We start from the raw sequence: 57,671 nt of genomic DNA on the forward strand, positions 1-57,671 counted from the left end.
CGCGGAAGGCGGCCGTCTCCGCGTGCAGGGAGGGGTCACCGTCCTGGACACGGCGGTTGTGGCCCCGGCCGAGGAGGGTGCCGTCGGGGCCGTAGAGCGCGGCGCCGATCGGGATGCCGCCCTCGGCGAGCCCGGCGCGCGCTTCGGCGAGGGCGACGGGCAGGAGGGTACGTGCCTGGGCCTCGTCCATCACTTCCCCCTCAGTCCTCGTCCTTCTTCAACGACCGCAGGAACTCCGGATTGTCGTCCGGCGCCACCCAGCCCGCCGTGCGGCGCCGGGGCGCGAAGGGCGACGTGCCGCTCGCCGGGCTCCGCCTCTTCCCCGCGATCAGCCACGCCACCGGCCCGACCAGCACCTCCCCGAACAGCAGGATCACGATCACCCACACCACCTTCGGCAGATGGCGCACCTCGTGCGCCGGGGTGTTCAGGCAGTCCACGAAGGCGTAGATCCACAGGGCCAGGACCAGGAGGAGGGGGAGATACCTGAGCATGACCGAGTGGACTCCCGGAGAGCTGGGCGGCTGGGGCGGCCAGGCTATCGGGTGGCGCCCCGCGCCGGGCCCGATCGTGTGCCCCGGCGGTGCCCCGCCCCGCGCCCCGGTGACCCGGTGGCCCGAGCTCCGGGCCGGGTGGCCGATACTGGAGGCATGGCTTACGACGATCTTCGCTCTCTGCTCAGGGCGCTGGAGCGCGAGGGCGACCTCAAGCGCATCAAGGCCGAGGTGGACCCGTACCTGGAGGTCGGGGAGATCGTGGACCGGGTGCAGAAGGCGGGCGGACCGGCGCTGCTGTTCGAGAACGTGAAGGGCTCGGCGATGCCGCTGGCCATGAACGTGTTCGGCACCGACCGGCGGCTGCTGAAGGCACTGGGGCTGACCTCGTACGCGGAGATCTCGGAGAAGATCGGCGGGCTGCTGCGCCCGGAGCTGCCGCACGGCTTCGTGGGCGTGCGCGAGGCGTTCGGGAAGCTCGGCGCGATGGCGCACGTACCGCCGAAGAAGGTGAAGGCGGAGAGCGCGCCCGTGCAGGAGGTCGTGCTGCGCGGCGACGACGTGGACCTCGACCGGCTGCCCGCGCTGTTCACCTGGCCGCAGGACGGCGGCTCCTTCTTCAACCTCGGGCTGACCCACACCAAGGACCCCGAGTCCGGTGTCCGCAACCTCGGGCTGTACCGCCTCCAGCGGCACGACAGGCGGACCATCGGGATGCACTGGCAGATCCACAAGGACAGCCGCAACCACTACCAGGTGGCCGCCCGCCGGGGCGAGCGGCTGCCGGTCGCCATCGCCTTCGGCTGCCCGCCCGCCGTCACCTACGCCTCCACCGCCCCGCTCCCCGGCGACATCGACGAGTATCTGTTCGCCGGGTTCGTCGCGGGCAGGCGGATCGAGATGGTGGACTGCAAGACCGTCCCGCTCCAGGTGCCCGCGAACGCCGAGGTGGTGCTGGAGGGGTGGCTGGAGCCCGGGGAGACGCTGCCGGAGGGCCCGTTCGGGGACCACACCGGTTTCTACACCCCGCAGGAACCGTTCCCCGCGCTCACCATCGACTGCGTGACCATGCGGCGGCGTCCGCTGCTCCAGTCCATCGTGGTCGGGCGCCCGCCCACCGAGGACGGGCCGCTGGGCCGGGCCACGGAACGGTTCTTCCTGCCGCTGCTGAAGATCATCGTCCCGGACATCGTGGACTACCACCTCCCCGAGGCGGGCGGCTTCCACAACTGCGCGATCGTCTCGATCGACAAGAAGTACCCCAAGCACGCGCAGAAGGTCATGCACGCGATCTGGGGCGCGCACATGATGTCCCTGACGAAGCTCATCGTCGTCGTGGACGCCGACTGCGATGTGCACGACCTGCACGAGGTCGCCTGGCGGGCGCTGGGCAACACCGACTACGGCCGTGACCTCACCGTCGTCGAAGGACCCGTCGATCATCTCGACCACGCCTCCTACCAGCAGTTCTGGGGCGGCAAGGCGGGCATCGACGCCACCCGCAAACTCCCCGAGGAGGGGTACACCCGTGACGGCGGCTGGCCGGAGATGGTCCTCTCCGACCCGGCCACGGCCGAACGGGTCAGCAAGCGCTGGAAGGAGTACGGGCTGTGAGGGGTGCGACCATGCGGATGCGGGTGAAGGACAGCGCGGAGCCGGGGTTTCCCCGCACGCGCGGGGTTGATCCGGAGTACGGACTGTGAGCACCGCCGCCGCCCTCCCGCAGCCGGGCCGCACCAAGGCGTTCCTGCGCCTGGTGATGATCGAGCACTCGGTCTTCGCGCTGCCCTTCGCCTACATCGCCGCGCTGACCGCGATGTACGAGTGGGACCGGAGCGTCCACTGGGTCCGGCTGCTGCTGGTCACCGTCTGCATGGTCGGTCTGCGCACCTTCGCGATGGCCGTGAACCGGATCATCGACCGCGAGATCGACGCCCGTAACCCGCGCACCGCGCGGCGCGAGCTGGTCACCGGCGCGATGTCGGTACGGCACGCGTGGACCGGCGCGCTGATCGCGCTGGCCGTCTTCCTGGGCGCCGCCGCGCTGCTGAACCCGCTCTGCCTGGCGCTGGCGCCGGTCGCGGTGATCCCGATGGTGGTCTATCCGTACGGCAAGCGGTTCACCAACTTCCCGCAGGCCATCCTGGGGCTGGCCCAGGCGATGGGCCCCATCGGGGGCTGGCTCGCCATCTCCGGGACCTGGTCGTGGGACGCGGTGATTCTCGGGCTCGCGGTCGGCATCTGGATCGGCGGCTTCGACCTGATCTACGCGTGCCAGGACGTGGAGACCGACCGGGAGATCGGCGTCCGCTCGGTCCCGGCCCGCTTCGGCATCCCGGCCGCCATCCGGGGCGCCCGCGCCTGCCACGCGGTCACCACCGGGCTCTTCGTCTGGTACGGCCTGGCCACCCACGCGGGCGCCTTCTTCTGGCTGGGTCTGGTGATCGTCGCCGGTGCGTTCGTCTACGAGCACCGCATCGTCCGCCCGCACGACCTGTCCCGTCTGAACAGGGCGTTCTTCAGCGTCAACGGGTTCCTCGGGATCAGCCTGTTCGTCTGCGCGCTGATCGACCTGATCGTCCGGGGGCTCCGCTTCTGAGCCCCGGCGCCCCCCGGCGGGCGTACGGCGCGGCCTGAGCATGTGCCGTACGCCGGTACGCTCAAGGTGTGAACGCAGGAGAATCGCAGCGCGCGCCTTGGATCGTGGGGGTGTCCGGAGCTTCCGGGACGCCGTACGCGGCGGCTGTGCTGCGGGCGCTGCTCGCGGCCGGTGAGGACGTGGACCTGGTGGTCAGCCGGGCCTCCCGGCTGACGCTGCTGGACGAGACGGGCATCTCCTTCCGGGACGCGCACTGGCGTGCCGACCTGGGGGAGTGGCTGGCACGCGGCGCCGACGGCAAGCCGGACACCTTCCGCGTGGACCTCGCCCGCGTGCGGTACTGGAACGCGGGCGACCTCGCGGCCGGGCCGTCCTCCGGGTCGTACCCGGCGCGCGGGATGCTGATCGTGCCCGCCTCCACGGCGTGCGTCGCCGGGGTCGCGCTCGGGCTCTCCAAGGACCTGCTCCAGCGGGCGGCGAGCGTCACCCTCAAGGAGCGCAGGCCGCTGGTGGTCGCCGTCCGCGAGACCCCGCTGAACGGGCAGACGCTGCGCCACCTCGTCGCGCTCGACGACGCCGGGGCGAGCGTGGTGCCCGCCTCGCCCGCCTTCTACGCGGGCGCCACCCACATCCAGGACCTTGTGGACTTCGTCGCCGGGCGGGTGCTGGACGCGGCGGGCGTACGGCACGGGCTGTACCGGCGCTGGACCGGCGAACTCGGCGGCGCCGCCGGTGACGGTCCCGCCGCCGGGTAGTACGGCTCGGCGCCCGGCGGGAACCGCGCCGTCGGCGCCGTACCTCTCAACACTTCGGGAACTTCTGACAACTCCAGGGGAAGGCTTCGATCGCATGGACGCGGTGGACAGGCAGCTCATCCAGGCCCTCAGGGAGAACGGCCGGGCCTCCTACGCGGAGCTGGGGCGCCTCGTCGGCCTGTCGGGACCCAGCGTCACCGACCGCATCAACCGGCTGGAGGCCGCCGGGGTCATCACCGGGTACCGGGCGACCGTGGACTCGGCCTCGCTCGGCCTCGGGGTGACGGCCCTGATCGGCATCTCGCTCTCCGACGCCGCCGACCACGAGGACGTGGCGCAGCGGCTGAAGGACCTCCCGGAGATCGAGGACTGCTGGTTCATCGCGGGCGACGACTCGTACATGCTGAAGGTGCGGGTCGGGGACGTGGACGGGCTGGAGCGGACGATCCGGCGGCTGTCCGGCACCAAGGGCGTCTCCCGGACCCGGACCACCATCGTGCTCTCCACCAAGTGGGAGAACCGGGTCGGGGAGCTGCCCGAGGAGGTCTGACGGGCGGGGCTGTGAGCAGGGAGTACCGTGGGTGACCGGGTTGTCGTCGAAAGGTGTGGGCATGGACGTCGGGCTCAAGCGCGAGCTGGAGGAGAAGGTCCGCTCCGGCGAGCGGCTGACCCGCGAGGACGGCATCGCGCTGTACGCGTCGGACGACCTGGCCTGGCTGGGCGGCCTCGCGCACGAGGTGCGGACCCGCAAGAACGGTGACGTGGTCCACTTCAACGTCAACCGGCACCTCAACATGACCAACGTGTGCACGGCGTCCTGCGCCTACTGCTCCTTCCAGCGCAAGCCGGGCGAGAAGGACGCGTACACGATGCGCATCGAGGAGGCGGTGAAGCTCGCCAAGGCGATGGAGTCGGACAGCCTGACCGAGCTGCACATCGTCAACGGCCTGCACCCGAACCTGCCGTGGCGCTACTACCCGCGTTCCCTGCGGGAGTTGAAGGCCGCGCTGCCGGAGGTCTCGCTGAAGGCGTTCACCGCCACCGAGATCCACCACTTCGAGACCATCTCGGGCCTGTCCGCCTCGGAGATCCTGGACGAACTCATCGACGCGGGCCTGGAGTCGCTGACCGGCGGCGGCGCGGAGATCTTCGACTGGGAGGTCCGGCAGCACATCGTGGACCACCGCACCCACTGGGAGGACTGGTCCCGCATCCACCGCCTGGCGCACGAGAAGGGCCTCAAGACCCCGTGCACCATGCTGTACGGGCACATCGAGGAGCCCCGCCACCGGGTGGACCACGTGCTCAGGCTGCGTGAACTCCAGGACGAGACCGGCGGCTTCCAGGTCTTCATCCCGCTGCGCTACCAGCACGACTTCGTGGACATGAAGGACGGCAAGGTCCGCAACCGCCTCCAGGCCCGCACCCGGATGGCGACCGGCGCCGAGGCGCTGAAGACGTTCGCCGTCTCCCGGCTGCTCTTCGACAACGTGCCGCACGTGAAGGTCTTCTGGGTCATGCACGGCGTGCAGACCGCCCAGCTCGCCCTCCAGCACGGCGCCGACGACATGGACGGCTCGGTCGTCGAGTACAAGATCACGCACGACGCGGACAACTACGGCACGCCGAACAAGCTGACCCGCGAGGATCTGCTTGACCTGATCCGGGACGCCGGGTTCCGCCCGGTCGAGCGGAACACCCGCTACGAGATCATCCGTGAGTACGACGGCCCGGACCCGCTGCGCCGCGAGTCGCCGCAGCCGATGCGGGTCTGACGCCCGGCACCCGGCCGCACCCCGGTCGCGCGGCCCGGCGCCCCCGGTCCGTCCGCGCACGTCACGCCCCCCTCGGCAGCCCCGAGGGGGGCGTTCGCGCATCCGTCACCGGAGCGCGGGAAGCCCGTTACCTGTAAGGGTTACGATGGCGATATGGCTCTTACGTTCACCCTGGACCCCGATGTCACCCCGGCCCTGCGCGACGGCATCCTCGACCTGTGGGCCGATGTCACCGACGCCGGGGGCTCGGTGGGGTTCGTGCCGCCCGCCGACCGGGAGGCGATACGCCCCGAACTCGTCCGCCACCTCGCCCTGATGGCCGACGGCCGCACCCGGCTGCTCGTCGGCCACGACAGTGCGGGCCGGGTCGCGGCGACCGCGTTCGTCACCTTCAACAGCCACCGGCTGATGACCCACTGGGTGTGGCTGTACACGGTGATGGTCCACCCCCGGCACCAGGGGCGGGGGCACGGCCGGGACCTGATGTCCGCCGCCGCCGACGCGGTGCGCGGCATCGACGGCGTCGAGGCGATCCGCCTCACCTGCCGGGGCGGCCTCGGCCTGGAGCGGTTCTACGCCTCCTGCGGCTACAAGGAGGTCGGCCGGGTGCCCGGCGCGATCCGGGTGGCCGCCGGTGACGACCGGGACGACGTGATCATGCTGCTGCCGCTGACCTGAGCGCCGGGCACCGCCCGACCCCCGTGCAAGATCGGGGACGAACCGTGCTTCACTGGACGGTGCCTGACTGGAATCGGAAGAGTGGATTGAGATGCTCCGCTACACGCTGATGCGCCTCGGCGTCTTCGCCGGCTGCCTCGTCGTCGTCTGGGGAGCCGTCTACTCCGGCATCTTCCCGCGCGGCTTCGGCGCCTCCAACTTCTTCTGGGTGGTGCTCCTCGCGCTGGTCCTGTCCGCGCCGATCAGCTGGGTCGTCCTGCGCCGCGAGCGCGAGCGGGCCTCGGTGCGGATCGTGGACCGGGTGGACCGGATGAAGGCCAACCTGGAGGCCAACCGCAGCCAGGAGGACGACGAGACGGACAACGCCCCGACCCCGAGCCGGGCTTCCTCCTGACCCCGGGCGCGGCCCGCCCTGCCCCGGATTCCGGTGCTGCACACTCCCGGCCCGATACCCTCCCGGAACCCGCACCGGCCCCCCACAGCCGGGCCGTACGATCACGAGCCTGACCGGCGGTAACCCCCCACCTGAGCCGCCCCGCCGCAGGTGATCGCCCAGGAGCCGCCCGTGTCCACGCCGTACCCCGCCGCCGACGTCCCGGCACCCGCCGACCGCCCCGTCGCGGCCACCGACCACGATGGCCGCCCGGTGCTCGTCGAACCGGAACTGCGGCGGCTGGACGGCACGGTCCGCGAGGCGTACGTACCGCCGTTCGCGCCGTCGGTCCGGCACGGCTCGCTCGCCGATCTGCCCTTCGACAACGCGGCGGCCGACCCCGGCGCGGTCGTCCTCAGCCGACGGCTGGGCGGCGGCCGGTGGACCGACGTGAGCGCCGCCGAGTTCGCCGCGCAGGTGCACGCCGTCGCCAGGGGCCTGATCGCGGAGGGGCTGCGACCGGGCGACCGGATCGCCGTGATGGCCCGCACGGTCTACGAGTGGACGCTGCTGGATTTCGCCGCCTGGGCGGCCGGTCTGGTCACCGTGCCCATCTACCCCACCTCCTCGCCGTTCCAGACCCGCTGGATACTCCACGACTCCGGCGCGGTGGCCCTGTTCACCGAGACCGCCGCACAGGCCGCCGCCCTCGGCCCCGAACTGGACCGGCTGCCCGACCTCACCCGGATCCTGGTGATGGAACACGGCCAGGTGGACTCGCTCGCCGACGCGGGCGCCGACGTGCCGGACGCCGAGGTCGCCGTGCGCCGGGGCATGCTCGGCCCGGACACCCTCGCCACCCTGATCTACACCTCCGGCACCACCGGCCGCCCCAAGGGCTGCGCCCTCTCGCACGGCAACTTCTTCGCCGAGGTGGACAACGCCATCGAACTGCTGCACCCGGTCTTCCGGGCCGGGGCGGACGAGGCGATGTCGGTCCTCCTCTTCCTGCCGATGTCCCACGTCTTCGGGCGGATGGTCGCCATCGCCTGTGTCCGCGCCCGGGTCCGGCTCGGGCACGCGCCCAGCCTCAAGCCCGAGGAACTGCTGCCCGACCTCGCCGCGTTCCGGCCGACCTGCCTGCTGACCATCCCGTACATGCTGGAGAAGGTGTACAACTCGGCCCGCGCCAAGGCCGAGTCGGGCGGCAGGGCCACCACCTTCGACCGGGCCGCCGGGGTCGCCGTGCGCTACGGCGAGGCGCTGGAGGCCCGGCAGACCGGCACCGGCGACGGACCCGCCCGCACCCTGAAGGCCGCCCGCTCGCTGTACGACCCGCTGGTCTACCGGCGCATCCGCAACGCGATGGGCGGCAGGGTCAAGTACGCCATCTCCGGCGGCTCCCCGCTCGGCCGCCGCCTCGCCGCGTTCTACGCGGGCGCGGGCATCCAGATCTTCGAGGGCTACGGCCTGACCGAGACCACGGCCGCCTCCACGGTCACCCCGCCGCTCAGTCCCCGGCTCGGCACGGTCGGCTGGCCGCTGCCCGGCGTCCGGGTCCGCATCGCCGCCGACGGCGAGATCCTCGTCTCCGGCGAGCATGTGCTGCGCGGCTACTGGGACCCGGCCGCGGGCGGAGTCGTACCCGCCACCCAGGACGGCTGGCTGGCCACCGGTGACCTCGGCGCCCTCGACGACGAGGGCCATCTGACCATCACCGGCCGCAAGAAGGAGCTGCTGATCACCGCGGGCGGCAAGTCCGTGGCGCCCGCACCGCTGGAGAACTGGCTGCGCCAGCACCCGCTGATCTCCCAGTGCATGCTGGTCGGCGACGGCCGCCCCTACGTCGCCGCCCTCATCACCCTCGACACCGACGGCGTCACCCACTGGCGCCGGATGAACGGCAAGCACCCGGTGCCCCCGGAACTCCTGGTGGACGACCCCGATCTGGCCGCCGTGCTCCAGCGGGCGCTCGACGAGGCCAACCGGCTGGTCTCCCGCCCCGAGTCGGTGCGCAGGTTCGCCGTGCTGCCCAGGGACTTCACCGAGGAGGCCGGGCACCTCACCCCGTCGATGAAGCTGCGCCGCGAGCGCGTGATGCGGGACTTCGCCGCGGAGGTCGAGGGCCTGTACCGGAGATGAGGCGCGGGCCGGGACCGCGCGGACGCCCGTCCGGGCACCCCGTGCGCCCGTGCGCCGCCCGGTACCGCCGCGACCCGGCGTCCGCTGCCCGCCGTTGCCCGCGATCCGGCCGCCCGGCGGGCCGGTGAACAGGTAACGTGCCCCGCGGACAGCGCTGTTCACGGAAGAGACGGCCGCACGGCGGAAGGAAGGGTTCCGGACGGCCGCGCGCCGTCTCGGGAACCGACCGGGAACGGATCGGTAACGCCCCTTCCTAGCCTGCCCTTTCCACCTCGCCGACTTTCGTCCCCACGAGCAGAGGCATGAAAGAACACAACGACGTTCGCCGGATCTTCCTGCTGAACCCGGACCAGCGCCTCGTCCGCGAGGCCGCGCACGCGGGCGTACAAGTGCGCTCCGCACGGGTGGACGCGACGGACGAGTCGGCACTGCGCGCCCCCCTCGCCGAAGCCGCCGAGGCGGGTCTCCACGTCAACCCGGCCCGCGCCCTGCGGGTGCTGGCCGACCAGGACGCCGTGACCCGGCTGGTCCGGATGAGCCGGTTGTCGCCCGGCGCGGCCGAGGCCGGGCCCGACGACCCCCGGCTGACCGTGGAGACGCTCAGCGTGCACGGCATGCACCAGGCGGTCGGCATCACCGCCACCGCCCCCTGGGGCCTGCTGCACCCCGCCCCGCTCAGCGACGACACCGCCGCCGAGGTACGGGCCGTGGTCACCGCGCTGCTCGACCTCACCGGCTACCAGTACGGCCCCGCGCACACCCGCGTCGCGCTCACCGACCGGGGCCCGGTGGTGCTCGGCTGCCGGGCCGGGATCGGGGACGACCCCGTACCCCAACTCATCGGCGTGGCAGGCGGGTTCGACCTCGCCGCCGGAGCCGTCGAGGTGCTCACCGGCCGCCTGGTCGATCCGGTGCGCCCGCACCGCTTCGCCGCCGCCGTACGGCTCGGCGGCGTCTGGCGGCTGTCCGCCGCCGAACTGGCCGCCCTGCCGGACGTACGGTGCGTCGCCGCGCCCGGCGACGGGAGGCCCGGCCACATCGTCGTCGGCGCGGAGACCGCGGAGGCGGCGGCCGGGCGGATCGCCGAACTCACCGCCCTGGTCACCGGCGACGGCACCGGCGACGACGGACCACGCCCGGCCGGTAGCGGATCGGGAACGATCCGGTAGCCGCCCGGCGCACGGTGGACACCGTCGCCGGAACGGGCTCGACGACGCCACGGATGTCAAGCGGGAGGCGGAGTCAGCATGCTGAAGTTCTCGATCCTCGGAGCCCTGCAGGTCCGCACGCCGACCGGCCCGGCGGAGATCTGCGGGGACCTCCAGCGCACCCTGGTGCAGACCCTGCTGGTCAGCGAGGGCCGACCGGTGTCCGGGGAGGCGCTGGCGGAGGAGATGTGGGGCGAGTACGTCCCCGACAACCAGGCCAACGCCCTCCAGGCGCACGTCAGTCGGCTGCGCCGCAGGCTCCGCGCGCTGGAGCCCGGCCGGATCGGCCCCCGCGTCACCATCCACCCCGCCGGATACCGGCTGCTGCTGGCCGAGGGCGAGCTGGACGCCGTCGAGTTCGTGCGCACCGTGCGGATCGCGGAGGCGGCGGCGCCCCACGACGCGGACCGCACCGCACGGCTGCTGGAGGAGGCTCTCGCGCTCTGGCAGGGCCCGGTGTTCGGCGGGTTCAGCGCGGGCGCCCTGTGCCAGCTGGCGGGCGCCCGCTACGAGGAGCACCGGATGCGGGCGATGGAGCTGCGCTTCGACGCCGCGCTGCGCACCGGACGGCACGCGGCGCTGCTCGCGGAACTGGCCGAGGCGCACACCAACCACCCGCTGCGCGAACGGTTCTGCGAACAGTTCATGATCGCCCTGTACGGTTCCGGACGGCAGGCCGACGCCCTCGGGGTGTTCCGGCGGATGCGCGGACGGCTCGACGAGGAACTCGGCATCGAACCGTCCCCGGCGCTGCGCCAGGTGGAGAGCGCGATCCTCTGCCACGACCCGGCGCTGGCCGGGGATGCGCGTTCCTCTCTCCTGCAGTTCGCCTGAAGATGGTTAGCTTCTGGCTGGACCGAGACGCGCCACAAGAAACGTGAAGTCGCCTTTCAGCGCTGCCCGTTCGGAGAGACCCTAGGATTGTCCTCCCGAACATCTCGGGCTGGGCAACGCGGTGGGGCGGGGGGGACGGGTTCGTGGAGTCGGCGGCATCCGGTCGGCCTGTCGTGCGCTTCAACATCCTGGGTTCTCTGGAGGGCTGGCACGGCGAGTACCGGCTGAGGCTCGGCAGCCCCACCCAGGAACGTGTCCTGGTCACCCTGCTGCTCGAACCCGGCCGGATGGTCCCGGTGCCCCGGCTGGTCGAGGCCGCCTGGGACGGCGAGCCCCCGCAGACCGCCGGACACCAGATCCGCAAGGCCGTCGCCGCGCTGCGCACCCGCATACCCGGCGGCTCCGCGCTGATCCTCACCGACGGCGCCGGATACCGGGCGGTCCTCACCGAGGACCAGCTCGACCTGCACACGTTCACCCGCCGCGCGGCCGAGGCCCGGCTCGCCGTCGCCGCCGGACGCCTGGCGGAGGCCGCCGGGCACCTGGGCGCCTGCCTGGAGCTGTGGCGCGGCCCGGTGATGGCCGGTGCCGGGGGCTCGGTGATCACCGCCGCCTCCGCCGCGCTGGAGGAACGGCACATGGCCGTCGCCGAGCAGTTCTTCGAGTTACAGCTCGAACTCGGCCAGTCCACCGAGCTGATCGGCCCGCTGCGCGCCCTGGTCACCGCCCACCCGCTGCGCGAGACGCTGCGCGGACGGCTGATGCTCGCCCTGTACCGGGGCGGTCGGCAGGCCGAGGCGCTGGAGGAGTTCGGCCGGGTCCGGGAACTCCTCGTCGAGGAACTCGGCATCGACCCCGGTGCCGAACTCACCCGGCTCTACGAGGCGATCCTGCGGGACAGCCCCGAAGTCGCCCCGCGCGTCCCGCAGTCCGTCGCCGACCGGGCGGCGCTGCTGGTCCCCGCCCCGCCGGGCCGCCCCTCCGCCGCCGAACCCGCGCCCTGCACCCTGCCCTACGACCTGCCGGACTTCACCGGCCGCGACGAGGAACTGCGGCGCCTGCTGGAGGTGGGCCGTTCCCCGGCCGGGGGCACCACCCGGATCGTCGGCGTGGACGGCATGGGCGGCAGCGGCAAGACCGCGCTCGCCGTGCACGCCGCCCACCAGCTCGCCGCCGACTACGCCGACGGCCAGCTCTTCGTGGACCTGCGCGGGTTCAGCCCCGGCGAGAAGGCCCAGGAACCCGGTGCCGTCCTGCACTCGCTGCTGCGCACCGTGGGCGTCGCCGACGATCGCATACCGGACGACCTGGATCGTCGTACGACGCTGTGGCGGACGGTCACCGCGCAGCGGCGCCTCTTACTCCTGCTCGACAACGCGGCCGACGCCGCCCAGATCCGGCCGTTGCTGCCCGCTTCCGAGGACTGCCTCGCCGTCGTCACCAGCCGGGTGCGGATGCTCGAACTCGACGGCGCCGAATGGCATTCGCTCGGGCTGCTCTCCGCGGACGACAGCACCACCCTGCTGACCCGGATGCTCGGCGCCGACCGCACCGCCGCCGAACCCCGTGCCGTGGACGAACTCGCCCGGCTCTGCTGCGGGCTGCCGCTCGCCCTGCGCATCACCACCGCACGGCTGCGCAACAGACCCCGCTGGACCGTGCGGTACCTGGTGGACCGGCTCGCCGACGAGACCCGGCGGCTGCGCGAGATGAGCGCCGGGGAACGCAGCGTCGAGGCCACGCTCCGGCTGTCGTACCAGGGCATGGAGGCCGACCGGCGCACCGCGTTCCGGCTGCTCGGCCTGCACCCCGGCGCCTCCATCGACGTGCACTCCGCCGCCGCCCTGCTCGACACCGACACGCACGACGCCGAGGACGTCCTGGAGCACCTGCTCGACGCCCACCTGCTGGAACAGCACGAGGCCGGGCTGTACGGCTTCCACGATCTGGTGCGGACGTACGCGATGAGCGTGCGCGAGGCGGAGGACGACCGGGGGACGGCCGTCGAACACCTCGCCACGTACTACCGGCTCGCCACCGACCTGGCCTGCGACACCCTGTTCCCCGGCCGCAACCGCTACGACGAGCCGCCCAAGCCGGAGGCCACCGAACTGCCCCGGCTCACCGGCGACGAACAGACACTGAACTGGTTCGACCGCGAGCACGAGGCGCTGCTCGCCGTACTCGCCCAGGCGGGCGCGCTCGGCCTGCACCGCACCGCCGCCCTGCTCGCCCGCAACGTCCTCTTCTACCTCCATCTGCGCGGCCACTACGAGGAGTTCCGCGTCGTCAACCGGATCGCCGTGGACGCCTGCCGTCGGCTCGACGACCCCGCGCTGCTCAGCCTCAGCCTCTCCAACCTGGCCGTCGCCCACTGGTGGCTCGGCGACTTCCAGGACGGCATCACCACCGCCCAGGAGGGCCTGGAGGTCGCCGCCGGGCGGGACCGCCGCACCGAGGCCAACTGCCTCGACGTGCTCGGGCTGCTGCACGGCGCGCTCGGCAACTTCGACCAGGCCCGGATGTACCTCGGGCAGGGCATCCTGCTCCACCGGGACCTGGGCTCGCTGCGCATGGAGGCCCAGGCGCTGGCCAACCTCAGCACCGTGCAGGCATGGTCCGGGCACTATCCCGAGGCGGCCCGGCACGCGGCCCTCGCCACCGAGCTGAACCGGCGCATCGGGGAACGCGGCAACGAGATCCACTCCCTGACCTATCTGGCCCTCGCCCACCTCGGCACCGGCGAGGACGAACGGGCCCGCGCCTGTCTCGCCCAGGCCCTGGAACTGTGCGACGAGTCCCGGCAGCCGGGGAACGTGGCCTTCGTGCTCGCCCACTGGGCCCGGATCTGCCAGCGGTTGGGGGAGAACCGTTCGGCCGCCGAGCACGCCGAGCGCGCGCTGGACCTCGTCGCCGCCGAGGGCACCGTGCTGCGGCAGTCGGCGGTGGTCAACGTGGTGGGCCTGGTCCATCTGCGCGGCGGTTCCCCGGCCCGCGCCCTGGAACTGCACCGGCAGGCCCATGAGCTGGCCTCCCGGCTCGACTACCGCTTCGAGCGGGCCCGCGCCCTGCACGGCATGGCCGAGGCGTCCCTCGCCCTCGGCGACCCCGCCACCGCCGCCCACCACCAGCACGCGGCGGACCTCCTGTACGACGCGATGGGCGTGACGGAGGAGGGACGGCGCATCTGACGCGCCGGTGCGGATCTCCGTCCCGAGCTGCGCCCGCCGCCTCGCGCCGTCCTCGCGCCGTCCTCCCGTCGTACGGATGACGGCACCGGCCGGGGCGGGTGCCCGGACGGTGCCGTCGGAGGTGCGGGGGCGGGAGCGGGGGTCGCTCAGGGGTGGATGACGCTGGGCGTCCGGTCGTCCGCCAGGACCGAGGTGTGGCCGCCGCTCAGCACGGAGGTGAGGTGCGCCAGGGCGTCCTGCGCTCCGGCCGCCGGGACGGTCGCGGTACCGAGTGCGAGAACACCGGCGCCGGCGAGGACGGCCAGGGCGGTCTTGGTGCGGAGAGCGATGGCGCGCATAGGAGAACCCCCAGGTGAGACGGAAGACGTTCCGGCTGCCGGGCCTCTTCCCCGGCGCCGTGAACGATGTTTCCGGGAAGCGATCCCCATGCCGTCCCGGCCGGTTACCGGCCGCCGGTGACGAACCGGTACTCCGCCCTGCCACGCCGTACCGCACCCGCATCCGCATTCTGAGTACCGCGTACCGCGTACCGCCCCGCTTTCCCCGGGCGCACCGGAAAGCGGCGGGAAAAGGCAGGAGCCCCGTCGCCGTGAGGCGCGGGGCTCCTTGGGTACTGCACTCAGGTTCTGATCTCAGGGTGTGATCAGACGGGGGTGACGTTCTCCGCCTGCGGACCCTTCGGGCCCTGCGTCACGTCGAAGGAGACCTGCTGGTTCTCCTCAAGCGAGCGGAAGCCCTGCGCGTTGATCGCAGAGTAGTGAACGAAGACGTCGGGGCCGCCGCCCTCCTGGGCGATGAAGCCAAAGCCCTTTTCGGCGTTGAACCACTTAACGGTTCCGGTAGCCATAAGCCCTCCTTGGGCCCAAAAGGGTTGCCCTGCTCCAGAACCTGCACGTGCGAAACGCATGCTGCACAACTGCATTCGTCTGAAAACGACGAGAGCCCGCGGTTACATGCTCCGCAGGCTCTGTACTGCAAGGGAAACCAAACTGCAACTTGCGGCGAGCCTAGCATGTGGGGGGTGTAAAGCAATAGAGGTCAAGATCACTTCACCCGAATGTTTGAACGCCCTCCGGAGCCATTGACGGCATGCCCGGTCGGCGGAACCTCCCGAGGGGGGTCTAGTCTCGCGATGTGGACAATTCTCGCACCCGGCCGCGCGTCGGCCACATCCAGTTCCTGAACTGCCTGCCCCTGTACTGGGGGCTCGCGAGAACCGGCACGCTGCTGGACTTCGAGCTGACCAAGGACACCCCGGAGAAGCTCAGCGAGCAGCTCGTGCGCGGCGACCTGGACATCGGCCCCGTCACCCTCGTGGAGTTCCTGCGCAACGCGGACGACCTCGTGGCCTTCCCGGACATCGCCGTGGGCTGCGACGGCCCGGTGATGTCCTGCGTGATCGTCTCCCAGGTCCCGCTGGACGAACTGGACGGCGCGCGGGTCGCCCTCGGCTCGACCTCCCGCACCTCCGTCCGCCTGGCCCAGCTGCTGCTGGCCGAGCGCTACGGGGTCCGGCCCGCGTACTACACCTGCCCGCCCGACCTCAGCACGATGATGCAGGAGGCGGACGCGGCCGTCCTCATCGGGGACGCGGCGCTGCGCGCCAACCTCGTGGACGGCCCCCGCTTCGGCCTCCAGGTGCACGACCTCGGCACGCTGTGGAAGGAGTGGACCGGTCTGCCGTTCGTCTTCGCGGTGTGGGCCGCCCGCCGCGACTACGCCGAGCGCGAGCCGGTGATCACCCGCCAGGTCCACGAGGCGTTCCTCGCCTCCCGCAACCTCTCCCTGGACGAGGTCGGCAAGGTCGCCGAGCAGGCCGCCCGCTGGGAGTCCTTCGACCAGGCCGTGCTGGAGCGCTACTTCACCACCCTCGACTTCCGCTTCGGCGCCCCGCAGATGGCGGCCGTCACCGAGTTCGCCCGCCGTGTCGGCCCCACCACGGGCTTCCCGGCGGACGTACGGGTGGATCTCCTCGGCGCCTGACCGCCCGCCCACCGGCCGATTCCCCGGAACGGGCCGCCCCCGCGCGGTCCCGCTCCCTACGATGACCCGGTGACCCTCGCCGCACTGGCCCTCGCCGCCGCCCTCTGGGGCGCGCTCGCGGGGGCCGTCCTGCCGCGCGCCGCGCACCGGTTCGCCGTACCGGCGGGGGAGGGCTGGCGGGCGGCGTGCGCGGCCGGGCACCCGATGCGGGGCTGGCTCGGCCGGACCCCGTGCCCCGAGTGCGCCGCCGGTGCCGGGGCGCTGCTGCTCCCCGTACTGACCGCGCTGCTCTGCGCGGTGCTCGCGCTCGCCACCGGCACCCGGCCCGAGCTGGCCGTCTGGCTGCTGTGCGCCCCGGTGTGGGTGCTGCTCGCGGCGGTGGACGTGCGGGTGCGGCGGCTGCCCGACCCGCTGACGCTGCCGTTCGCCGTGGCCGCGCCGGTGCTGCTGGGGCTCGTCGCGCTGCTCCCCGAGCACGCCGGGCACTGGCCGACCGCGCTGTACGGGGCGCTTGCGCTGGGCGGCGGCTATCTGGTGCTGTTCCTGGTCAACCCCAGCGGCATGGGGTTCGGGGACGTGAAGCTGGCCGTCGGGACCGGGGCGGTGCTCGGCTGGTACGGCTGGTCCACCGTGCTGCTCGGCACCTTCGCCGGGTTCCTGCTCGGCGCGCTGTGGGCCGGGGCGCTGGTGCTGGCCCGCCGGGCCGGACGGGGCACGGCGGTGCCGTTCGGTCCGTTCCTGCTGGGCGGGGCGGTGCTCGGGCTGCTGACCGGCGCCTTCACGGCCTGACCGTGGGCGGCGCACCCCGCTGGCGTAGGCTGGTTCGGTCCGTCCAGCCCGTCCCCAGGGACCGGTTCCCCGAAGATCCGCCCCCTGACGACCCTCGAAGAAGGGGACCCCGGTGACCGAGAAGGCCGACCTCACAGCCGTTGATGTCACAGCCGCTGATGTCACAGCCGTACTCGACCGCGCGGCGGCGGGCGGACGCATCACGCCCGAGGAGGCGCTGGTCCTCTACCGGGACGCGCCCCTGCACGCGCTCGGCGCCGCCGCCGACGCCGTGCGCCGCCGGCTGTACGCGGGCACCGAGCACATCGCCACGTACATCATCGAGCGGAACATCAACTACACGAACGTGTGCGTCACCGCGTGCAAGTTCTGCGCGTTCTACGCGGCGCCCAAGGACACGAAGAAGGGCTGGAGCCGCGACCTCGACGACATCCTGCGCCGCTGCGCGGAGACCGTCGAACTCGGCGGCACCCAGATCATGTTCCAGGGCGGCCACCACCCGGACTACGGCGTCGAGTACTACGAGGAGCACTTCAAGGCGATCAAGGACGCCTTCCCGCAGCTGGTGATCCACTCGCTCGGCGCGTCCGAGGTCGAGCACATGGCGCGGATCTCCGGGGTGTCGGTCGAGGAGGCCATCACCCGTATCCACACCGCCGGGCTGGACTCGTTCGCGGGTGCCGGGGCGGAACTTCTCCCGGAGCGCCCGCGCAAGGCCATCGCCCCGCTGAAGGAGAGCGGCGAGCGCTGGCTGGAGATCATGGAGACCGCGCACCGCCTGGGCGTGGAGTCCACCTCCACCATGCTGATGGGCACCGGCGAGACCAACGCCGAGCGGATCGAGCACCTGCGGATGATCCGGGACACGCAGGACCGCACCGGCGGCTTCCGCGCGTTCATCCCGTACACCTACCAGCCGGAGAACAACCATCTGAAGGGCCGTACCCAGGCGACCCTGTTCGAGTACCTGCGGATGATCGCCATCGCCCGGCTGTTCCTGGACAACGTCCGGCACATCCAGGGCTCGTGGCTGACCACCGGCAAGGAGGTCGGCCAGCTCTCGCTGCACTACGGCGCGGACGACCTCGGCTCGATCATGCTGGAGGAGAACGTGGTCTCCTCCGCCGGTGCCAAGCACCGCTCCAACCGGCTGGAGATCATCGACCTTATCCGCAGGGCGGGCCGTGTCCCCGCCCAGCGCGCCACCACCTACGAGCACCTGGTGGTGCACGACGATCCGGCGAACGACCCGGTGGACGACCGCGTGGTCTCGCACATCTCCTCCACCGCGATCGAGGGCGGCACCGCGCACCCCGAGCTGAAGCTCCTGGCCTCCAACTGAGCGTCCGGTGCTGACGATCCACCGCCCGCTGGCCGACGACTCCGGTTCCGTCCTGGTGGACGGCGACCGGCTCGCGGCCGTGGCGCCGTACGAGGAACTGCGCGCCGCGCACGGCGAGCGCGCCCGGCTGCGCGAGTGGCCGGGGCGGCTCGTCGCCGGACGGCACGAGCCGGACGCCGTACGGCTGCTCCAGGCGCTGTACTGGCCCGACCCGCGCGAGGCGGACGAGCTGGGCGGCGGGCCGCTGGACGCGGACGCCGTGGCGCTCACCGACACCCGCCGGGGCGCCAGTGCCCGGCGCGGGCTCCAGCGGATGCTGGGGCGCGGGGTGACGGCCCTCGCCGGGCCGTTCACGCTGGCCCCGGTGCGCGGCGCCGTGCGACGCTCGGGCCTGCTGGTCGGGCCCGCCGCCGGACCGCTCGCGCCGGGCGCCCGCGCCGACTTCACGGTGCTCACCGACGACGGGGGCTGCGCGGTGACGGTACTGGCGGGGCGGCTGGTGCACCGGAGGGCCTGAGCGGCGCGGGCGCCCGGGCGGTGGGCGCGTCGGCGGTGCGGGGCGTGCCGTACCGGGCGCCGGGGCTGCTGCAACAATGGCCGGGTGACCCGGCCCTCCCTGAACAAGCAGCCGCACGAAGTCGCCTCGATGTTCGACGACGTGGCGGAACGGTACGACCTGACGAACGACGTGCTCTCGCTCGGCCAGGACCGGCGCTGGCGCAAGGAGGTGGCGGCGGCGGTGGACGCCCGGCCCGCGCAGAAGGTCCTCGACCTCGCGGCCGGTACGGCGACCTCCTCGCTGCCCTTCACCCGCGCGGGCGCCTATGTCGTCCCCTGCGACTTCTCCCTCGGCATGCTGAAGGTCGGCAAGAAGAAGCACACCTGGCTGCCGTTCACCGCCGGTGACGCGACCAGGCTGCCGTTCCGGGACGACACGTTCGACGCCGTGACGATCTCCTTCGGGCTGCGCAACGTCCAGGACACGGACGCGGCGCTGCGCGAGATGTACCGGGTGACCCGGCCCGGCGGGCGCGTGGTGATCTGCGAGTTCTCGCACCCCACCTGGGCGCCGTTCCGGACCGTCTACACCGAGTACCTGATGCGGGCGCTGCCGCCGGTCGCCCGCGCGGTCTCCTCCCACCCGGAGGCGTACGTCTACCTCGCCGAGTCCATCCGCGCCTGGCCCGACCAGGCGGGGCTGGCCTCCCGGCTGCGCGAGGCGGGCTGGTCGAAGGTGGCGTGGCGCGACCTCACCGGCGGGGTGGTCGCGCTGCACCGGGGCTTCAAGCAGGTCTGAGACCGGCTTCGAGGGACCTCGGGCGCCTCGGCCCTCAGCCGACGGCGACCTCGAACGCCCCGCCCGGCTCGCCCAGTTCACGGGGTACGCCCCCGGTGGGCGGCCGGGGCACGCGCGGTTCGCGGACCCCGCCGCCGCCCTCGCCCTCACCGAAGTCGAACCACACGTACACCATCGCGTCCGGCGGCACCTCGGCCCCGGGCTGCGGATACTGGCGTACGACGTACTCGACGACGGTGCGGGCGAAGTCCGGGCGGTCCGGCGCGTTCAGGAACAGACCGCGTGCGCGGGCCTGTTCGCGCGCGTCCATCGCCATCAGGCCGACGAGACGCGGAACGCGTACTTCTGGTGTTCTGGGCGGTATGTGCACAGATATCACCCCCTGCGGTACTGGCAGGGTAACTCCGGCGCGGGGCACCCGGAAGCGGCATGTGCCTTTCTGTGACAGTTGGTTACTCAACGTACTGAAAGGGGAGGGTGATCCTCCGGCCGGCTCGTGCCGTACGGGACCGGGCCGGGCGTCGGCTCACAGCTCCAGCCGGTAGCAGCGGCCCTCCCGGCCCGCGGACGGGGTCGTGAACGTCTCCGCGAGCCGCATGCCGAGTCTTCGGGTGACCGCGATGGAGCGTTCGTTGCGCGCGTCCACCATCGCCACCACGCTCGTGATCCCGGCCGCCCGCAGCCGGTCCAGGGTGGTTCCGGCGGCCGTGGTGGCGTAGCCCCGGCCCCAGTACGCGCGGCCGAGCCGCCAGCCGATCTCGATCTCCCCGGCCGGGCCCCAGGCGTGCGGCCAGGGCTGCGCGCCGGTGAAGCCCGCCACCCGGCCGTCGTCGTCCAGTACGGACCACAGGCAGAAGCCGCGCTCGGCGTCGTGGCGGCGCTGCCGCGCGGTCAGTTCCTCGTACACCGACAGCTCGGCGGACCGGCCGCCGTGGAACTCCATGACCTCCGGGTCGGCGAAGACGCGGTGCCAGGCGTGGGCGTCCTCGTCGGTGGGGACGCGCAGCCGCGGTGCGGGGAACGATCGGTTCACGGGGAAGCCCTTCGGCCGGTGACGATTCCGCTGAATAGACTGCCCATGTCGGGTGCCGCCCGGCACCCGGATTCCGAAACCTTGGGGAGAACCCGCCGTGACCGAGCCCCTCTCCGACAGCACCGCCGATGTGATCGTCGTGGGGGCGGGGCCGGCCGGCTCCACCACCGCGTATCACCTGGCCAAGTCCGGACTCGACGTCCTCCTGCTGGAGAAGACCGAGTTCCCCCGCGAGAAGGTCTGCGGCGACGGGCTGACCCCGCGCGCCGTCAAGCAGCTCGTGGCGATGGGGATCGACATCTCCGAGGAGGCGGGCTGGCTGCGCAACAAGGGTCTGCGCATCATCGGCGGCGGCTCCCGCCTCCAGCTCGACTGGCCCGACCTCGCCTCGTACCCGGACTTCGGACTGGTCCGCAGGCGCGACGACTTCGACGAGCAGCTCGCCCGGCAGGCGCAGAAGGCCGGGGCCCGGCTGTACGAGCACTGCAACGTCAGCGGGCCCGTCGTGGACGAGCGCACCGGGCGGATCACCGGGGTGACCGCCAAGCTCGGTGACGAGAAGCGCGAGGTCACCTTCCACGCGCCGCTGGTCGTCGCCGCCGACGGCAACTCCACCCGGCTCTCCCTGGCGATGGGGCTGCACCGGCGCGAGGACCGCCCGATGGGCGTCGCGGTGCGCACGTACTTCACCTCGCCCCGGCACGACGACGACTACCTGGAGTCCTGGCTGGAGCTGTGGGACCGGCGCGGTCCGCAGGAGCGGCTGCTGCCCGGCTACGGCTGGATCTTCGGCATGGGCGACGGCACCTCGAACGTCGGCCTCGGTGTCCTCAACACCTCGGCCGCGTTCAAGGAGCTGGACTGGCGGGAGATCCTCAAGGCGTGGTGCGCGTCCATGCCGGAGGACTGGGGCTACACCCCGGACAACATGACCGGCCCGATCCGGGGCGCCGCCCTGCCGATGGCGTTCAACCGCCAGCCGCACTACACCAAGGGCCTGCTGCTGGTCGGCGACGCGGGCGGCCTCGTCAACCCGTTCAACGGCGAGGGCATCGCCTACGCGATGGAATCCGGCCAGCTCGCCGCCGACGTCATCGTCCAGGCCCACGCCCGCGCCACCCCGGCCCAGCGCGAGATCGCCCTCCACCGCTACCCCCGCGTCCTCAAGGACACCTACGGCGGCTACTACACCCTGGGCCGCGCCTTCGTGAAGCTCATCGGCAACCCCAAGGTCATGCAGATCGCCACCCAGCGCGGCCTCACCCACCCCGTCCTGATGAAGTTCACCCTCAAACTCCTCGCCAACCTCACCGACCCCACGGGCGGCGACGCGATGGACCGCGTCATCAACGGGCTGAGCCGGGTGGCGCCGAAGGCGTGAGCACTCAGCCGAGCAGCGCGCTCAGCCGCTCGGTCCGTGCGGCTCGGCGGGCGTGTACCTCGTCCCGCCGGGCCGCCGCCTGGCGCAGCGCGTCCTTGCGCTGCCGGGCGGTGAGCCGGTCCAGGTAGAGGTGGCCGCGGGTGTGGTCGGTCTCGTGTTCCAGGCAGCGGGCGAAGTACCCGGTGCCCACGATCACCAGCGGGACGCCCTCCCGGTCCTGCCCGCGCACCACGGCACGTTCGGGGCGGGGGAGGTGCATCAGAGCGCCGGGCACCGACAGGCACCCCTCGCCGTCGTCGAGCAACCGGCGCCCGACCGTGGGGGATTCGAGCACCGGGTTGACGATGTGCCCGAGGTGCCGGTTCCCGTCGTCGTCGGGGCAGTCGTAGACGAACAGGCGCAGATCCACCCCGATCTGGTTGGCGGCGAGCCCGGCGCCCTCGGCGACGTACATGGTGCGGAACATGTCGTCGATCAGCGCGGCCAGGTCGGGGCCGAACTCCGTCACGTCACGGCACGGCCGGTGCAGCACCTCCTCGCCGGTCTCGGTGATCCGGCGCACCGTGCCGCGCGCCGCCTCGGGGGCGTAGCGGGAGTGGTGGGCGACGGGGGTGCCCTGGACGAACACGCGTGGCATCGCGGTCTCCTTCGTGTCTGCCTGCGGGCCACCGGGTGGGGGCCCGCAGGGCGAGCATGGCAGGAGACGCGTCCGGGCCGCCGTCCCTCGGGGGAGGGGCGGCGGCCCGGAGCCGTTGTGCGGGACCGCTCAGAGGACGCGGACCGCGCCCGTCGGGGGGTCGTAGGAGAGGGGCTTCTCGACGATGCCCGTGGAGGGGTTCTGGGCGCCGACGAACATGCCGTCGCCGACGTAGACCGCCACGTGGTAGGCGCTGCCCGCGCTGCCCCAGTAGAGGATGTCGCCCGGCTGGAGGCTGCTGAGGGAGACCTGGGTGCCGGCGGTGGACTGGTCCTGGGAGACGCGCGGGAGGCTCACGCCGACCTGCTTGAAGGCCGACTGGACCAGGCCCGAGCAGTCGTACGCGGAGGGGCCGGTGGCGCCGGAGACGTACGCCTTGCCGAGCTGGGCCTTCACGAAGGAGATGACGGCCGCGGCCGAACCCGTCGCCGTGGAGGCGGTCGTGGAGTCCGACGAGGAGGCGGACGTGGTCGTCGCCGCCGTGAGCGTGGGGCGCTCGGCGCTGCGGGAGGCGCGGGCGGCGGCCTCCTTGCGGGCGGCCTCCTCGGCCTTCTTCTTTGCGAGTTCGGCCTTGTGCTTGGCCTCCGCGAGGTCGGCCTTGGCCTGCTTCGCGGCGCTCGCGGCGGCGGCGTCGCGCTCGGCCAGGAGCTGGTAGTTGGCCGCGGTCTGCTGGGTGGCGTCCGCGGACTGGGCGACCTGGGCGGCCAGGTCGGAGGTGAGGGTGGGGAGTTCGAGCGTCTGCGTCACCGGCTCGGCGGCGCTGGCCGAGCCGGATGCCCCGGCGACCGCCAGGGTGCCGAGGACGCCACCGGCGACACCGGCCCGCACGGCGATTTTCGACGCGCTGCGGCGGGGCTTCCGGTGGCTGCGTATGAGAGCGGTGTGGGACATGGGAACAACCGGTACCAGGGGCTCCTTCATATCTTCAAGAAACGTGTGGTGCGCCACAGTTGTTCAACGGCGGCCCCGAATGCCGGTCCTGTCGCTCTTTATTGACGCCGTAACGGACATTGCGGGCAGCGCTTAACAGGGCTTTGATCACGCTCTTTGATCATTAAGTCCGAATTGCCCCGCGCCTACCATCGGTTCGGATGGTTGGCCAAGCCCGGTTCTCATGTCCCTCTCACGAGTGTGGTGGAGGTCACGGAACGGTTACCGGGGCGACCGCGTCCCGCGCGGAAGCGGCTCGTGAACGCGCGCACGCGCCCCCCGCCCGTCCACATCGCGCCCCGCGACTCCCTCCCCGGTGTGAACGCGATCCACTATCAGGGCACCCCGTCCAGCGCGAATTTGCATGCAGGGGAATTCTCTTGATATTGAGACGCCCCTTCCGAGCTGCGAAGACGAGCGAAAATGTCACTTCTGGTGACCACCTGGACGCTTCTAGTGTGAAGATCACCCATCATCCGACTTCATGATCGTTCGTCAGGTGGCGGAGATCACAAAGCTGAGGTAATACCCCGTGTCGCAGATCACAGATCGGCGGGCATAGGATGCGAGGCAGTTGGGCTTGTGACCCGCTTCACATGTTCTCGATCTTCGCCGGGACGACGGGGGTCCGGGGGCCGGTGGGGCGGGCCCGAGTCCCGTACAACCGCCAGCAGTCAGTGCCGACTGAGAGGAGCGAGGAGCGGTGAACGCGTATGCGCCCATCCTCGTACTGGGAGCCCTCGGGGCAGGCTTTGCGATCTTCTCCGTGGTCATGGCCACGCTGATCGGTCCGAAGCGGTACAACCGCGCCAAGCTCGACGCCTACGAGTGCGGAATCGAGCCGACCCCCACGCCGGCGGGCGGCGGGCGCTTCCCCATCAAGTACTACCTGACGGCGATGTTGTTCATCGTCTTCGACATCGAGATCGTCTTCCTCTATCCCTGGGCCGTCACCTTCGACTCCCTGGGGATCTTCGGGCTCGTGGAGATGCTGCTGTTCGTGCTCACCGTCTTCGTCGCGTACGCGTACGTGTGGCGGCGCGGCGGCCTGGAATGGGACTGAGGGGCCTTTAGACATGGGACTCGAAGAAAAGCTGCCGAGCGGCTTCCTGCTGACCACGGTGGAGCAGGCCGCGGGCTGGGTGCGCAAGGCGTCCGTCTTCCCGGCCACCTTCGGACTCGCCTGCTGCGCCATCGAGATGATGACCACCGGCGCCGGACGCTACGACCTCGCCCGCTTCGGCATGGAGGTCTTCCGCGGCTCACCGCGCCAGGCCGACCTGATGATCGTCGCGGGCCGGGTCAGCCAGAAGATGGCGCCGGTGCTCCGCCAGGTCTACGACCAGATGCCCAGCCCCAAGTGGGTCATCTCGATGGGCGTCTGCGCCTCCTCGGGCGGCATGTTCAACAACTACGCGATCGTCCAGGGCGTCGATCACATCGTGCCCGTGGACATCTACCTGCCCGGCTGCCCGCCCCGCCCCGAGATGCTGATGGACGCGATCCTCAAGCTCCACCAGAAGATCCAGCACACCAAGCTCGGCGTGAACGCCGTCGAGGCGGCCCGCGAGGCGGAGGAGGCGGCGCTCAAGGCGCTGCCCATCATCGAGATGAAGGGGCTGCTGCGGTGAGCGGCGAGAACGGCACCGGCGGCGCGCGCGGACCCGGCGAGGACCCCGAGCGGGACACCGCCAACCTGCCCGGCATGCGCGGCGCGGGCGGCGAGGAGATCCGCGTCCAGCGCGGCATGTTCGGCGCCAACAACGGCGGGGACACCTCCGGTTACGGCGGCCTGGTCCGCTCGGTCCGGCTGCCCGGCGCTTCCGCCCGGCCCTACGGCGGCTGGTTCGACGAGGTCGCCGACGAGCTGGAGGGCGCGCTGGAGGAGCAGGGCCTGCTCCCGGAGAACGCCCTCGACAAGACGGTCGTGGACCGGGGCGAACTGACCTTCCACGTCGAGCGCGAGCACCTCGTCCGGGTCGCCCGCACGCTCCGCGACGACCCGGCGCTCCGCTTCGAGCTGTGCACCGGCGTCAGCGGCGTGCACTACCCGCACGACACCGGCCGCGAGCTGCACGCCGTCTACCACCTGCGCTCGCTCACCCACAACCGGCTGATCCGGCTGGAGGTGAGCGCCCCCGACGCCGACCCGCACATCCCGTCCCTGGTCCCGGTCTATCCGACCAACGACTGGCACGAGCGCGAGACCTGGGACTTCTTCGGGATCGTCTTCGACGGCCACCCGGCGCTGACCCGGATCATGATGCCGGACGACTGGCAGGGCCACCCGCAGCGCAAGGACTACCCCCTCGGCGGCATCGCCGTCGAGTACAAGGGCGCCCAGATTCCCGCTCCGGACCAGCGGAGGTCGTACTCGTGAGCACGCAGTCACCCGACGCCTCCGCCGCGTCGGCCCGTGAGACCACCGAGGGCACCGTCTACACGGTGACCGGTGGCGACTGGGACGAGGTCGCCGAGTCCGCGGCCCGCGCCGACGACGAACGCATCGTCGTCAACATGGGCCCCCAGCACCCCTCCACGCACGGTGTGCTCCGCCTGATCCTGGAGATCGACGGCGAGACGGTCACCGAGGCCCGCTGCGGCATCGGCTACCTGCACACCGGCATCGAGAAGAACCTGGAGTTCCGCACCTGGACCCAGGGCACCACCTTCGTCACGCGCATGGACTACCTGACGTCGTTCTTCAACGAGACGGCGTACTGCCTCGCGGTGGAGAAACTCCTCGGCATCGAGGACCAGATCACCGACCGGGCGTCCGTGATCCGCGTCCTGCTGATGGAGCTGAACCGGCTCTCCTCGCACCTGGTGTGCATCGCCACCGGCGGCATGGAGCTGGGCGCCACCACGATCATGATCTACGGCTTCCGTGATCGTGAAATGATTCTCGACCTCTACGAACTCATCACCGGCCTGCGGATGAACCACGCGTACATCCGCCCCGGCGGCCTCGCACAGGACCTGCCCTCCGGCGCGGTGGACCAGATCCGCGAGTTCGTCAGGAAGATGCGGAAGAACCTCCCCGAGTACGACAAGCTCGCCACCGGGAACCCCATCTTCAAGGCCCGTATGCAGGACGTGGGCCATCTCGACCTGGCCGGCTGCATGGCGCTCGGCGCCACCGGCCCGATCCTGCGCTCCACCGGCCTCCCGCACGACCTGCGCAAGGCGCAGCCGTACTGCGGCTACGAGACCTACGACTTCGAGGTCCCGACCGCCGAGAGCGCCGACGCCTACGGCCGCTTCCTGGTCCGGCTGGAGGAGATGCGCCAGTCGCTGGACATCGTCGAACAGTGCCTGGACCGGCTGAAGCCCGGCCCGGTGATGGTCGCCGACAAGAAGATCGCCTGGCCCGCCCAGCTCGCCCACGGGCCGGACGGACTCGGCAACTCCCTGGACCACATCAAACAGATCATGGGTACCTCGATGGAGGCCCTCATCCACCACTTCAAGCTGGTCACCGAGGGCTTCCGGGTCCCGCCCGGCCAGGCGTACGCGGCCGTCGAGTCGCCCAAGGGCGAACTCGGGGTGCACGCGGTCTCCGACGGCGGCACCCGTCCGTTCCGGGTCCACTTCCGGGACCCGTCCTTCACCAACCTGCAGGCGATGGCCGCGATGTGCGAAGGCGGCCAGGTCGCCGACGTCATCGTGGCCGTGGCCTCCATCGACCCCGTGATGGGAGGCGTGGACCGATGACCACCAGTTACCCGGAGCGCGGCGTCGGCCTGGGCATGCCCGAACTGCCCGCCCCCGCCTACCCCGACGACGTACGGGCCCGGCTGGACGCCGACGCGCGCGAGATCGTCGCCCGCTACCCCGGCTCCCGCTCGGCCCTGCTGCCGCTGCTGCACCTCGTACAGGCGGAGGAGGGCCATGTCACCCGTACCGGTATGCGCTTCTGCGCGGAGACGCTCGGGCTGACCACCGCCGAGGTCACCGCCGTCGCCACCTTCTACACGATGTACCGGCGCAAGCCGTCCGGTGACTACCAGGTCGGCGTGTGCACCAACACGCTGTGCGCGGTCATGGGCGGCGACGCCATCTTCGAGTCCCTCCAGGAGCACCTGGGCGTCGGCAACGGCGGGACCACCGAGGACGGCAAGGTCACGCTGGAGCACATCGAGTGCAACGCGGCCTGCGACTTCGCGCCGGTCGTGATGGTCAACTGGGAGTTCTTCGACAACCAGACCCCCGACAGCGCCCGGCGCATGGTGGACGACCTGCGCGCCGGACGCGAGGTGGCGCCCACCCGCGGGGCCCGGCTGTGCACCTTCAAGGAGACCGCGCGCATCCTCGCCGGTTTCCCCGACGAGCGCCCCGGCGCCGTGGGGGAGAGCGGCGGCGCCGGACCCGCCTCGCTGACCGGGCTGCGCCTGGCCCGCGGCGAGGGCGGCCCCGCCCGCGTGGTCCACCCGCGCGACGGCGGCCCGCACACCGAGGGCGCCGACGGCACCGGCACCGCGGTGCACGACCCGTCGCCCACCGAGCACCTCAGCTCGCACGACGAGCCGCAGGAGACGTCGGCCTCCGACCCGGCGCACCCGGCCGGACCGACCGCCGAGGAGGGGGAGTGATGACCGTGGCCGCCGAAGTGAGGGACACCAGCCCCGAGAAACTGCTCTCGCCGGTGCTGTCCGCGTTCTGGGACGAGGACGACGCCTGGACGCTCGACGCCTACCACCGCCACGAGGGCTACGAGGGCCTGCGCAAGGCCCTCGCCATGTCCCCGGACGACCTGATCGCCTACGTCAAGGAATCCGGGCTGCGCGGACGCGGCGGCGCCGGGTTCCCGACCGGCATGAAGTGGCAGTTCATCCCGCAGGGCGACGGCAAGCCGCACTACCTCGTCGTCAACGCCGACGAGTCCGAGCCCGGCACCTGCAAGGACATCCCGCTCCTCTTCGCCAACCCGCACAGCCTCATCGAGGGCATCGTGATCGCCTGCTACGCGATCCGCTCCTCGCACGCCTTCATCTATCTGCGCGGCGAGGTCGTCCCCGTCCTGCGGCGCCTGCACGAGGCGGTCCGCGAGGCGTACGCGGCGGGCTACCTCGGTGAGAACGTCCTCGGCAGCGGCCTGGACCTCGAACTCACCGTGCACGCCGGGGCCGGGGCGTACATCTGCGGCGAGGAGACCGCGCTGCTCGACTCCCTGGAAGGGCGGCGCGGCCAGCCCCGGCTGCGCCCGCCGTTCCCCGCCGTCGAGGGGCTGTACGCCTGCCCGACCGTGGTGAACAACGTCGAGTCCATCGCCTCCGTGCCCGCGATCATGCTCCGGGGCAAGGACTGGTTCCGCTCGATGGGCAGCGAGAAGTCACCCGGCTTCACGCTGTACTCGCTCAGCGGACACGTGGCGAGCCCCGGCCAGTTCGAGGCGCCGCTCGGCATCACCCTGCGCCAGCTCCTCGACATGAGCGGCGGGATGCGCCCCGGCCACCGGCTGAAGTTCTGGACGCCCGGCGGCTCCTCCACCCCGATGTTCACCGACGAGCATCTCGACGTACCCCTCGACTACGAGGGCGTCGGCGCCGCCGGTTCCATGCTCGGCACCAAGGCGCTCCAGTGCTTCGACGAGACCACCTGCGTGGTCCGCGCCGTCACCCGCTGGACCGAGTTCTACGCCCACGAGTCCTGCGGCAAGTGCACCCCGTGCCGTGAAGGCACGTACTGGCTGGTGCAGTTGCTGCGCGACATCGAGGCGGGCAAGGGCGCGATGTCCGACCTGGACAAGCTCGCGGACATCGCCGACAACATCAACGGCAAGTCCTTCTGCGCGCTCGGCGACGGTGCCGCCTCACCGATCTTCTCCTCGCTCAAGTACTTCCGCGAGGAGTACGAGCAGCACATCACGGGTCGGGGCTGTCCCTTCGACCCGGCCAAATCGACGGCCTGGGCCGACCGCCCGGAGGTGGACGCATGACCGTGACCACGAGTGCCCCCTCCGGCGGAGGGGAGGCGGCGGTCCCACCGGAGGACCTCGTCACGCTGACCATCGACGGCGCCGAACTCAGCGTGCCCAAGGGCACGTTGGTCATCCGCGCCGCCGAGCAGCTCGGCATCGAGATCCCCCGGTTCTGCGACCACCCCCTGCTCGACCCGGCCGGCGCCTGCCGCCAGTGCATCGTCGAGGTCGAGGGCCAGCGCAAGCCGATGGCGTCCTGCACCATCACCTGCACCGACGGCATGGTGGTGAAGACCCAGCTCACCTCCCAGGCGGCCGAGAAGGCGCAGACCGGGGTGATGGAGCTGCTGCTCATCAACCACCCGCTGGACTGCCCGGTCTGCGACAAGGGCGGCGAGTGCCCGCTGCAGAACCAGGCGATGTCCCACGGCAACGCCGAATCCCGCTTCGAGGGCCGCAAGCGCACCTACGAGAAGCCCGTCCCCATCTCCACCCAGGTGCTGCTCGACCGGGAGCGGTGCGTGCTCTGCGCCCGCTGCACCCGGTTCTCGAACCAGATCGCGGGCGACCCGATGATCGAACTGGTCGAGCGCGGCGCGCTCCAGCAGGTCGGCACCGGCGAGGGCGACCCCTTCGAGTCGTACTTCTCCGGGAACACCATCCAGATCTGCCCGGTCGGCGCGCTCACCTCGGCGGCCTACCGGTTCCGCAGCCGCCCCTTCGACCTGGTCTCCTCGCCCTCGGTGTGCGAGCACTGCTCCGGCGGCTGCGCCACCCGCACCGACCACCGGCGCGGCAAGGTCATGCGGCGCCTCGCGGCCAACGACCCCGAGGTCAACGAGGAGTGGATGTGCGACAAGGGACGCTTCGCGTTCCGCTACGCACAGCAGCGCGACCGGCTCACCACCCCGCTGGTGCGGGGCGCCGACGGTGAACTGGCGCCCGCGTCCTGGCCCGAGGCCCTGGAAGCGGCGGCGCGCGGGCTGAGCGCCGCCCGCTCCCGCGCCGGGGTCCTCACCGGCGGACGGCTCACCGTCGAGGACGCCTACGCCTACAGCAAGTTCGCGCGGGTCGCCCTCGACACCAACGACATCGACTTCCGGGCCCGCGCGCACAGCGGCGAGGAGGCCGACTTCCTCGCCGCCCGTGTCGCCGGACGCGGCCGGGACCTGGACGGCACCGGTGTCACGTACACCGCGCTGGAGCAGGCGCCCGCCGTGCTGCTCGTCGGGTTCGAGGCCGAGGAGGAGGCGCCCGGCGTCTTCCTGAGGCTCCGCAAGGCGTGGCGGGGACACGGCCAGCGGGTGTTCTCGCTCGCCACCCACGCCACCCGCGGCCTGGCCAAGGCGGGCGGCACCCTGCTCCCCGCCGCGCCCGGCACCGAGACCGAGTGGCTGGACGCGCTGGCCGGCGGGTTCGGCCTGGAGGACGACGGCACCCGCGCCGCCGAGGCGCTGCGCGCCGAGGGCGCCGTCATCGTCGTGGGCGAACGGCTCGCGGCCGTCGCGGGCGGCCTCACCGCCGCCGTACGCGCCGCCGCCGCCACCGGCGCCCGGCTGGTGTGGATTCCGCGCCGGGCCGGGGAGCGCGGCGCCGTCGAGGCGGGCGCGCTGCCCGCGCTGCTGCCGGGCGGCCGTCCGGCCACCGACCCGCGCGCCCGCGACGAGGTCGCCGCCGTCTGGGGCCTGGCCGAACTCCCGGCCCGCTACGGCCGCGACACCCACCAGATCGTGGAGGCCGCCGCCACCGGCGAACTCTCCGCGCTGCTCGTCGCCGGGGTCGAGATCGCGGACCTGCCCGACCCGGCCCGCGCCCGCGAGGCCCTGGACCGGGTCGGCTTCCTGGTCTCCCTGGAACTGCGGCCCAGCGAGGTCACCGACCGGGCCGACGTGGTCCTGCCGGTCGCCGCCGTCGCGGAGAAGCCCGGCACCTTCCTCAACTGGGAGGGCAGGGTCCGCTTCTTCGACGCGGCGCTCAAGCCCGACCAGATGACCCGCCGGACCGCCCCCGCCGACGCCCGCGTCCTGCACATGCTGGCCGACGCGATGGACGTCCACCTCGGCCTGCCCGACCTGCGCACCACCCGCGCCGAGATCGACCGGCTCGGCCCCTGGGACGGCCCCCGCGCCACCGAGCCCCTGGAGACCGGGCGGGCACTGCCCCGCCCGGCCGCCGGTGAGGCGGTGCTCTCCGGGCACCGGCTGCTGCTCGACCAGGGCCTGCTCCAGGACGGCGACCCGGCACTGGCCGGTACCCGGCACGCCGCCCACGCCCGTCTCTCGGCGGCCACCGCCGCCGAGGCCGGGGTCACCGACGGCGCCCTGCTCGCCGTCACCGGGCCCGCCGGAAGCACCGAACTCCCGCTCCGGATCACCGACATGCCCGACCGCGTGGTCTGGCTGCCGCTGAACTCCGCGGGCGGGGGCGTCGCCTCCGACACCGGCGCGCTGCCCGGCGCGCTCGTCCGCATCGGCCCGGCCGCCCGCGCCGCAGAGGCCACCGAGGAGGTGGAGGCATGACCGTCCCGTACCTCGCCGCCGAAGACCTCTCGATGTTCGGCCGCGACCCCTGGTGGCTGGTCGTCGTCAAGGCGGTCTTCTGCTTCGCGTTCCTGATGGTGACCGTGCTGTTTTCCATCGTGTGGGAGCGCAAGGTCGTCGCCTGGATGCAGTTGCGCGTCGGCCCCAACCGGCACGGCCCCTGGGGCATGCTCCAGTCGCTCGCCGACGGCGTGAAGCTGATGCTCAAGGAAGACCTGATCGTCAAGCGCGCCGACAAGGTCGTCTACGTGCTGGCACCGGTCGTCGCCGCCATCCCGGCGTTCATGGCCATCGCGGTCATCCCGTTCGGGCCCGCCGACAACGAGATCTCGATCTTCGGCACCCGCACCACCATGCAGCTCACCGACCTGCCGATCGCCATGCTGTACATCCTGGCGGTCGCCTCGGTAGGCATCTACGGCATCGTCCTGGCGGGCTGGAGCTCCGGCTCCACCTACCCGCTCCTCGGCGGCCTGCGCTCCTGCGCCCAGATGATCTCGTACGAGATCGCGATGGGCGCCTCCTTCGCCTCGGTGTTCCTCTACTCGGGGTCGATGTCCACCTCGACCATCGTGGAACAGCAGCACGACCGCTGGTACATCCTGCTGCTGCCGGTCTCCTTCGTGCTCTACGTCGTCACGATGATCGGTGAGACCAACCGGGCGCCGTTCGACATGCCGGAGTCCGAGGGCGACCTGGTCGGTGGCTTCAACACCGAGTACTCGTCCATCAAGTTCGCCATGTTCATGCTCGCCGAGTACGTGAACATGGTGACGGTCTCCGCGGTGACGACCACCCTCTTCCTGGGCGGCTGGCGGGCCCCCTGGCCGATCAGCACCTTCTGGGAGGGCGCCAACCACGGCTGGTGGCCGCTCCTCTGGTTCGTCATCAAGGTGCAGCTGCTGCTGTTCTTCTTCATCTGGCTGCGCGGCACCCTGCCCCGCGTCCGCTACGACCAGCTGATGAAGCTCGGCTGGAAGGTGCTCATCCCGGTCTCCGTGGTCTGGCTGATGCTGGTCGCCTCGGTCCGCGCGCTGCGCAACGAGCACTACGGCTTCGCGGACATCGCCCTCTACGTGGGCGGCGGTGTGCTCGCCCTGCTGCTGATCTCCTTCGTCGCCGACATGTTCCGCGAGCGGCACCGGGCCGCCGAACGGCCCGCCGAACCGGCCGGGTTCGACCCGATGGCGGGCGGGTTCCCCGTCCCGCCGCTGCCCGGCCAGGAGCTGCCGCCGGTGCCCCGGCGCAGCCCGCGCCGGGAACGCGAGCTGATTGCCAGTGGCGGACCCGACACTGTCAGTGACGGACCTGCGGATGGAAAGGAGGCGTCCGATGGCCGATGAGCCCTCGGAGACCGGCACGTCCGGTTTCCAGAACCCCGTCGCCGGCTTCGGCGTGACCTTCAAGGCCATGTTCAAGAAGCGGCTCACCGAGCAGTACCCGGAGCAGCCGAAGACCACCGCCCTGCGCTTCCACGGACGGCACCAGCTCAACCGCCACCCGGACGGCCTGGAGAAGTGCGTCGGCTGCGAACTCTGCGCCTGGGCCTGCCCCGCCGACGCCATCTACGTCGAGGGCGCCGACAACACCGACGAGGAACGCTACTCGCCGGGCGAGCGGTACGGCCGCGTCTACCAGATCAACTACGCCCGCTGCATCCTGTGCGGGCTGTGCATCGAGGCGTGCCCCACCCGCGCGCTGACGATGACCAACGAGTTCGAACTGGCCGACTCCAGCCGCGCGAACCTCATCTACACCAAGGAACAACTCCTCGCCGGACTCGACGAGGGCATGGTGGACAGCCCGCACTCGATCTTCCCCGGCACCGACGAACAGGACTACTACCGGGGCCTGGTCACCGAGGCCGCCCCCGGCACGGTCCGTCAGGTCGCCGTCAGCAAGGGCGAGGTGCCGGGTGAGGCCGCTTCCGAGGAGCCGTCGCGGGAGGTGACCGGACGATGAGCGCGACAGCGCAGCTCGCCGCCTACACCACCTCCACCGGTGAGGCGTTCCAGTTCTGGGTGCTCGGCACGGTCGCCGTGATCGGCGCCCTGTGCACGGTGCTGATGCGCAAGGCCGTGCACAGCGCCCTGTGCCTCGCCGGGACGATGATCGTCCTGGCGGTGTTCTACCTGGCCAACGGCGCCTACTTCCTGGGCGTCGTACAGATCGTCGTCTACACCGGCGCGATCATGATGCTGTTCCTGTTCGTGGTGATGCTGGTCGGCGTCACGGCCGCGGACTCGCTGAAGGAGACCATCCAGGGCCAGCGCTGGCTCGCCCTGCTCTGCGGACTCGGCTTCGGCGTCCTGCTGTTCGCGGGCATCGGCAACGCCTCGCTGACCCAGTTCGCCGGTACCGGCCGCGCCAACGCGAACGGCAACGTGCAGGGCCTCGCGGCGCTGATCTTCACCAAGTACGTCTTCGCGTTCGAGATCACCGGCGCGCTGCTCATCACGGCCGCCGTCGGCGCGATGGTCCTCACCCACCGCGAACGCACCGAGCGCGCCAAGACCCAGCGGGAACTGGCCGAGCAGCGCGTCCGCGAGGGCAAGCACCTGCCGCCGCTGCCCGCCCCCGGTGTCTACGCCCGGCACAACGCCGTGGACATCCCGGGCCTGCTGCCCGACGGCACCCCGTCGGAGCTGACCGTCAGCCGGACGCTGCGCGAGCGCGGCCAGGTCCGGGACGTGTCCGCCGAGGCGCTCGGTGACCTGAAGGCGCTGGAGCAGCGCGCCGAGGAGCGGCTGGACCGCACCCGGATCGAGCCGCCCCACCCCCGGCGGACCGAGGAGGCGTCGAAGTGAACCCCGTCAACTACCTCTATCTCTCCGCCCTGCTGTTCACCATCGGCGCGACCGGAGTGCTGCTGCGGCGCAACGCGATCGTGGTGTTCATGTGCGTGGAGCTGATGCTCAACGCCTGCAACCTCGCGTTCGTGGTGTTCTCCCGGATGCACGGCAACCTCGACGGGCAGATCATCGCGTTCTTCACGATGGTCGTCGCCGCCGCGGAGGTCGTGGTGGGCCTGGCGATCATCGTGTCGCTGTTCCGCGCCCGCCACTCGGCCTCGGTCGATGACGCCAGCCTGATGAAGCTGTAAGGGGTCGGGAGAATCGTGGAGAACCTCATCGCGCTGCTCGTCGCGGCGCCCCTGCTCGGAGCCGCCGTGCTCCTCGTCGGCGGCCGGCGCCTGGACCGCGCCGGCCACTGGCTGGGCACCCTGCTCGCCGCCGCCTCCTTCGTGATCGGCCTGGTGCTGTTCGCCTCGCTGCTCGGCAAGGACGCCGAACACCGCACGCTGGTCCAGCACCTGTGGACCTGGGTGCCGGTGGAGAGCTTCCGCGCGGACGTCGCGTTCCGCCTGGACCAGCTCTCGGTGACCTTCGTCCTGCTGATCACCGGTGTCGGCACCCTGATCCACCTGTACTCCGTCGGGTACATGGCGCACGACGAACGGCGTCGCCGTTTCTTCGGCTATCTGAACCTGTTCCTCGCGGCGATGCTGATCCTGGTCCTCGCCGACAACTACCTCCTGCTGTACGTCGGCTGGGAGGGCGTCGGTCTCGCCTCGTACCTGCTGATCGGTTTCTGGCAGCACAAGCCGAGCGCGGCCACCGCCGCGAAGAAGGCGTTCCTGGTCAACCGCGTCGGTGACATCGGCCTGTCCATCGCGATCATGCTGATGTTCACCACGTTCGGGACGTTCGCCTTCGGCCCGGTGCTGACCTCGGCGGGCGACGCCTCCGAGGGGCGGCTCACCGCCATCGCGCTGATGCTGCTGCTCGCCGCCTGCGGCAAGTCCGCGCAGGTGCCGCTCCAGTCCTGGCTCGGCGACGCGATGGAGGGCCCCACCCCGGTGTCGGCCCTCATCCACGCCGCGACGATGGTCACCGCGGGCGTCTACCTGATCGTCCGCTCCGCCGCGATCTTCAACGGCGCCCCGGACGCGCAGGTCGCCGTCACCGTGGTCGGCGCGGTCACCCTGCTGTTCGGCGCGATCGTCGGTTGCGCGAAGGACGACATCAAGAAGGCGCTGGCCGGTTCGACCATGTCGCAGATCGGCTACATGGTGCTGGCCGCCGGACTCGGCCCCATCGGCTACGTCTTCGCCATCATGCACCTGGTCACGCACGGCTTCTTCAAGGCCGGTCTCTTCCTCGGCGCCGGTTCGGTCATGCACGGCATGAACGACGAGGTGGACATGCGGAAGTTCGGTGGCCTGCGAAAGTACATGCCGGTCACCTTCGTGACGTTCGGCCTCGGCTACCTCGCCATCATCGGCTTCCCGTTCCTGTCCGGGTTCTACTCCAAGGACGCCATCATCGAGGCGGCCTTCGCCAAGGGCGGCACCCAGGGCTGGATTCTCGGCTCGGTCACCCTGCTGGGCGCCGCGATCACCGCGTTCTACATGACGCGCGTGATGCTGATGACGTTCTTCGGCGAGCGGCGCTGGCAGCCGGACGCCGACGGCCACGACCCGCACCCGCACGAGTCCCCGACGACCATGACGATCCCGATGATCGTGCTGGCCATCGGCTCGGTCGGCGCCGGTTTCTTCTTCCACCTCGGCGACCGCTTCGTGCACTGGCTGGAGCCGGTCACCGGACACAGCGAGGGCGACTCCCCGGTCGGCGTCTCCGTCATCACGGCGGCGACGCTGGTCTGCCTGGTCGTCGGTGTCGGCATCGCCTGGGCGATGTACGGCCGCCGGGCGGTCCCGGCCGTCGCGCCGCGCGGCTCGCTGCTCACCCGCGCCGCCCGCCGCGACCTGCTCCAGGACGACTTCAACCACGTCGTCCTGGTGCGTGGCGGCGAGCACCTGACGCGCTCCCTGGTCTACGTCGATCACACCCTGGTGGACGGTGTCGTCAACGGCACCGCCGCCGGGTTCGGCGGGATGTCGGGGCGGCTGCGCCGGGTGCAGAACGGCTTCGTCCGCTCCTACGCGGTCTCGATGTTCGGCGGCGCGGCACTCCTGGTCGCCGCGACCCTGCTGATGAGGGCGGTCTGATACCGATGTCGTTTCCCCTGCTGACAGCGACGGCGGCGCTCCCGGCCCTCGGGGCGGTCGCCACGGCGGCCGTCCCCGCGAGCCGCCGCTCCGCCGCCAAGTGGCTGGCGCTGCTGGTCTCGCTGGCCACGCTCGCCCTCGCGGTCGTCGTCCTGGTCCGCTTCGACCCGGACGGCGCCCGCTACCAGCTCACCGAGTCGCACGCCTGGATCAAGAACTTCGGCGTCCGCTACGAACTCGGCGTGGACGGCATCGGGGTGGCGCTGCTGGCGCTGACCGCGCTGCTGATCCCGTTCGTGGTGCTGGCCGGCTGGAACGACGCCGACCCGCTGGAGACCGGCAGCCGCCGCTGGCGGCCCACCCAGGGCTTCTTCGCGCTGATCCTGGCCGTCGAGGCGATGGTGATCATCTCCTTCGAGGCCACCGACGTCTTCCTCTTCTACATCTTCTTCGAAGCCATGCTGATCCCGATGTACTTCCTCATCGGCGGCTTCGGGGACCGGGCCCACGAGCACGGCGAGGAGGCGGCGGCCACCCAACGGTCGTACGCCGCCGTGAAGTTCCTCCTCTACAACCTCGTCGGCGGTCTGATCATGCTGGCCGCGGTGATCGGTCTGTACGCGGTGGCGGGGAACTTCTCCCTCACCGAGATCGCCGCCGCGCGTGCCAACGGCTCGCTGCACATGGCGACTTCGACCGAGCGCTGGCTGTTCCTCGGCTTCTTCTTCGCCTTCGCGGTGAAGGCGCCGCTGTGGCCGCTGCACACCTGGCTGCCCAACGCCATGCAGGAGTCCACCGCCCCGGTCGCCGTGCTCATCACGGCGGTCGTGGACAAGGTCGGCACGTTCGCCATGCTCCGCTTCTGCCTCCAGCTGTTCCCGGAGGCCAGCCGCTGGGCGACCCCGGTCATCCTGGTCCTCGCCCTGATCAGCATCGTCTACGGCGCCCTGCTCGCCGTGGGACAGCGGGACATCAAGCGGCTGGTGGCGTACGCGTCGATCTCGCACTTCGGCTTCATCATCCTGGGCATCTTCGCCATGACCAGCCAGGGCCAGTCCGGCGCGACGCTCTACATGGTCAACCACGGGCTGTCCACGGCCGCGCTGATGCTGGTCGCCGGGTTCCTCATCACCCGGCGCGGCTCCCGGCTCATCGCGGACTACGGCGGGGTGCAGAAGGTCGCCCCGGTGCTCGCCGGGACGTTCCTCATCGGCGGCCTGGCCACCCTGTCGCTGCCCGGCCTCGCGCCGTTCGTCAGCGAGTTCCTGGTGCTGGTCGGCACGTTCGCCCGCTATCCGGTGATCGGGATCATCGCCACCTTCGGCATCGTCCTGGCCGCGCTCTACACGCTGGTCCTCTACCAGCGCACCATGACCGGCCCGGTGAAGCCCGCCGTCGCCTCGATGCCCGACCTGAAGGCCCGTGAACTCCTGGTCGTGGGCCCGCTGATCGTGCTGCTGATCCTGCTGGGCGTCTACCCGAAGCCCGTCACGGACATCGTCAACCCGGCGGTCAAGCAGACCATGTCCGACGTACACCGAACCGACCCCAAGCCCGCGGTGGAGGCGTCCAAGTGAGCGCGACAGCCGTCCACAACCTGTGGACAACCGCAGCCGACCCGATCGCCAAGATCCCGGCCCCGAAGATCGAGTACGGCCAGCTCGCCCCGGTACTGATCGTCGCCGGAGCGGCCCTGGTCGGGGTGCTCGTCGAGGCGTTCGTGCCGCGCCGTTCCCGGTACTACACACAGGTGTTCGTCTCCGTCGTCGCGCTGTGCGCCGCGTTCGCCTCCGTGGTGGCGCTCGCCGCCGACGGCTACGGCACCACCAAGGCGCACATCGCGGCGATGGGCGCGGTCGCGGTGGACGGGCCCGCGCTGTTCCTCCAGGGCACCATTCTGCTGGCCGCGCTGGTCGGCCTGTTCACCTTCGCCGAGCGGCGCCTCGACCCCGAGGCGCACGGCAGCCGGGTGGACTCCTTCGCCGCGCAGGCCGCCTCGGTGCCGGGCAGCGACAGCGAGAAGGCCGCCGTCAAGGCCGGGTTCACCACCACCGAGGTGTTCCCGCTGCTGCTGTTCGCGGTCGCGGGCATGCTGGTCTTCCCGGCCGCCGACGACCTGCTGACCCTGTTCATCGCGCTGGAGGTGCTCTCCCTCCCGCTGTACCTGCTGTGCGCGCTGGCCCGCCGCAAGCGGCTCATGTCGCAGGAGGCCGCGGTCAAGTACTTCCTGCTCGGCGCGTTCGCCTCCGCCTTCACCCTGTTCGGCATCGCCCTGCTCTACGGCTACGCGGGCTCCATGTCGTACGCCCGGATCGCCCAGGTCGTGGACGGCACGGCGACCGGTCTGGACCCGGCGCTCGCGGACACCACCGGCAACGACGCGCTGCTGCTCATCGGTATGGCGCTGATCGTGATGGGTCTGCTGTTCAAGGTCGGCGCGGTCCCGTTCCACATGTGGACCCCGGACGTCTACCAGGGCGCCCCCACCCCGGTCACCGGCTTCATGGCCGCCGCGACCAAGGTGGCCGCGTTCGGCGCGCTGCTGCGCCTGCTGTACGTCGTGCTGCCGGGCCTGCGCTGGGACTGGCGGCCGGTCATGTGGGGCGTCGCCATCGTCACCATGCTGGGCGGCGCGATCGTCGCCATCACCCAGACCGACATCAAGCGCCTCCTGGCGTACTCCTCCGTCGCGCACGCCGGTTTCATCCTGGCCGGTGTGATCGCCACCAACCGCGACGGCGTCTCGTCGGTGCTCTTCTACCTCGCGGGCTACTCCTTCGTGACCATCGGCGCCTTCGCCGTCGTCACCCTGGTCCGCGACGCGGGCGGCGAGGCGACCCACCTCTCCAAGTGGGCGGGCCTCGGCCGCCGTTCCCCGCTGGTCGCGGCGGTCTTCGCGGTCTTCCTGCTGGCCTTCGCGGGCATCCCGCTGACCTCCGGCTTCTCCGGAAAGTTCGCGGTCTTCTCGGCCGCGGCGAACGGCGGCGCGGCCCCGCTGGTGGTCATCGGTGTGATCTCCTCGGCCATCGCCGCGTTCTTCTACATCCGCGTCATCGTCCTGATGTTCTTCAGCGAACCCCGCCCCGACGGCCCCACCGTCGCGGTCCCCTCCCCGCTGACCATGACGGCCATCGCGGTGGGCGTCGCGGTCACCGTGGTACTGGGCGTGGCGCCGCAGTACTTCCTGGATTTGGCCAACCAGGCGAGCGTCTTCGTACGCTAACGATCACCGGCACACGGCACACGGCACACGGCAGCGGCCCGGCACCCCCTGGGGGTACCGGGCCGCTTGCTGTCGGGGGCCGGGGGAAACGGACGGGACTCCCTCGAACGGGTGAGTGGCATCCGTGTTCCGGGACGAGTGGGGCGCTCATCCGCCGGGGGCACCTGTGGACAACTTTCGGGCTTGTCGGCGGAGCCCCCTATCGTGGGGGAGTGGTCGAGGGACGACGTGCGGGGTCATGGTGACGGGCGGTACGGGTGTGAGCGGCGAGACGGCGGAGACGGGAGCGGGCGGCGGTGAGGCGCTGGCCACGCTGCACCGGGTGTTCGGGTACGACGCGTTCCGGGGCGAGCAGGAAGCGATCATCGAGCACGTGGTCGCGGGCGGTGACGCGCTGGTCCTGATGCCGACCGGTGGCGGCAAGTCGCTGTGCTACCAGATCCCGGCGCTGGTCAGGCCCGGTACGGGCGTGGTCGTCTCGCCGCTGATCGCGCTCATGCAGGACCAGGTGGACGCGCTGCGCGCACTCGGGGTGCGGGCCGGGTTCATCAACTCCACGCTGGACTTCGACGAGCGCCGCACGGTGGAGGCCGAGTTCCTCGCCGGTGAGCTGGACCTGCTGTACCTCGCCCCGGAGCGGCTGCGGGTCGAGGCCACGCTCGACCTGCTCTCGCGCGGCAAGATCTCCCTCTTCGCCATCGACGAGGCCCACTGCGTCTCCCAGTGGGGCCACGACTTCCGCCCCGACTACCTCGCCCTGTCCCTCCTCGGCGAGCGCTGGCCGGACGTCCCCCGTATCGCCCTCACCGCCACGGCGACCCGCGCCACCCACGAGGAGATCACCCACCGGCTGAACCTCCCCGACGCCCGCCACTTCGTCGCCAGCTTCGACCGGCCCAACATCCAGTACCGGATCGTCCCCAAGGCCGACCCCCGCAAGCAGCTCCTCGCCTTCCTCCGCGACGAGCACGCCGGGGACGCCGGGATCGTCTACTGCCTCTCCCGGAACTCCGTCGAACGCACCGCCGAGTTCCTCAACACCAACGGTGTCCGCGCGGTGCCGTACCACGCGGGTCTGGACGGCTCCGTCCGTGCCGACCACCAGTCCCGCTTCCTCCGCGAGGAGGGCCTGGTCGTCGTCGCCACCATCGCCTTCGGCATGGGCATCGACAAGCCCGACGTCCGCTTCGTCGCCCACCTCGACCTGCCGAAGTCCATCGAGGGCTACTACCAGGAGACCGGCCGCGCGGGCCGGGACGGCCTCCCCTCCACGGCCTGGATGGCGTACGGCCTGAACGACGTCGTCCAGCAGCGCAAGCTCATCCAGTCCGGTGAGGGCGACGAGGCGTTCCGCCGCCGCGCGGGCGCCCACCTGGACTCGATGCTCGCCCTGTGCGAGACGGTCCGCTGCCGACGCGGCCAGCTCCTCGCCTACTTCGGGCAGGAACCGCCCGCCGAGGGCTGCGGCAACTGCGACACCTGTCTGAGCACCCCGGAGACCTGGGACGGCACGGTCGCCGCGCAGAAGGTGCTCTCCACCGTGGTCCGGCTCCAGCGCGAGCGCGGGCAGAAGTTCGGCGCCGTGCAGATCGTGGACATCCTCCTCGGCAAACGCACCGCCAAGGTCATCCAGTTCGACCACGACCAGCTCTCCGTCTTCGGCATCGGCGCGGATCTGACCGAGGCCGACTGGCGCGGGGTGATCCGCCAACTCCTCGCGCAGAGCCTCCTCGCCGTGGAGGGGGAGTACGGCACCCTGGTCCTCACGGAGGCCAGCGGCACCGTACTGCGCCGGGAGCGCGAGGTCCCGCTCCGCAAGGAACCGAAGCGGCCGACCGCGTCGCGCTCGGGTTCATCGGGTTCCGGCTCCGGTCGCGGCGGCAAGTCCAAGGCGCCCGCCGTCGAACTCCCCGCCCACCTGGTCCCCGCCTTCGAAGCCCTCCGCGCCTGGCGCGCCGAACAGGCCAAGGAACAGGGCGTCCCCGCCTACGTCATCTTCCACGACGCCACCCTCCGCGAGATCGTCACCCAGTCCCCCGCCACCGTCCGCGACCTGGGCACGATCAGCGGGGTGGGCGAGAAGAAACTGGCGACCTACGGGGAGGGAGTCCTGGCCGCGTTGCACGCCCGAACCCCGCCCTCCGGACCGGCCCCCGAAGAGTCCCCTGAGTCGCCGGAGAACCCGGAGTCCCCGCAGTCTCCGGAGTCCGACTGGCCGGAGCCCCCCGACGAACCCGGCCCGGAGGACTGGGACTGAGGGGGACTGGGACTGAGGACTGGGACCGGGGAGCAGGCCCACTGAGCCGAGGGCAGACGCCCCGCGCCGCCCCCTCCGCCGGGCTGCGGCGCCGTCCCACCCCGCCCGCTTCCGGAGGGCTCAGCCCAGTGCCGACAGGCCCGGGGCGAAGGTGATCAGGAGCGGGACCAGGGGAATCAGCGCGGCCAGGGCGGTCGTGAGGGCGCGCTGGCGGCGCCGTAGCCGGGGCGGTGGGGCGAGGAGACGGTCCACGCGCTCGCCGAGCAGGCGTCGGCTGGAGGCGCAGGAGAGCACGCCCCGGTGCTGGTTCAGCTGGATGAGGGCGAGCGCGGTGGTGAGGTGGCCGCAGCGCCGGGAGGCGGTGTCGTCGGCGGCGAGTTCGACCAGCCGGTGGGTCTGGTCGCGGAAGTGGGCGAAGAGGGGCACGCGGGGGAAGCCGGTGGCGAGGGCGGTGGACAGGTGCAGCAGCCAGTCGTGGTGGGCGCGCGCGTGCCCCCGCTCATGGGTGAGCACCGCGTCGAGCTGATGATCGGTGAGCCGGTGCAACGCCCCCGTGGTCACCACGAGCCGCGCGGGATGCCCCGGCATCCACCAGGCGTCCGGATACTCGTCCTCCAGCACCAGCATCGGCCCCCGCTCCACCGGCAGCCCCGCCGGAAGATCCGGCGCCCGCTCCCGCAGCTCGGCCCGCGCGCTGCCCCGGCTGCGCCGTACCTCCACCAGCTCGCGGGCGAGCACCGCCGTCGTCCAGGCGGCCCCGCAGGCCAGCAGCACGGTGAGGATGGAGGCCCACACGGGTGCGGCCGAGAGGCCGTACGCGGCGGTCACGGCGGCCGGGGCGGGGGCGAAGACATGATCGCGGACGGTGTGGAAGACGGCCGCCGTGCCCAGGACCAGCGCGGTCGAGCAGCACAGCAGCACCGTGGCGACCAGGCACTGCCACACCCACAGCGCGACCACCGGTTCCCGCTCCGGCCACGCGGCCCGCGTCAGCGCGCGCGGCACCGGCACGGCGGCGGTGAGGCCGACGACGCTCAGCAGGAGCAGGCAGACGGTCATGCCGGGGCCCCGGTTTCCTGGTAGCGGCGGGACGGGAGGACGGAGGATCGGCCGGAACACGCGGAGCGCGGCGGACGGACGGGGCGCGGCGACGCGCCGTACCGCGCGCGCCCCCGCCCGTCAGTATGCCGCCGCCCTGCCCCCACGTCAGTCCCCCGAACGAGGCGGCCGAAGTTCCGTGCGGGCGGTACGGGTTGAGCCGTGTCCGGTCCGGAGGCGCGCGGGTCTCACCCCGCCACCACCCGCCCGCGCACCTCCCCGAGTCCCACTCGCGCCCCGTCCTGACCCGGCGCCCAGGCGGTGAGGACGACCTCGTCGCCGTCCTCCAGGAAGGCCCGCTTGCCGGTGGGCAGGTCGAGCGGGTCGCGGCCGTTCCAGGTGAGTTCGAGCAGGGAGCCGCGCTGGCCGGGCTCGGGCCCGCTGACCGTGCCGGAGCCGAACAGGTCGCCGGTACGCAGGGACGCGCCGTTGACCGTCATGTGGGCGAGCTGCTGCGCGGCCGTCCAGTACATGGTGGCGAACGGCGGCTCGGAGACCGTGTGGCCGTTGACGGCGACGGAGATCCGCAGGTCGTAGCCGCCCGGCTCGACGTCCGGCGCGGAGTCGTCCAGGTAGGGCAGCAGTGGGTGGGTGCGCTCGGGCGGCGCGGTGCGGGCGGGCTCCAGCGCCTCCAGTGGGGTGACCCACGCCGACACCGAGGTGGCGAACGACTTGCCCAGGAACGGGCCGAGCGGCACGTACTCCCACGCCTGCACGTCACGCGCCGACCAGTCGTTGAGCAGGCACAGTCCGAAGACGTGCTCGCGGAAGTCCCCGAGCGCGACCGGCCGCCCCCGCTCCGACGGCGTGCCCACGACGAACCCGACCTCGGCCTCGATGTCCAGCCGGACCGACGGGCCGAACACCGGCACCGGGTCGCCGGGCCCCTTGCGCTGCCCGGACGGCCGTACGACGTCCGTGCCCGACACCACGACCGTGCCCGCGCGGCCGTGGTAACCGATCGGCAGATGCTTCCAGTTGGGGGTGAGGGAGTCCTCGGCGTCGGGGCGGAAGATGCTGCCGACGTTACGGGCGTGGTGCTCGGAGGCGTAGAAGTCCACGTAGTCCGCGACCTCGAACGGCAGGTGCAGGGCGACCGAGGACAGCGGGTGGAACAGCGGCTCGATCACCGTGCGGTGCGAGGGGACCGTCACCCACGCGGTCAGCGCGCGCCGCACGTCCGACCAGGCCGTCCGCCCGGCCGCGAGCAGCGCGCCGAGGTCGGGGCGGGCGAGCAGCGAGACGTACGGGGAGCCGAGCGCGGCTGCCGCCGCACCCGCGTCCAGGACGTGGTCACCGAGGCGGACGCCGACCCTCCGGCCGCCGGACGCGTCACCGGGCAGGGAGAATACGCCGTACGGGAGGTTGTGCGGGCCGAAGGGATCGCCCTCGGGGACGTCGAAGGGGGGCATGGGTGTGCCTCACTCTCAGCCGGGGCCGTGCATGGCGGTGCGAACCATGTGGTCGCGCCACATGTGTGGTCCCGCCACACGTTACGGGTGGGTCGCCTGTCTTGGGCAGGGTCACAAGGTGTGGTCGTAAGACATGTGTTCAGGCACTACCCACGGTGTCTAAAGAGTTCGCAATGTCCGAACGGTCCCTGTCGGAGGCCGTAATTCCGGCTTAGCGTCCTTCGGGGGAAGCGGACGGGGTGGGACCGGGCCGCACCGGGGGGACACGTGGGGGGACCCGTGGCCGTGAGCACCGCCGGCATGCCGCCGGACGCCGACCGGGGCGTACCCGGACTGATCGTCAAGTTCGGTGACTACCCGCTGCACCACGGCGGGGTCGGCGCCATCCGCAGCCTCGGCAGGCTGGGCGTCCCGATGTACGCCGTCACCGAGGACACCTGGACGCCCGCCGCCGCGTCCCGCTATCTGACCCGCGCCTTCGTCTGGCCGACGACCGGCGCCGAGGACCCCGGCCGACTGGTCGAGGGCCTGCTGCGGATCGGCCGCCGCATCGGCCGCCCGGCCGTGCTGGTGCCGACCGACGAGGAGGCCGCCGTCCTCATCGCCGAGCACCAGGAGGAACTGGCCGGGCCGTTCCTCTTCCCGCGCGTGGACCCCGCGCTGCCCCGCCGCCTCGCCAGCAAGCGGGGCCTGCACGAACTCTGCGCGGCACACGGGGTGCCGAGTCCCGAGGCCGCGTTCCCGGAGTCGTACGAGCAGGTCGTCGCCTTCGCGGAGCAGGCCCGCTTCCCGGTGATGGCGAAGAACCGCGAGGCGTTCGTCCGGCGCAGCCGCCCGGCCGTGCACGGCACCACCCGCGTCGCCACCCGGGCCCGGCTGCTCGCCCTCGCCCGCGAGTGGGGCGACCGACCGGGGGTGATCCTCCAGGAGTACCTGCCGAGGGAGCAGGCCGAGGACTGGATCGTGCACGCCCACATAGGTGCCGACCACACACCGCGCGCCCTTTTCACGGGGGTCAAGGTCCGCTCCTGGCCGCCGCACGCGGGGATGACGGCGAGCGCGTACGTCGTGGACAACCCCGAACTCGCCGATCTGGCCGCCCGGTTCGTCAAGCAGATCGGGTTCACCGGGATCGCCGACCTCGATCTGCGCTTCGACCGGCGCGACGGGCGGTACAAGATGCTGGACTTCAACCCGCGCATGGGCGCCCAGTTCCGGCTGTTCGAGAGCGAGGCGGGCGTGGACGTCGTTCGCGCGCTCCACCTCGATCTCACCGGCCGCCCGGTCCCGGCCGGTGAACAGCGCGCCGGGCACCGGTACGTCGTGGAGAACATCGACCTGCCCGCCCTCCTCGCCTACCGCCGCAGCGGCTACACCACCCCGCACGCCCCCGCCCGCGCCACCGGCACCGAACCGGCCTGGTTCGCGGCCGACGACCCGATGCCCTTCCTGACGATGCTGGCCCGCTCCGCGCGGCCGGGGGCGAAGCATCTGTACGAGCTGTGGCGTGCGGGGCGGGGGAGCGGGGGCGGGGGATAGGGAGGCGGGGGCGGGCGGTTGGGCGATCGGTTGGGGGAGGGGGAGGCGGGAGGGGTCAGTCCCACATGTGCCTCCACCACATGTGGGGGCCCCACATGGGCTCGCCTCACATGACATGTGGGGGCCCCACATGTGCTCGCCCCACATGAGTCCGCCCCACATGTGCTCGCCCCACACGGCCCCGCACCGCAGGTCACACCGCACACCGCACCACCGCACCACCGCACGAAGAGAGGCACCGCCACCGCCGACCGTGGCGCACCGCGTCCTGGGGAGGGACTTTCGTGATTCGACCGGTTGCAGTGATCGGGGCCGGGCCGTACGGCCTGTCCACCGCCGCCCATCTGCGGGTGCGCGGCATACCCGTCCGGATCTTCGGTGAGCCGATGACCGCGTGGCGCGACCACATGCCCGCCGGGATGCTCCTGAAATCGACCCCGGCCGCCTCCGACCTGGACTGCCCCCAGCCCGGCCACACCCTCGCGGACTACTGCGACGCGGCGGGCATCCGGCGGCTGGTGACGGACGAGGACATCGTGCCGGTGGAGACGTTCACGGCGTACGGCGACTGGTTCCAGCGCAGTCTGCTGCCGGAGCTGGAACGGGTCCGGGTGGTGTCCGTGGAGCGGGACGGCAGCGGCGGGTTCGCGCTCAAGCTGGACTCGGGGGAGGAGTTCACGGCGCGAGCGGTGGTGGTCGCCACCGGGCTCACCGGGTTCGCGCACCTCCCGCCCGAGCTGGCCGGTGCCGTGCCGGACGGCCCGTCGGCCACCGGAGTGCTGTCGCACAGTTCGCAGTGGCACGACCTCGGCCGGTTCGCGGGCCGGGATCTGATCGTGGTCGGCGCGGGACAGTCGGCGCTGGAGACGGCGGTGCTCGCGGCGGAGGGGGGCGCGCGGGTCCGGGTGGTGTCGCGCGGGCGGGGCCGGGTCGCGTTCGGCGCGCCGCCCTGGGAGCAGCCGAGGCTGCGCCCGGAGTCGCCGTTCGGCCGGGCCTGGTCGCTGTGGGCGCTCAGCTACTACCCACAGCCGTACCGCTTCCTGCCCGAACCGGTCCGGCACACCCTGGTCCGCCGGGTGCTCGGCCCGCTGGGCGCGTGGTGGCTGCGCGAGCGGTTCGCCGGGCGGGTCGAAGTGCGGGAGGTGGAGCGGGTGTTGGGCGCCGAAGCGGCGGACAGCGGGCCGGTTCTGACGGTACGCGGCCACGACGGGCGCACCGAGCGGCTCGACGCGGACCACGTCGTCGCCGCGACCGGCTACCGCGTGGACGTCGCCGCCCTCGACTTCCTCGGCCCCGGCCTCCGCGCCCGCCTCGCCACCGGCCGTGGCGCCCCCCGCCTCGGCCCCGGCTACGTCTCCTCCCTCCCCGGCCTCTACTTCACCGGCCTCCCCGCCGCCGCCTCCTACGGCCCGGTCATGCGCTTCGTCTGCGGCACGGCTTTCGCCTCCCCGCGCCTGGCACGGCACTTGGCGTCGGCGCACGGGTAAGTCCATTGCGGGGCAGAGGAGTTGGCCTCCAGTAAGCGGGGCGAGAGGGTGAGCGTGGTTTGTGGGCTGTGCGAGGCGAGAGGGTGAGCGGGGTTTGTGGGCTGTGCGGCACCGCGACCGCTCGCCCCGCTCCCGGCCCGAGGCAGGCCCATGTGGACCCGTACACCGCTCAACTCGGTTGATGCCGACCGCCCGAGGGGCGGGAACAGGGACTTGTGCCGCTAACCCCCGCCTCCAGCAAGGTCACGCCACCCAGAACCGGCCCACCCCAGCGGCCGGAACAGGGCCCGACCCCTGGAGGACCCATGAGCACGCGACGACCTCAGCAGCCCCAGCAGCCGCCCCAAGCCGCACCGCCGGACCGAGCCCCACAGCCGCCCCAGGCCCCGCGAGTTCCGCAGCCCGAGCAGCAGCAACTTCCCGAAGCGCGAGGGGGATTCGCCCGGAAGGCCGCCCGTGCGGTCTTCGGCGCGGTCGCCGCCGCCACCGTCCGCGAAGCTGTCCGCCGCGTGCTGGACGCACTCCTCGACGACATCCCCTGACCCTGGCATGCTGCCCTGCCCCAACTCCCTTACCGGCCGGATGAGTCGGTGGTGTCCATGATCCGTATTCTCTGGTCATGGCCCCATCCCCGCCCTCATCCCCCGCGTACGCGCTGATCGTCACCGACCTGGACGGGACGTTGCTGCGCGGTGACGACACGGTCTCGGCGCGGACGGTGGCCGCGCTGGGGCGGGCGGAGCGGGTGGGGGCGCGGCATCTGGTGGCGACCGGGCGGCCGGTGCCGCGGGTGCGGGCGCTGCTGGCCGGGCTCGGTGCCACGGGGCTCGCGGTGTGCGGGCAGGGCGCGCAGCTGTACGACGCCGGGACGGGCCGCATGCTGTGGTCGGTCCGGCTGGACCGGGAGCTGGCCGAGACGGCGCTCGGCAAGATCGAGGCGGAGATCGGGGAGGTGTACGCGGCCGTGGACCAAGACGGCGTGGACGGGCTCACCCTGATCGAGCCGGGCTACCGGATGCCACACCCCACGCTGCCCGCCGTCCGGGTGGAGCGGCGCGCGGAGCTGTGGCGGGCGCCGATCAGCAAGGTGCTGCTGCGCCATCACGCCCTGGGTGACGACGAGTTGGCGGCGGCGGCCCGCGCGGTGGTCGGCCCGCTCGCCACCGTCACCATGTCCGGGCCCGGCACCGTGGAGCTCCAGCCGAGCGGGGTGACGAAGGCGACCGGTCTCGCGCTGGCCGCCGAGCGGCTGGGCATCCCGGCGGAGCGGGCGCTCGCCTTCGGGGACATGCCCAACGACGTGCCGATGTTCGAGTGGGCCGGGCACGCGGTGGCGATGGGCAACGCGCACCCGGAGCTGAAGGCGGTCGCGGACGAGGTCACGACGTCGAACGAGGACGACGGCATCGCCGTCGTCCTCGAAGGACTGTTCCCCTGACATCACCGGCGGCTACGGCCCGGCCGCTACGGCCCGATCGGCCGGGTCGGTCCGCTCGGTACGCGCCGAATCAGTACGCGCCGAACACGTTGTCGATCGAGCCGTACCGGTGCGCCGCGTAGTTGCAGGCGGCGGTGATGTTGGCGACCGGGTCGTAGATGTTGAAGGACGTTCCGGCCACGTGGTACGCGTTGAACGTGGGGTCGATGACCTGGAGCAGACCCTTGGAGGGGATGCCCTTGGCCGCGTTGGAGTCCCACAGGTTGATGGCGTTGGGGTTGCCGGAGGACTCGCGGATCACGTTGCGGTGGATTCCGTTGTAGGAGCCGGGTATGCCCTTCTGGGCCATGATCGCGAGGGACTCACGAATCCAGCCGTCGAGGTTGTTGGGGTACCCGGCCGGGGTGGTGGAGATGGTCGCGGCGGTGGCGACGGCCGGGGTCGCGGCGGACGCGCTGGTCGCGCCGATGATCGGCAGGGCGAGCACGGCGGCCCCGGTGCCCGCGGCGGCGAGCGTGCGGACGAGGCGGCTGGTGCGGGCGCGACGGGGCGTGGCGGCAGCGGGCAGGGCGGCAGCGGACATGGCGGAATTCCTCTCCGTCGCCTGCGAGGTGAGCTGTCGGGTTCGGGCGGGGAGGTGCCCGGCCGTGCCCCCGAAGGAGTCACGGCTTCACCCCGAGCCGGAACGGTCCGGCACGTTGCGACACGTGCCGTACCGGCCGGCGGCTTACCTGGGTCCCCCGCTCCTGCCGTACGAAAGAACTCGTGGGATGGGTGTGTCGGACGCGGCAGGATTCGGCGTTCGTCCGATGTGCCCGGAAGCTATGCGAGAGCACATGTCCGGAACAAGTGTCAGATCGATATAAAGCGCCGCTTGGGCTTGATCCATACCTATTTGGGCACTTGATCCTTTGCGACCGCACACCCTCAACTCGCCCTGTGTGCAAGGGCAGAAGGCAGTGAATGTCCTGTGTGCGGGCAATGATGCGCGGGTGACTCACTTCACGAAATACCAAACAACACCAAATCGGACATGGGTGGTTTGGGGGCTCTGCGGAGTGCAATCCGGAAACTGTTCGCGGGTCGTCGGCGCCCGGTAATGCTCCGTACGACAAAACGGACGAATTGCTGTTAAGTGGAGTGATGGCTGCCCGTATCAGATGATCAAAAACATACCGGCCCTGACCTGGTGCGAGCCGACGCCGACCGGTGGGCGCTATCGGTGATCGAAACAGGACCGGATACGCTGAGTTGAGTGGTGGCAGCGACCTATCGACAAACCGCCGTGTGAGCGCCAGCAGACACCAGCAGACAGGAGACCCCTCGTGACCGTCGTCGGGCCGTTCGGGCTGAGCGTGCGGGACCAGGCTCTGGAAGCCGATGTCCAGGCCGGATTGGCGGCTGTCGAGGAGGGCCTGCTCGAAGCCACCAAGAGCGAGGTCCCCTTCATCACCGAGGCCGCGCAGCACCTGGTGCAGGCCGGGGGGAAGCGATTCCGCCCGCTGCTGGTGATGCTCGCGGCCCGCTTCGGCGACCCGTACGCGCCGGGGGTCGTCCCCTCCGCCGTGGTCGTGGAGCTGACCCACCTCGCCACGCTCTATCACGACGACGTCATGGATGAGGCGGCCGTGCGCCGGGGCGTGGACAGCGCCAACACCCGCTGGGGCAACTCCGTCGCGGTGCTCACCGGCGATTTCCTCTTCGCGCGCGCCTCCCAGATCCTCGCGGACCTCGGCCCCGAGGCGGTGCGCGTCCAGGCCCTCGCGTTCGAACGGCTGGTCACCGGCCAGATCCTGGAGACCGCGGGGCCCGTGGACGGCCGCGACCCGGTCGAGCACTACCTCGACGTGCTCGGCGGCAAGACCGGTTCCCTGGTCGCTGTCTCCTGCCGGTTCGGCGCGATGATGTCCGGCGCCGACGACACCGTGGTGGACGTGCTCACCCAGTACGGGGAGCGGCTCGGGGTCGCCTTCCAGCTCGCGGACGACGTCCTCGACATCGCTTCCGACTCCCACGAGTCCGGCAAGACCCCCGGCACCGACCTGCGCGAGGGCATCCCGACCATGCCCGTGCTGCGGCTGCGCGAGCGCGCCCTCCGGCTAGGGCTGCCCGAGGACCTGGCCCTGGTCGAGCTGCTCGACTCCGACCTCACCGACGACACCCGGCACGCCGAGGCGCTGGCCGGACTGCGCGCCCACCCCGCGCTGGAGCAGGCCCGCCGGGACACCGTGCGCTACGCGCAGGAGGCCCGCGCCGCGCTCGGCCCGCTCCCCGAGTGCGACGCCAAGGCGGCCCTGACCGAGCTGTGCGACGCGGTCGTGCACCGCGCGGGCTGAGCCCCCGGACATCCCCCGGAGGGATCGTGCATCGCGCGGGCTGACCCCTCCGGAGATCCCCCCGGCGATCACCCCCTACGGCCCCCGCTCCACCCCTCAGGGGTCCGCGACCGCTCCCACCAGCGGTTCCGGTGTCCCAGGGGGGACCGGACCCCTAGGGTGCGGCCCGTTCTCCCCGCCCGGCGTCATACCGGAGGCGTACACACAGGTGCCTCCGTGGTCTGACGCTTTCCGCCTGCGGATTTGGTCAGATGGACACACGGAAGAATCCGCACCGATCACCGATCCGGGTGAAAATGGCGGCTCAGGGTGTGGGGCACTTCCCGGTCCGGACGGACGTTGAAGGTTCGGGGACAGTGTGAGGACAGCCGCCGCCGACGACGGAGGTAGGGCAAAGATGGCACCGTACGAAACCGATGACACGGCGGGAGCCCCGCAGGGCGAGCAGCCCCGCTCCCGCCGCCGCGCGGCGCGGTACGTGGTCCCGGTCGCGGTGGTGGGTGTCGCCGCGGGCACGATCGGCCTCGTCCCGGCGCTGGCGAACTCCGGCGACCCGGACCTGCCGAAGATCAGCGCGCAGCAGCTCATCGAGAAGATGGCCACGTCCGACGTCCAGGAGCTGTCCGGCACCGTCCGGATCAGCACCGACCTCGGCCTGCCCGACCTCGGCGGACTCGCCGACGGCATGACCTCCGGCGCGGGCCGGGGCGGCGACGGTTCCTCCGCCGACCCCGCCCAGCACCTCACCGAGCTGGCCAGCGGCACGCACACCCTCCGGGTGGCCGCCGACGGCCCCGAGCGCCAGAAGCTCTCCCTGCTGGAGAAGGGCGCGGAGTACAGCGTCATCCACAACGGCAAGGACGTCTGGGGCTACGACAGCAAGACCAACCAGGTCTTCCACCGCGCCGACGCCCACCCGGGCGACCGGCAGCGGGACGAGTCGCGGGGCACCCCGGACGACTTCGCCAAGGAAGCGCTGAAGCGGGTGGACAGCACCACCGCCGTCACCGTGGACGGCACCGCCCAGGTCGCCGGCCGGGACGCCTACAAACTCCAGATCAAGCCCAAGCAGTCCGGCAGCACGGTCGGCGCGATCACCATCGCCGTGGACGCGAAGAACTACGCGCCGCTGAAGTTCACCCTCACCCCGAGCAGCGGCGGCGCCGCCGTCCTAGACGCGGGCTTCACCCAGGTCTCCTTCGCCAAGCCGTCCGCCTCCACCTTCGACTTCACCCCGCCCAAGGGCGCGAAGGTCACCGAGGGCGGGCAGGGCGACTCCGGCCACCACGACAGTTCCGGCAAGGGCGACGGTTCCGCCAGGCCCGACACCTCGGCCTCCGGCGACGACCAGTTCATGAACCCCGCCGAGGGCTTCACGCACGGCATGAAGGGCGGCAAGGTCATCGGCAAGGGCTGGAACGCCGTCGCCACCTTCGACACCGGGTCCAAGAACGGGCTGCCCTCCGCCTCCGCGAGCGGTGACGCGGGCGGCTTCCTGAACTCCCTCGGCCAGCCGGTCTCCGGCACGTTCGGCAAGGGCACGGTCTATTCCACCCGCATCGTCAACGCCCTGGTCACCGACGACGGCAAGGTCTACGTCGGCGCGGTCACCAAGGACGCGCTGGTGAAGACGGCGAACACGGCGAACACGGCGGGCTAGTCCCTCCGGGGGTTCGCGGGCGCACGGGTTCGTGGGGTTCGCGGGGGGTCTTCGGCGGTGCCGGTTGACCGGTGCCGCCGGGGGCTCCCGGTTTTCCGGCCGCCGTTTCCGGCGCCGCCCGGACCGGAGCCGTAGGGTCGAGCCGTACGCCTCACCGCCGAGCCGTACGTCGAGCGGGAGCGAGGGAGCCAATGGACGACGAACCGTACGCACCTCCGTCCGCCGGGCCCCCAGGACTCCCGTCCGCACCCCCTCCCGTCATCGCCACGCGCGGCCTCACCAAGCGCTACCGGGGCGGTCAGCTCGCCGTGGACGGGCTGGACCTCACCGTCCCGGCGGGCAGCGTCTTCGGGTTCCTCGGGCCCAACGGCTCCGGCAAGACCACCACCATCCGCATGCTGATGGGCCTGATCGAGCCCACCTCGGGCACGGTGAGCGTCCTGGGCCGCCCGATGCCCCGCGCCACCCAGGCCGTACTCCCCGAGGTCGGCGCGCTCATCGAGGGCCCGGCGCTCTACGGCTTCCTCTCCGGCCGGGACAACCTGCTGCGCTACGACGCGGCCGACCCCACCGCCGACCCCCGCACCCGGCGTCCGCGCGTGGGTGCCGCGCTGGACCGGGTCGGGCTCGGCGCCGCCGCCGGGAAGAAGGCGCGCGCGTACTCGCTCGGCATGAAGCAGCGCCTCGCCATCGCTGCCGCCCTGCTCCAGCCGCGTCGGCTGCTGGTGCTGGACGAGCCGACCAACGGCCTCGATCCGCAGGGCATGCGGGAGATCCGGGGCCTGGTCCGGGCGCTGGCCTCGGACGGTACGACCGTCTTCCTCTCCTCCCATCTGCTGGACGAGATCGAACAGGTCTGCACGCACGCGGCCGTGATGGCGCGGGGCCGCCTCCTCACCCAGGGCGCGATGGCCGACCTGGCCGCCGGGGCGCGCGGACGGCTCGCGGTGACCACCCCGGACACCGCCGACGCGGCCCGCGTGCTCAAGGAACAGGGCGTCACGGACCTCACTGTGACCGGCGACCGCGTCTCCGGCGAACCGCCCGCGCGGGACCCCGCCGAGATCAACGCGGCGCTGGTCGCGGCGGGGGTCCGGGTGCGCGGCTTCGCCGTCGAACGGGCCTCGCTGGAGGACGCGTTCGTGGCGCTGACCGGAGAGGGATTCGATGTCGCAGGCTGACGCCCCCGTACCCGTACCCGTACCCGCGTCCGGGCCCGTGGCGGAACCTCCACCTCCGCGTCGGCCGCGTCCGCTGTGGAGCCTCGGTCTGCTGCGCAGCGAGCTGTTCACCACCCTGCGCCGCTGGCGCACCCTCGCGCTGCTCGCGGTACTCGCGGCGGTGCCGGTGCTGGTGGGGATCGCCGTACGGGTGCAGACGAGTGACGGCGGGTCGGACGGGGACGGCGGCAACGGACCGGCGTTCATCGCACAGATCACCAACAACGGGCTGTTCCTGGTGTTCACGGCGCTGGCCGCCACCCTGCCGTTCTTCCTGCCGCTGGTCGTCGGCGTGATCGCGGGGGACGCCGTCGCGGGCGAGGCGGGCGCGGGCACCCTGCGCTATCTGCTGGTCGCCCCGGCCGGGCGCACCCGCCTGTTGCTCACCAAGTACGCGACCGTGCTGGCGTTCTGCCTGCTGGCCACGCTGGTCGTCGCGGTCACCGCACTGATCGTCGGCGCGCTGCTGTTCCCGCTCGGCGACCTCATGACCATCTCCGGCACCCGCATCACCTTCGCCGACGGACTCCTCCGCGCCCTGCTGATCGCCCTGGTCGTCGCCGCCTCCCTGGTCGGCATCTCCGCCCTCGGCCTCTTCGTCTCCACCCTCACCAACAGCGGCATCGCGGCGATGGCCACCACCGTCGGCCTGCTCATCACCGTCCAGATCCTCGACCAGATCCCCCAACTCCACGCCATCCAGCCGTACTTGTTCTCCCACTACTGGCTGTCCTTCGCAGACCTCATGCGCGAACCCGTCTACTGGGACGACCTCGTCAAGAACCTCGCCCTCCAGGGCGGCTACGCGGTGGTGTTCGGCACGGCGGCGTGGGCGCGGTTCACGACGAAGGACATCACGGCGTGAGGGCCGCTGCGCTCGGGAGCGGCCCGCGAGCCCCTGGTGCGAGGCTGTGACGCCGTAGTGACGTGCGGGGCCGGGGATCGGGGACAGACTGGTCGGCAGGACGGTACGACCGGGCGGTGGCGCCGGGGGAGTGAGGAAGCGATGCCTCGACTGAGCTTCGAGAAGCAGCGGGTGCGGCAGACCGCGCACGCGACGGCGGTACGGGTACGGGTGGTGGACGCGGGCCGCGCCTGGGTCGGTGGTACGGCGGTCCTCGCCGCGCCCGGCCAGGAGATCCAGCAGTCCGTACTCGACCACCTCCAGCGGCTCGCCATCAGCCTCGGCGCCCCCGTACAGGCCACCGTGCACGACGACCGGACCGGCTGCGTGGTCCCGCTCGAAGTCGCGGCGGACGGGTCCAGCCGGATGGTGGGGGAGGCGGTGCGGGCCGCCGGTACGACCGGCTCCGCAGCGGCTGCTCCGGCCGCGTCCGGTGCGGCACTGGGCGTGCCCGGTGCTCCCGGTGTGACAGGTATGACTGGCGTGCCCGGCGGCATGGTGCAGGCGCCGTCATGCGCGGTGTTCGGGCCGCCGCCCGTCATGGACGTCTCCGGTGCCCGGCCGGACCCGGCACCCGTCGCCTGGCCCGCCGCCGCCGGACAGGACGCCCCGGAGGCCGAGGTCGTCCTCCCGCCGGAGCCCGCGTCGCCCTTCGAACCGGCGCGCGAGCCGGGGCACGGACCCGTGCGCGAGCCGGGGCGTCGTACCGCGCCGCAGCCCCAGCCGTCCCGCGCGCCCGCGCCCCTGCTGGAGACCGGGCTCATCGACCCCGACGACACCCCCACGCCCCCGCGCGGCTTCGACGCCGTGGCCGAGGAGGTGCTCGGGGACGAACCGGTGACCGAGACCGCCGAGGGCGCCGAACTGCTGACCGCGCCGATGGCCCTGATCAACGCGGCCGTCCGCGAGGGCCGCCTCGAAACGGCGGCCGACCTAGCCGCCCGTACCGTCACCGAGGCGTCCACCGTGCTCGGCCCGTGCCACCCCGAGGTGCTGCACCTGCGCGAGCTGACCGCGTACATCGCCTACCTCGCGGGCGATCCCGCCGGTTCCTTCGGTCTCTCGATGGACCTGGCCCGGCTGCGGCGGCAGGCGCGTGACGCGGAGGCCGCCTACGGCAACGTACGCAGCGCCGCCACCGCTTGGCGCGGGGTCCGCGACCCGGAGGAGGGGCTGCGGATGGGCGCCGAACTGATCGCCCTGTGGACCGACCTCATGGCCGAACCCGGCCCGGCCGCCGCCGAACCCGAGCCCCTGGAGTCCGCCCACTCCCGCATGACCCGCCTGACGGCACGGGCAGCGGCCCAGCGGTAGGGCGGCGGACGGGCAGCAGGGCGCGGCAGCCGGGCGGGCGCGGGGCGGGTTGCGGGGCGTGGAGCCGCGTCACGGGCCCCGGTACGCTCCGGCGGCTCACTGCACGCAGAACTCGTTGCCCTCCGGATCGGCCAGCACCGTCCACTCGCCCGCCGGTTCGCGCACCTCGCGCAGGACCCGTGCGCCGAGTGCCGTCAGCCGCGCCACCTCCGCCGTACGCTGCCCGGCCGGAGCGTGCACGTCGAGGTGCAGCCGGTTCTTCCCGGCCTTCGGCTCGGGGACGCGCTGGAACAGCAGCCGCCGCCCCAGCCCCGTCCCCGTCTCGGGGTCGCAGGGGTCCTCGGGGTGCCGTACGGCGATCAGATCGCGGAAGGCGGCGCGGCCGTGGTGCTCCACGGTCGCCTCGCCGGGCAGCGCGCCGAGCGTCAGCAGGCGGGCGATCAGCGCGCTGTTGTCCTCGACCGTGTAGTGCAGCGCGGCGGCCCAGAAATCGGCCTGCGTGTGCGGGTCGGCCGCGTCCGCGACGAGTTTCCAGTGCAGGGGAGCGGGAGCGGAGGCGGGAGGAACGGGGGTGGTGGCGGGGGGTTGGGTGGGCATGGACCACTTATAGCGCGGGGGTACGGCAGGGGGGCGTACGACAGCGCAGGGGTGCGCCGGGGATGCGGGAGGCGCGCCGGGGCGGGCGGCAAGATGCGGCTTAGGCACGGGGCGGCCCGGGTGCCGGGTGCCGGCCCGGGTGCCGGGGGCGGCCGGGGTGCCAGGAGCCGGACCGGTCAGGCGTCGGCTGTCTCCGCCGGCTCGGTCGCCG

The 57,671-nt window shown here is 72.0% G+C and carries 53 protein-coding genes, 1 pseudogene and 1 riboswitch (2 of these 55 only partly in view); of the genes and pseudogenes, 41 read left to right on the forward strand and 13 right to left on the reverse strand.

The window, feature by feature from the left end:
* Positions 1–190, reverse strand: partial view of a nucleoside deaminase gene (locus KUM39_RS11625; RefSeq protein WP_217785468.1) — the start only. Its footprint begins 260 nt before the window's first position; the window shows 190 of its 450 coding nt (coding positions 1–190); the start codon lies at positions 188–190; its stop codon lies off the left edge, out of view.
* A gap of 19 nt (positions 191–209) precedes the next feature.
* Positions 210–494, reverse strand: a pseudogene (locus KUM39_RS11630) (PLD nuclease N-terminal domain-containing protein); the annotation flags it as partial.
* A 156-nt stretch (positions 495–650) separates the two neighbouring features.
* On the opposite strand from KUM39_RS11630, the gene KUM39_RS11635 reads away from it, so the two are divergent.
* The 11 genes from KUM39_RS11635 to KUM39_RS11685 all read left to right on the forward strand — a co-directional run bounded on the left by KUM39_RS11635 (position 651) and on the right by KUM39_RS11685 (position 14,049).
* Complete coding sequence (locus KUM39_RS11635; protein ID WP_217785470.1) at positions 651–2,108, forward strand: menaquinone biosynthesis decarboxylase; 1,458 nt, start codon at positions 651–653, stop codon at positions 2,106–2,108.
* Between the two features lie 85 nt (positions 2,109–2,193).
* Positions 2,194–3,093 carry a menaquinone biosynthesis prenyltransferase MqnP gene (gene mqnP / locus KUM39_RS11640; RefSeq protein WP_217785471.1) on the forward strand — a complete coding sequence of 300 codons (900 nt, stop codon included), beginning with the start codon at positions 2,194–2,196 and terminating at the stop codon, positions 3,091–3,093.
* Positions 3,094–3,161: 68 nt separating this feature from the next.
* Positions 3,162–3,848, forward strand: coding sequence for a UbiX family flavin prenyltransferase (locus KUM39_RS11645; RefSeq protein ID WP_217785472.1), 687 nt, complete (start codon positions 3,162–3,164; stop codon positions 3,846–3,848).
* Positions 3,849–3,942: 94 nt separating this feature from the next.
* Complete coding sequence (locus KUM39_RS11650; protein WP_217785473.1) at positions 3,943–4,398, forward strand: Lrp/AsnC family transcriptional regulator; 456 nt, start codon at positions 3,943–3,945, stop codon at positions 4,396–4,398.
* 61 nt (positions 4,399–4,459) lie between these two features.
* Positions 4,460–5,623: an aminofutalosine synthase MqnE gene (gene mqnE, locus KUM39_RS11655; protein WP_217785474.1), complete on the forward strand. Its 1,164-nt coding sequence runs from the start codon at positions 4,460–4,462 to the stop codon at positions 5,621–5,623.
* Positions 5,624–5,776: 153 nt separating this feature from the next.
* Positions 5,777–6,301, forward strand: coding sequence for a GNAT family N-acetyltransferase (locus KUM39_RS11660; protein ID WP_217785475.1), 525 nt, complete (start codon positions 5,777–5,779; stop codon positions 6,299–6,301).
* A 91-nt stretch (positions 6,302–6,392) separates the two neighbouring features.
* Positions 6,393–6,695 carry a DUF4229 domain-containing protein gene (locus KUM39_RS11665; RefSeq protein ID WP_217785476.1) on the forward strand — a complete coding sequence of 101 codons (303 nt, stop codon included), beginning with the start codon at positions 6,393–6,395 and terminating at the stop codon, positions 6,693–6,695.
* Positions 6,696–6,866: 171 nt separating this feature from the next.
* Positions 6,867–8,816 (forward strand): AMP-dependent synthetase/ligase, encoded by a 1,950-nt coding sequence (locus KUM39_RS11670; protein WP_217785477.1) that lies wholly within the window; start codon positions 6,867–6,869, stop codon positions 8,814–8,816.
* Positions 8,817–9,118: 302 nt separating this feature from the next.
* The gene (locus KUM39_RS11675; RefSeq protein ID WP_217785478.1) at positions 9,119–9,985 is read left to right on the forward strand and encodes a hypothetical protein; all 867 of its coding nucleotides are present in this window, start codon (positions 9,119–9,121) and stop codon (positions 9,983–9,985) included.
* A gap of 78 nt (positions 9,986–10,063) precedes the next feature.
* Entirely contained in the window at positions 10,064–10,858 is a 795-nt protein-coding gene (locus tag KUM39_RS11680; RefSeq protein ID WP_217785479.1) for an AfsR/SARP family transcriptional regulator, read from the forward strand.
* A 173-nt stretch (positions 10,859–11,031) separates the two neighbouring features.
* The gene (locus tag KUM39_RS11685) at positions 11,032–14,049 is read left to right on the forward strand and encodes an AfsR/SARP family transcriptional regulator (RefSeq protein WP_217785480.1); all 3,018 of its coding nucleotides are present in this window, start codon (positions 11,032–11,034) and stop codon (positions 14,047–14,049) included.
* Between the two features lie 146 nt (positions 14,050–14,195).
* Here KUM39_RS11685 and KUM39_RS11690 read toward each other — a convergent pair whose 3' ends face one another.
* Positions 14,196–14,387 (reverse strand): hypothetical protein, encoded by a 192-nt coding sequence (locus tag KUM39_RS11690; RefSeq protein ID WP_217785481.1) that lies wholly within the window; start codon positions 14,385–14,387, stop codon positions 14,196–14,198.
* A 305-nt stretch (positions 14,388–14,692) separates the two neighbouring features.
* Positions 14,693–14,896 (reverse strand): cold-shock protein, encoded by a 204-nt coding sequence (locus KUM39_RS11695; protein WP_003974443.1) that lies wholly within the window; start codon positions 14,894–14,896, stop codon positions 14,693–14,695.
* Positions 14,897–15,183: 287 nt separating this feature from the next.
* Here KUM39_RS11695 and KUM39_RS11700 point away from each other — a divergent pair, with 287 nt between their 5' ends.
* The 5 genes from KUM39_RS11700 to KUM39_RS11720 all read left to right on the forward strand — a co-directional run bounded on the left by KUM39_RS11700 (position 15,184) and on the right by KUM39_RS11720 (position 19,460).
* A complete protein-coding gene (locus tag KUM39_RS11700; RefSeq protein WP_217785482.1) occupies positions 15,184–16,032 on the forward strand; it encodes a menaquinone biosynthetic enzyme MqnA/MqnD family protein in 849 nt (282 codons plus the stop codon).
* Between the two features lie 69 nt (positions 16,033–16,101).
* Positions 16,102–16,821, forward strand: a complete 720-nt coding sequence (locus KUM39_RS11705) for a prepilin peptidase (protein ID WP_217785483.1) — start codon at positions 16,102–16,104, stop codon at positions 16,819–16,821.
* 112 nt (positions 16,822–16,933) lie between these two features.
* On the forward strand, positions 16,934–18,163 hold the full coding sequence (gene mqnC / locus KUM39_RS11710; protein WP_217785484.1) for a cyclic dehypoxanthinyl futalosine synthase: 1,230 nt from the start codon (positions 16,934–16,936) through the stop codon (positions 18,161–18,163).
* 7 nt (positions 18,164–18,170) lie between these two features.
* Positions 18,171–18,680 (forward strand): imidazolonepropionase-like domain-containing protein, encoded by a 510-nt coding sequence (locus KUM39_RS11715; protein WP_217785485.1) that lies wholly within the window; start codon positions 18,171–18,173, stop codon positions 18,678–18,680.
* Positions 18,681–18,764: 84 nt separating this feature from the next.
* On the forward strand, positions 18,765–19,460 hold the full coding sequence (locus KUM39_RS11720) for a demethylmenaquinone methyltransferase (protein WP_217785486.1): 696 nt from the start codon (positions 18,765–18,767) through the stop codon (positions 19,458–19,460).
* 34 nt (positions 19,461–19,494) lie between these two features.
* Here the strand turns inward: KUM39_RS11720 and KUM39_RS11725 are convergent, their stop codons facing one another.
* Together KUM39_RS11725 and KUM39_RS11730 are read right to left on the reverse strand one after the other, a co-directional pair.
* Complete coding sequence (locus KUM39_RS11725) at positions 19,495–19,830, reverse strand: PASTA domain-containing protein (RefSeq protein ID WP_217785487.1); 336 nt, start codon at positions 19,828–19,830, stop codon at positions 19,495–19,497.
* A 156-nt stretch (positions 19,831–19,986) separates the two neighbouring features.
* A complete protein-coding gene (locus KUM39_RS11730; protein WP_217785488.1) occupies positions 19,987–20,493 on the reverse strand; it encodes a GNAT family N-acetyltransferase in 507 nt (168 codons plus the stop codon).
* Between the two features lie 97 nt (positions 20,494–20,590).
* On the opposite strand from KUM39_RS11730, the gene KUM39_RS11735 reads away from it, so the two are divergent.
* Positions 20,591–21,874 carry a geranylgeranyl reductase family protein gene (locus tag KUM39_RS11735; protein WP_217785489.1) on the forward strand — a complete coding sequence of 428 codons (1,284 nt, stop codon included), beginning with the start codon at positions 20,591–20,593 and terminating at the stop codon, positions 21,872–21,874.
* A 4-nt stretch (positions 21,875–21,878) separates the two neighbouring features.
* On the opposite strand, the gene def is transcribed toward KUM39_RS11735, so the two are convergent.
* Complete coding sequence (gene def, locus KUM39_RS11740) at positions 21,879–22,511, reverse strand: peptide deformylase (RefSeq protein ID WP_217785490.1); 633 nt, start codon at positions 22,509–22,511, stop codon at positions 21,879–21,881.
* A 129-nt stretch (positions 22,512–22,640) separates the two neighbouring features.
* Positions 22,641–23,462, reverse strand: coding sequence for a C40 family peptidase (locus tag KUM39_RS11745; RefSeq protein WP_217785491.1), 822 nt, complete (start codon positions 23,460–23,462; stop codon positions 22,641–22,643).
* A 742-nt stretch (positions 23,463–24,204) separates the two neighbouring features.
* Here KUM39_RS11745 and KUM39_RS11750 point away from each other — a divergent pair.
* From KUM39_RS11750 to recQ, 15 genes are all read left to right on the forward strand, one after another.
* On the forward strand, positions 24,205–24,564 hold the full coding sequence (locus KUM39_RS11750; RefSeq protein ID WP_217785492.1) for an NADH-quinone oxidoreductase subunit A: 360 nt from the start codon (positions 24,205–24,207) through the stop codon (positions 24,562–24,564).
* Between the two features lie 13 nt (positions 24,565–24,577).
* Positions 24,578–25,132: a NuoB/complex I 20 kDa subunit family protein gene (locus KUM39_RS11755; RefSeq protein ID WP_217785493.1), complete on the forward strand. Its 555-nt coding sequence runs from the start codon at positions 24,578–24,580 to the stop codon at positions 25,130–25,132.
* Positions 25,129–25,881, forward strand: a complete 753-nt coding sequence (locus tag KUM39_RS11760) for an NADH-quinone oxidoreductase subunit C (protein ID WP_217785494.1) — start codon at positions 25,129–25,131, stop codon at positions 25,879–25,881. Before KUM39_RS11755 ends, KUM39_RS11760 begins: the two co-directional genes overlap by 4 nt.
* Entirely contained in the window at positions 25,878–27,215 is a 1,338-nt protein-coding gene (locus tag KUM39_RS11765; RefSeq protein ID WP_217785495.1) for an NADH-quinone oxidoreductase subunit D, read from the forward strand. Before KUM39_RS11760 ends, KUM39_RS11765 begins: the two co-directional genes overlap by 4 nt.
* Positions 27,212–28,093: an NADH-quinone oxidoreductase subunit NuoE gene (nuoE, locus tag KUM39_RS11770; protein WP_217785496.1), complete on the forward strand. Its 882-nt coding sequence runs from the start codon at positions 27,212–27,214 to the stop codon at positions 28,091–28,093. The genes KUM39_RS11765 and nuoE overlap by 4 nt, the downstream gene beginning before the upstream one ends.
* Positions 28,090–29,439, forward strand: coding sequence for an NADH-quinone oxidoreductase subunit NuoF (gene nuoF / locus KUM39_RS11775; RefSeq protein WP_217785497.1), 1,350 nt, complete (start codon positions 28,090–28,092; stop codon positions 29,437–29,439). Before nuoE ends, nuoF begins: the two co-directional genes overlap by 4 nt.
* Positions 29,436–31,940, forward strand: a complete 2,505-nt coding sequence (locus KUM39_RS11780; protein ID WP_217785498.1) for an NADH-quinone oxidoreductase subunit G — start codon at positions 29,436–29,438, stop codon at positions 31,938–31,940. The genes nuoF and KUM39_RS11780 overlap by 4 nt, the downstream gene beginning before the upstream one ends.
* Entirely contained in the window at positions 31,937–33,304 is a 1,368-nt protein-coding gene (gene nuoH / locus KUM39_RS11785; RefSeq protein ID WP_217785499.1) for an NADH-quinone oxidoreductase subunit NuoH, read from the forward strand. Before KUM39_RS11780 ends, nuoH begins: the two co-directional genes overlap by 4 nt.
* Positions 33,294–33,923 carry an NADH-quinone oxidoreductase subunit NuoI gene (nuoI, locus tag KUM39_RS11790; RefSeq protein WP_217785500.1) on the forward strand — a complete coding sequence of 210 codons (630 nt, stop codon included), beginning with the start codon at positions 33,294–33,296 and terminating at the stop codon, positions 33,921–33,923. Before nuoH ends, nuoI begins: the two co-directional genes overlap by 11 nt.
* Positions 33,920–34,768: an NADH-quinone oxidoreductase subunit J gene (locus KUM39_RS11795; RefSeq protein WP_217785501.1), complete on the forward strand. Its 849-nt coding sequence runs from the start codon at positions 33,920–33,922 to the stop codon at positions 34,766–34,768. Before nuoI ends, KUM39_RS11795 begins: the two co-directional genes overlap by 4 nt.
* The gene (gene nuoK, locus KUM39_RS11800) at positions 34,765–35,064 is read left to right on the forward strand and encodes an NADH-quinone oxidoreductase subunit NuoK (protein ID WP_217785502.1); all 300 of its coding nucleotides are present in this window, start codon (positions 34,765–34,767) and stop codon (positions 35,062–35,064) included. Before KUM39_RS11795 ends, nuoK begins: the two co-directional genes overlap by 4 nt.
* Positions 35,065–35,079: 15 nt before the next feature.
* Positions 35,080–36,975, forward strand: coding sequence for an NADH-quinone oxidoreductase subunit L (nuoL, locus tag KUM39_RS11805; protein ID WP_217785503.1), 1,896 nt, complete (start codon positions 35,080–35,082; stop codon positions 36,973–36,975).
* A 5-nt stretch (positions 36,976–36,980) separates the two neighbouring features.
* Complete coding sequence (locus KUM39_RS11810; RefSeq protein ID WP_217785504.1) at positions 36,981–38,552, forward strand: NADH-quinone oxidoreductase subunit M; 1,572 nt, start codon at positions 36,981–36,983, stop codon at positions 38,550–38,552.
* Positions 38,549–40,198: an NADH-quinone oxidoreductase subunit NuoN gene (gene nuoN, locus KUM39_RS11815; RefSeq protein ID WP_217785505.1), complete on the forward strand. Its 1,650-nt coding sequence runs from the start codon at positions 38,549–38,551 to the stop codon at positions 40,196–40,198. The genes KUM39_RS11810 and nuoN overlap by 4 nt, the downstream gene beginning before the upstream one ends.
* Before the next feature lie 238 nt (positions 40,199–40,436).
* On the forward strand, positions 40,437–42,455 hold the full coding sequence (gene recQ, locus KUM39_RS11820; RefSeq protein WP_217785506.1) for a DNA helicase RecQ: 2,019 nt from the start codon (positions 40,437–40,439) through the stop codon (positions 42,453–42,455).
* Between the two features lie 120 nt (positions 42,456–42,575).
* Here recQ and KUM39_RS11825 read toward each other — a convergent pair whose 3' ends face one another.
* Positions 42,576–43,514 (reverse strand): M56 family metallopeptidase, encoded by a 939-nt coding sequence (locus KUM39_RS11825; protein WP_217785507.1) that lies wholly within the window; start codon positions 43,512–43,514, stop codon positions 42,576–42,578.
* 227 nt (positions 43,515–43,741) lie between these two features.
* Positions 43,742–44,965, reverse strand: coding sequence for a fumarylacetoacetase (gene fahA, locus KUM39_RS11830; protein WP_217785508.1), 1,224 nt, complete (start codon positions 44,963–44,965; stop codon positions 43,742–43,744).
* A 300-nt stretch (positions 44,966–45,265) separates the two neighbouring features.
* Here fahA and KUM39_RS11835 point away from each other — a divergent pair, with 300 nt between their 5' ends.
* The 4 genes from KUM39_RS11835 (at position 45,266) to KUM39_RS11850 (ending at position 49,429) form a co-directional block, all read left to right on the forward strand.
* Positions 45,266–46,504, forward strand: a complete 1,239-nt coding sequence (locus KUM39_RS11835) for a carboxylate--amine ligase (protein WP_217785531.1) — start codon at positions 45,266–45,268, stop codon at positions 46,502–46,504.
* A 284-nt stretch (positions 46,505–46,788) separates the two neighbouring features.
* Entirely contained in the window at positions 46,789–47,991 is a 1,203-nt protein-coding gene (locus KUM39_RS11840) for an NAD(P)-binding domain-containing protein (RefSeq protein WP_217785509.1), read from the forward strand.
* Between the two features lie 305 nt (positions 47,992–48,296).
* Complete coding sequence (locus KUM39_RS11845; RefSeq protein ID WP_217785510.1) at positions 48,297–48,533, forward strand: hypothetical protein; 237 nt, start codon at positions 48,297–48,299, stop codon at positions 48,531–48,533.
* A 77-nt stretch (positions 48,534–48,610) separates the two neighbouring features.
* Positions 48,611–49,429, forward strand: coding sequence for an HAD family hydrolase (locus KUM39_RS11850; RefSeq protein ID WP_217785511.1), 819 nt, complete (start codon positions 48,611–48,613; stop codon positions 49,427–49,429).
* A 70-nt stretch (positions 49,430–49,499) separates the two neighbouring features.
* Here the strand turns inward: KUM39_RS11850 and KUM39_RS11855 are convergent, their stop codons facing one another.
* A complete protein-coding gene (locus tag KUM39_RS11855; RefSeq protein ID WP_217785532.1) occupies positions 49,500–49,997 on the reverse strand; it encodes a transglycosylase SLT domain-containing protein in 498 nt (165 codons plus the stop codon).
* 20 nt (positions 49,998–50,017) lie between these two features.
* Positions 50,018–50,240, reverse strand: a riboswitch (cyclic di-AMP (ydaO/yuaA leader).
* 514 nt (positions 50,241–50,754) lie between these two features.
* On the opposite strand from KUM39_RS11855, the gene KUM39_RS11860 reads away from it, so the two are divergent.
* From KUM39_RS11860 to KUM39_RS11880, 5 genes are all read left to right on the forward strand, one after another.
* Complete coding sequence (locus KUM39_RS11860; protein WP_217785512.1) at positions 50,755–51,765, forward strand: polyprenyl synthetase family protein; 1,011 nt, start codon at positions 50,755–50,757, stop codon at positions 51,763–51,765.
* A gap of 397 nt (positions 51,766–52,162) precedes the next feature.
* Entirely contained in the window at positions 52,163–53,425 is a 1,263-nt protein-coding gene (locus KUM39_RS11865; RefSeq protein ID WP_217785513.1) for a LolA family protein, read from the forward strand.
* Positions 53,426–53,616: 191 nt separating this feature from the next.
* The gene (locus KUM39_RS11870; protein ID WP_217785514.1) at positions 53,617–54,606 is read left to right on the forward strand and encodes an ABC transporter ATP-binding protein; all 990 of its coding nucleotides are present in this window, start codon (positions 53,617–53,619) and stop codon (positions 54,604–54,606) included.
* The gene (locus tag KUM39_RS11875; protein WP_217785515.1) at positions 54,593–55,510 is read left to right on the forward strand and encodes an ABC transporter permease; all 918 of its coding nucleotides are present in this window, start codon (positions 54,593–54,595) and stop codon (positions 55,508–55,510) included. Before KUM39_RS11870 ends, KUM39_RS11875 begins: the two co-directional genes overlap by 14 nt.
* Before the next feature lie 141 nt (positions 55,511–55,651).
* On the forward strand, positions 55,652–56,863 hold the full coding sequence (locus tag KUM39_RS11880; protein ID WP_217785516.1) for a hypothetical protein: 1,212 nt from the start codon (positions 55,652–55,654) through the stop codon (positions 56,861–56,863).
* Between the two features lie 96 nt (positions 56,864–56,959).
* Here KUM39_RS11880 and KUM39_RS11885 read toward each other — a convergent pair whose 3' ends face one another.
* Entirely contained in the window at positions 56,960–57,460 is a 501-nt protein-coding gene (locus KUM39_RS11885; RefSeq protein WP_217785517.1) for a VOC family protein, read from the reverse strand.
* A gap of 176 nt (positions 57,461–57,636) precedes the next feature.
* Positions 57,637–57,671, reverse strand: partial view of an EamA family transporter RarD gene (gene rarD, locus KUM39_RS11890; RefSeq protein WP_217785518.1) — the end only. The gene runs 955 nt beyond the window's last position; the window shows 35 of its 990 coding nt (coding positions 956–990); its start codon lies off the right edge, out of view; the stop codon is at positions 57,637–57,639.

It is taken from the genome of Streptomyces corallincola (assembly GCF_019104725.1).
GTDB lineage: Bacteria > Actinomycetota > Actinomycetes > Streptomycetales > Streptomycetaceae > Streptomyces > Streptomyces corallincola.

Bases quoted from the DNA above. Each gene is read 5' to 3' on its own strand.
- KUM39_RS11875 (WP_217785515.1), top strand. From the start codon at position 54,593: ATGTCGCAGGCTGACGCCCCCGTACCCGTACCCGTACCCGCGTCCGGG.
- recQ (WP_217785506.1), top strand. From the start codon at position 40,437: ATGGTGACGGGCGGTACGGGTGTGAGCGGCGAGACGGCGGAGACGGGA.
- KUM39_RS11870 (WP_217785514.1), top strand. From the start codon at position 53,617: ATGGACGACGAACCGTACGCACCTCCGTCCGCCGGGCCCCCAGGACTC.
- KUM39_RS11635 (WP_217785470.1), top strand. From the start codon at position 651: ATGGCTTACGACGATCTTCGCTCTCTGCTCAGGGCGCTGGAGCGCGAG.
- KUM39_RS11795 (WP_217785501.1), top strand. From the start codon at position 33,920: ATGAGCGCGACAGCGCAGCTCGCCGCCTACACCACCTCCACCGGTGAG.
- KUM39_RS11850 (WP_217785511.1), top strand. From the start codon at position 48,611: ATGGCCCCATCCCCGCCCTCATCCCCCGCGTACGCGCTGATCGTCACC.
- KUM39_RS11845 (WP_217785510.1), top strand. From the start codon at position 48,297: ATGAGCACGCGACGACCTCAGCAGCCCCAGCAGCCGCCCCAAGCCGCA.
- KUM39_RS11695 (WP_003974443.1), bottom strand. From the start codon at position 14,896: ATGGCTACCGGAACCGTTAAGTGGTTCAACGCCGAAAAGGGCTTTGGC.
- nuoI (WP_217785500.1), top strand. From the start codon at position 33,294: ATGGCCGATGAGCCCTCGGAGACCGGCACGTCCGGTTTCCAGAACCCC.
- KUM39_RS11675 (WP_217785478.1), top strand. From the start codon at position 9,119: ATGAAAGAACACAACGACGTTCGCCGGATCTTCCTGCTGAACCCGGAC.
- KUM39_RS11690 (WP_217785481.1), bottom strand. From the start codon at position 14,387: ATGCGCGCCATCGCTCTCCGCACCAAGACCGCCCTGGCCGTCCTCGCC.
- KUM39_RS11835 (WP_217785531.1), top strand. From the start codon at position 45,266: ATGCCGCCGGACGCCGACCGGGGCGTACCCGGACTGATCGTCAAGTTC.
- mqnE (WP_217785474.1), top strand. From the start codon at position 4,460: ATGGACGTCGGGCTCAAGCGCGAGCTGGAGGAGAAGGTCCGCTCCGGC.
- KUM39_RS11825 (WP_217785507.1), bottom strand. From the start codon at position 43,514: ATGACCGTCTGCCTGCTCCTGCTGAGCGTCGTCGGCCTCACCGCCGCC.
- fahA (WP_217785508.1), bottom strand. From the start codon at position 44,965: ATGCCCCCCTTCGACGTCCCCGAGGGCGATCCCTTCGGCCCGCACAAC.
- def (WP_217785490.1), bottom strand. From the start codon at position 22,511: ATGCCACGCGTGTTCGTCCAGGGCACCCCCGTCGCCCACCACTCCCGC.
- KUM39_RS11745 (WP_217785491.1), bottom strand. From the start codon at position 23,462: ATGTCCCACACCGCTCTCATACGCAGCCACCGGAAGCCCCGCCGCAGC.
- KUM39_RS11680 (WP_217785479.1), top strand. From the start codon at position 10,064: ATGCTGAAGTTCTCGATCCTCGGAGCCCTGCAGGTCCGCACGCCGACC.
- KUM39_RS11665 (WP_217785476.1), top strand. From the start codon at position 6,393: ATGCTCCGCTACACGCTGATGCGCCTCGGCGTCTTCGCCGGCTGCCTC.
- KUM39_RS11650 (WP_217785473.1), top strand. From the start codon at position 3,943: ATGGACGCGGTGGACAGGCAGCTCATCCAGGCCCTCAGGGAGAACGGC.
- KUM39_RS11885 (WP_217785517.1), bottom strand. From the start codon at position 57,460: ATGCCCACCCAACCCCCCGCCACCACCCCCGTTCCTCCCGCCTCCGCT.
- KUM39_RS11865 (WP_217785513.1), top strand. From the start codon at position 52,163: ATGGCACCGTACGAAACCGATGACACGGCGGGAGCCCCGCAGGGCGAG.
- nuoH (WP_217785499.1), top strand. From the start codon at position 31,937: ATGACCGTCCCGTACCTCGCCGCCGAAGACCTCTCGATGTTCGGCCGC.
- KUM39_RS11660 (WP_217785475.1), top strand. From the start codon at position 5,777: ATGGCTCTTACGTTCACCCTGGACCCCGATGTCACCCCGGCCCTGCGC.
- KUM39_RS11780 (WP_217785498.1), top strand. From the start codon at position 29,436: ATGACCGTGACCACGAGTGCCCCCTCCGGCGGAGGGGAGGCGGCGGTC.
- KUM39_RS11755 (WP_217785493.1), top strand. From the start codon at position 24,578: ATGGGACTCGAAGAAAAGCTGCCGAGCGGCTTCCTGCTGACCACGGTG.
- KUM39_RS11880 (WP_217785516.1), top strand. From the start codon at position 55,652: ATGCCTCGACTGAGCTTCGAGAAGCAGCGGGTGCGGCAGACCGCGCAC.
- KUM39_RS11810 (WP_217785504.1), top strand. From the start codon at position 36,981: ATGTCGTTTCCCCTGCTGACAGCGACGGCGGCGCTCCCGGCCCTCGGG.
- nuoE (WP_217785496.1), top strand. From the start codon at position 27,212: ATGACCACCAGTTACCCGGAGCGCGGCGTCGGCCTGGGCATGCCCGAA.